This is a genomic window from Streptomyces sp. NPDC054932 (assembly GCF_053610205.1).
The window spans coordinates 1-56,758 of sequence record NZ_JBSGXU010000007.1; the positions used below are offsets into that span (position 1 = coordinate 1).

General features: G+C 71.1%; 52 protein-coding genes (1 of these 52 cut by a window edge). 17 read left to right on the forward strand and 35 right to left on the reverse strand.

What is annotated here, in order from left to right; genetic code table 11:
* Positions 1–81: 81 nt before the first annotated feature.
* Positions 82–1,062 carry a 2,3,4,5-tetrahydropyridine-2,6-dicarboxylate N-succinyltransferase gene (gene dapD / locus ACWGE1_RS03285; protein ID WP_453418859.1) on the reverse strand — a complete coding sequence of 327 codons (981 nt, stop codon included), beginning with the start codon at positions 1,060–1,062 and terminating at the stop codon, positions 82–84.
* A 9-nt stretch (positions 1,063–1,071) separates the two neighbouring features.
* Positions 1,072–2,310, reverse strand: coding sequence for an MFS transporter (locus ACWGE1_RS03290; protein WP_453418922.1), 1,239 nt, complete (start codon positions 2,308–2,310; stop codon positions 1,072–1,074).
* Positions 2,311–2,404: 94 nt separating this feature from the next.
* On the opposite strand from ACWGE1_RS03290, the gene ACWGE1_RS03295 reads away from it, so the two are divergent.
* Positions 2,405–3,280: a winged helix-turn-helix transcriptional regulator gene (locus ACWGE1_RS03295; RefSeq protein ID WP_453418860.1), complete on the forward strand. Its 876-nt coding sequence runs from the start codon at positions 2,405–2,407 to the stop codon at positions 3,278–3,280.
* 54 nt (positions 3,281–3,334) lie between these two features.
* Here ACWGE1_RS03295 and ACWGE1_RS03300 read toward each other — a convergent pair whose 3' ends face one another.
* The gene (locus ACWGE1_RS03300; protein ID WP_453418861.1) at positions 3,335–3,886 is read right to left on the reverse strand and encodes a TetR/AcrR family transcriptional regulator; all 552 of its coding nucleotides are present in this window, start codon (positions 3,884–3,886) and stop codon (positions 3,335–3,337) included.
* Positions 3,886–4,206: a DMT family transporter gene (locus tag ACWGE1_RS03305; RefSeq protein ID WP_453418862.1), complete on the reverse strand. Its 321-nt coding sequence runs from the start codon at positions 4,204–4,206 to the stop codon at positions 3,886–3,888. The genes ACWGE1_RS03300 and ACWGE1_RS03305 overlap by 1 nt, the downstream gene beginning before the upstream one ends.
* A 266-nt stretch (positions 4,207–4,472) precedes the next feature.
* On the opposite strand from ACWGE1_RS03305, the gene ACWGE1_RS03310 reads away from it, so the two are divergent.
* Positions 4,473–5,510: a hypothetical protein gene (locus tag ACWGE1_RS03310; protein WP_453418863.1), complete on the forward strand. Its 1,038-nt coding sequence runs from the start codon at positions 4,473–4,475 to the stop codon at positions 5,508–5,510.
* 66 nt (positions 5,511–5,576) lie between these two features.
* Here ACWGE1_RS03310 and ACWGE1_RS03315 read toward each other — a convergent pair whose 3' ends face one another.
* The 8 genes from ACWGE1_RS03315 to ACWGE1_RS03350 form a co-directional block, all read right to left on the reverse strand.
* Complete coding sequence (locus ACWGE1_RS03315; RefSeq protein ID WP_030009139.1) at positions 5,577–5,921, reverse strand: metal-sulfur cluster assembly factor; 345 nt, start codon at positions 5,919–5,921, stop codon at positions 5,577–5,579.
* The gene (gene sufU / locus ACWGE1_RS03320; RefSeq protein WP_030292254.1) at positions 5,918–6,379 is read right to left on the reverse strand and encodes a Fe-S cluster assembly sulfur transfer protein SufU; all 462 of its coding nucleotides are present in this window, start codon (positions 6,377–6,379) and stop codon (positions 5,918–5,920) included. The genes ACWGE1_RS03315 and sufU overlap by 4 nt, the downstream gene beginning before the upstream one ends.
* 22 nt (positions 6,380–6,401) lie before the next feature.
* Positions 6,402–7,658 carry a cysteine desulfurase gene (locus ACWGE1_RS03325; protein ID WP_189735901.1) on the reverse strand — a complete coding sequence of 419 codons (1,257 nt, stop codon included), beginning with the start codon at positions 7,656–7,658 and terminating at the stop codon, positions 6,402–6,404.
* Positions 7,655–8,419, reverse strand: coding sequence for a Fe-S cluster assembly ATPase SufC (gene sufC, locus ACWGE1_RS03330; protein WP_053785807.1), 765 nt, complete (start codon positions 8,417–8,419; stop codon positions 7,655–7,657). The genes ACWGE1_RS03325 and sufC overlap by 4 nt, the downstream gene beginning before the upstream one ends.
* Before the next feature lie 7 nt (positions 8,420–8,426).
* The gene (locus ACWGE1_RS03335; RefSeq protein WP_383803895.1) at positions 8,427–8,744 is read right to left on the reverse strand and encodes a bifunctional 3-phenylpropionate/cinnamic acid dioxygenase ferredoxin subunit; all 318 of its coding nucleotides are present in this window, start codon (positions 8,742–8,744) and stop codon (positions 8,427–8,429) included.
* Positions 8,744–9,922, reverse strand: coding sequence for a Fe-S cluster assembly protein SufD (gene sufD, locus ACWGE1_RS03340; protein ID WP_453418864.1), 1,179 nt, complete (start codon positions 9,920–9,922; stop codon positions 8,744–8,746). Before sufD ends, ACWGE1_RS03335 begins: the two co-directional genes overlap by 1 nt.
* A 70-nt stretch (positions 9,923–9,992) precedes the next feature.
* Complete coding sequence (sufB, locus tag ACWGE1_RS03345) at positions 9,993–11,408, reverse strand: Fe-S cluster assembly protein SufB (protein WP_453418865.1); 1,416 nt, start codon at positions 11,406–11,408, stop codon at positions 9,993–9,995.
* Positions 11,405–12,166: a helix-turn-helix transcriptional regulator gene (locus tag ACWGE1_RS03350; protein WP_453418866.1), complete on the reverse strand. Its 762-nt coding sequence runs from the start codon at positions 12,164–12,166 to the stop codon at positions 11,405–11,407. The genes sufB and ACWGE1_RS03350 overlap by 4 nt, the downstream gene beginning before the upstream one ends.
* Before the next feature lie 369 nt (positions 12,167–12,535).
* On the opposite strand from ACWGE1_RS03350, the gene ACWGE1_RS03355 reads away from it, so the two are divergent.
* The 4 genes from ACWGE1_RS03355 to ACWGE1_RS03370 all read left to right on the forward strand — a co-directional run bounded on the left by ACWGE1_RS03355 (position 12,536) and on the right by ACWGE1_RS03370 (position 16,421).
* The gene (locus ACWGE1_RS03355) at positions 12,536–13,462 is read left to right on the forward strand and encodes an ABC transporter ATP-binding protein (RefSeq protein ID WP_453418867.1); all 927 of its coding nucleotides are present in this window, start codon (positions 12,536–12,538) and stop codon (positions 13,460–13,462) included.
* Positions 13,459–14,226 (forward strand): ABC transporter permease, encoded by a 768-nt coding sequence (locus ACWGE1_RS03360; RefSeq protein ID WP_453418868.1) that lies wholly within the window; start codon positions 13,459–13,461, stop codon positions 14,224–14,226. The genes ACWGE1_RS03355 and ACWGE1_RS03360 overlap by 4 nt, the downstream gene beginning before the upstream one ends.
* A gap of 67 nt (positions 14,227–14,293) precedes the next feature.
* The gene (locus ACWGE1_RS03365) at positions 14,294–15,427 is read left to right on the forward strand and encodes a hypothetical protein (protein WP_453418869.1); all 1,134 of its coding nucleotides are present in this window, start codon (positions 14,294–14,296) and stop codon (positions 15,425–15,427) included.
* Between the two features lie 4 nt (positions 15,428–15,431).
* Positions 15,432–16,421: a COX15/CtaA family protein gene (locus ACWGE1_RS03370; protein WP_453418870.1), complete on the forward strand. Its 990-nt coding sequence runs from the start codon at positions 15,432–15,434 to the stop codon at positions 16,419–16,421.
* A gap of 10 nt (positions 16,422–16,431) precedes the next feature.
* On the opposite strand, the gene ACWGE1_RS03375 is transcribed toward ACWGE1_RS03370, so the two are convergent.
* The 3 genes from ACWGE1_RS03375 to ACWGE1_RS03385 form a co-directional block, all read right to left on the reverse strand.
* Positions 16,432–17,541, reverse strand: a complete 1,110-nt coding sequence (locus ACWGE1_RS03375) for an amidohydrolase (protein WP_453418871.1) — start codon at positions 17,539–17,541, stop codon at positions 16,432–16,434.
* Positions 17,542–17,668: 127 nt separating this feature from the next.
* A complete protein-coding gene (locus ACWGE1_RS03380) occupies positions 17,669–18,046 on the reverse strand; it encodes a hypothetical protein (RefSeq protein ID WP_453418872.1) in 378 nt (125 codons plus the stop codon).
* 15 nt (positions 18,047–18,061) lie between these two features.
* Entirely contained in the window at positions 18,062–19,009 is a 948-nt protein-coding gene (locus ACWGE1_RS03385) for a heme o synthase (protein ID WP_453418923.1), read from the reverse strand.
* 327 nt (positions 19,010–19,336) lie between these two features.
* On the opposite strand from ACWGE1_RS03385, the gene tkt reads away from it, so the two are divergent.
* The 5 genes from tkt to pgl all read left to right on the forward strand — a co-directional run bounded on the left by tkt (position 19,337) and on the right by pgl (position 26,129).
* A complete protein-coding gene (tkt, locus tag ACWGE1_RS03390) occupies positions 19,337–21,424 on the forward strand; it encodes a transketolase (RefSeq protein ID WP_453418873.1) in 2,088 nt (695 codons plus the stop codon).
* A gap of 35 nt (positions 21,425–21,459) precedes the next feature.
* Positions 21,460–22,578 carry a transaldolase gene (gene tal / locus ACWGE1_RS03395; protein WP_453418874.1) on the forward strand — a complete coding sequence of 373 codons (1,119 nt, stop codon included), beginning with the start codon at positions 21,460–21,462 and terminating at the stop codon, positions 22,576–22,578.
* A gap of 5 nt (positions 22,579–22,583) precedes the next feature.
* Entirely contained in the window at positions 22,584–24,110 is a 1,527-nt protein-coding gene (gene zwf, locus ACWGE1_RS03400; protein WP_189735925.1) for a glucose-6-phosphate dehydrogenase, read from the forward strand.
* Entirely contained in the window at positions 24,107–25,120 is a 1,014-nt protein-coding gene (opcA, locus tag ACWGE1_RS03405) for a glucose-6-phosphate dehydrogenase assembly protein OpcA (protein ID WP_453418875.1), read from the forward strand. Before zwf ends, opcA begins: the two co-directional genes overlap by 4 nt.
* Before the next feature lie 226 nt (positions 25,121–25,346).
* Positions 25,347–26,129: a 6-phosphogluconolactonase gene (gene pgl / locus ACWGE1_RS03410; RefSeq protein WP_453418876.1), complete on the forward strand. Its 783-nt coding sequence runs from the start codon at positions 25,347–25,349 to the stop codon at positions 26,127–26,129.
* Between the two features lie 67 nt (positions 26,130–26,196).
* On the opposite strand, the gene pgi is transcribed toward pgl, so the two are convergent.
* From pgi to ACWGE1_RS03475, 13 genes are all read right to left on the reverse strand, one after another.
* Positions 26,197–27,852 (reverse strand): glucose-6-phosphate isomerase, encoded by a 1,656-nt coding sequence (gene pgi, locus ACWGE1_RS03415; RefSeq protein ID WP_453418924.1) that lies wholly within the window; start codon positions 27,850–27,852, stop codon positions 26,197–26,199.
* Positions 27,853–28,002: 150 nt separating this feature from the next.
* A complete protein-coding gene (locus ACWGE1_RS03420; RefSeq protein ID WP_010352468.1) occupies positions 28,003–28,338 on the reverse strand; it encodes an RNA polymerase-binding protein RbpA in 336 nt (111 codons plus the stop codon).
* Between the two features lie 182 nt (positions 28,339–28,520).
* Positions 28,521–28,751 (reverse strand): preprotein translocase subunit SecG, encoded by a 231-nt coding sequence (gene secG, locus ACWGE1_RS03425; protein WP_189973883.1) that lies wholly within the window; start codon positions 28,749–28,751, stop codon positions 28,521–28,523.
* Between the two features lie 130 nt (positions 28,752–28,881).
* Positions 28,882–29,658 carry a triose-phosphate isomerase gene (gene tpiA, locus ACWGE1_RS03430; RefSeq protein WP_453418877.1) on the reverse strand — a complete coding sequence of 259 codons (777 nt, stop codon included), beginning with the start codon at positions 29,656–29,658 and terminating at the stop codon, positions 28,882–28,884.
* A 6-nt stretch (positions 29,659–29,664) separates the two neighbouring features.
* Positions 29,665–30,879: a phosphoglycerate kinase gene (locus ACWGE1_RS03435; protein WP_453418878.1), complete on the reverse strand. Its 1,215-nt coding sequence runs from the start codon at positions 30,877–30,879 to the stop codon at positions 29,665–29,667.
* 131 nt (positions 30,880–31,010) lie between these two features.
* Entirely contained in the window at positions 31,011–32,018 is a 1,008-nt protein-coding gene (gene gap, locus ACWGE1_RS03440; protein WP_030009077.1) for a type I glyceraldehyde-3-phosphate dehydrogenase, read from the reverse strand.
* Positions 32,019–32,249: 231 nt separating this feature from the next.
* Positions 32,250–35,210 carry a M14 family zinc carboxypeptidase gene (locus tag ACWGE1_RS03445; RefSeq protein WP_453418879.1) on the reverse strand — a complete coding sequence of 987 codons (2,961 nt, stop codon included), beginning with the start codon at positions 35,208–35,210 and terminating at the stop codon, positions 32,250–32,252.
* Between the two features lie 143 nt (positions 35,211–35,353).
* Entirely contained in the window at positions 35,354–36,349 is a 996-nt protein-coding gene (whiA, locus tag ACWGE1_RS03450; protein ID WP_030009075.1) for a DNA-binding protein WhiA, read from the reverse strand.
* Positions 36,340–37,404, reverse strand: a complete 1,065-nt coding sequence (locus ACWGE1_RS03455) for a gluconeogenesis factor YvcK family protein (protein ID WP_453418880.1) — start codon at positions 37,402–37,404, stop codon at positions 36,340–36,342. Before ACWGE1_RS03455 ends, whiA begins: the two co-directional genes overlap by 10 nt.
* The gene (rapZ, locus tag ACWGE1_RS03460; RefSeq protein WP_453418881.1) at positions 37,401–38,348 is read right to left on the reverse strand and encodes an RNase adapter RapZ; all 948 of its coding nucleotides are present in this window, start codon (positions 38,346–38,348) and stop codon (positions 37,401–37,403) included. The genes ACWGE1_RS03455 and rapZ overlap by 4 nt, the downstream gene beginning before the upstream one ends.
* Complete coding sequence (uvrC, locus tag ACWGE1_RS03465) at positions 38,345–40,381, reverse strand: excinuclease ABC subunit UvrC (protein ID WP_453418882.1); 2,037 nt, start codon at positions 40,379–40,381, stop codon at positions 38,345–38,347. Before uvrC ends, rapZ begins: the two co-directional genes overlap by 4 nt.
* Before the next feature lie 239 nt (positions 40,382–40,620).
* The gene (locus ACWGE1_RS03470; RefSeq protein WP_453418925.1) at positions 40,621–41,391 is read right to left on the reverse strand and encodes a hypothetical protein; all 771 of its coding nucleotides are present in this window, start codon (positions 41,389–41,391) and stop codon (positions 40,621–40,623) included.
* A 5-nt stretch (positions 41,392–41,396) separates the two neighbouring features.
* Positions 41,397–42,005: a papain-like cysteine protease family protein gene (locus tag ACWGE1_RS03475; RefSeq protein WP_453418883.1), complete on the reverse strand. Its 609-nt coding sequence runs from the start codon at positions 42,003–42,005 to the stop codon at positions 41,397–41,399.
* A gap of 229 nt (positions 42,006–42,234) precedes the next feature.
* On the opposite strand from ACWGE1_RS03475, the gene ACWGE1_RS03480 reads away from it, so the two are divergent.
* Positions 42,235–43,167, forward strand: a complete 933-nt coding sequence (locus tag ACWGE1_RS03480; protein WP_453418884.1) for a hypothetical protein — start codon at positions 42,235–42,237, stop codon at positions 43,165–43,167.
* A 14-nt stretch (positions 43,168–43,181) separates the two neighbouring features.
* Here ACWGE1_RS03480 and ACWGE1_RS03485 read toward each other — a convergent pair whose 3' ends face one another.
* Positions 43,182–43,613, reverse strand: a complete 432-nt coding sequence (locus ACWGE1_RS03485) for a Rieske (2Fe-2S) protein (RefSeq protein WP_453418885.1) — start codon at positions 43,611–43,613, stop codon at positions 43,182–43,184.
* Between the two features lie 134 nt (positions 43,614–43,747).
* On the opposite strand from ACWGE1_RS03485, the gene ACWGE1_RS03490 reads away from it, so the two are divergent.
* Entirely contained in the window at positions 43,748–44,626 is an 879-nt protein-coding gene (locus ACWGE1_RS03490) for a carbohydrate kinase family protein (RefSeq protein ID WP_453418926.1), read from the forward strand.
* Positions 44,627–44,630: 4 nt separating this feature from the next.
* On the opposite strand, the gene ACWGE1_RS03495 is transcribed toward ACWGE1_RS03490, so the two are convergent.
* A complete protein-coding gene (locus tag ACWGE1_RS03495; protein WP_453418886.1) occupies positions 44,631–45,296 on the reverse strand; it encodes a helix-turn-helix domain-containing protein in 666 nt (221 codons plus the stop codon).
* Between the two features lie 66 nt (positions 45,297–45,362).
* Here ACWGE1_RS03495 and ACWGE1_RS03500 point away from each other — a divergent pair, with 66 nt between their 5' ends.
* Positions 45,363–46,013 (forward strand): NAD(P)-dependent oxidoreductase, encoded by a 651-nt coding sequence (locus ACWGE1_RS03500; protein WP_453418887.1) that lies wholly within the window; start codon positions 45,363–45,365, stop codon positions 46,011–46,013.
* Positions 46,014–46,122: 109 nt separating this feature from the next.
* Here the strand turns inward: ACWGE1_RS03500 and uvrA are convergent, their stop codons facing one another.
* Positions 46,123–49,101, reverse strand: a complete 2,979-nt coding sequence (uvrA, locus tag ACWGE1_RS03505) for an excinuclease ABC subunit UvrA (protein ID WP_453418888.1) — start codon at positions 49,099–49,101, stop codon at positions 46,123–46,125.
* Positions 49,102–49,288: 187 nt separating this feature from the next.
* Here uvrA and ACWGE1_RS03510 point away from each other — a divergent pair, with 187 nt between their 5' ends.
* The 3 genes from ACWGE1_RS03510 to ACWGE1_RS03520 all read left to right on the forward strand — a co-directional run bounded on the left by ACWGE1_RS03510 (position 49,289) and on the right by ACWGE1_RS03520 (position 52,170).
* Complete coding sequence (locus tag ACWGE1_RS03510; RefSeq protein ID WP_453418889.1) at positions 49,289–49,978, forward strand: maleylpyruvate isomerase family mycothiol-dependent enzyme; 690 nt, start codon at positions 49,289–49,291, stop codon at positions 49,976–49,978.
* A gap of 9 nt (positions 49,979–49,987) precedes the next feature.
* Positions 49,988–50,644 (forward strand): MBL fold metallo-hydrolase, encoded by a 657-nt coding sequence (locus ACWGE1_RS03515; protein ID WP_453418890.1) that lies wholly within the window; start codon positions 49,988–49,990, stop codon positions 50,642–50,644.
* Between the two features lie 209 nt (positions 50,645–50,853).
* Positions 50,854–52,170: an MFS transporter gene (locus tag ACWGE1_RS03520; RefSeq protein ID WP_453418927.1), complete on the forward strand. Its 1,317-nt coding sequence runs from the start codon at positions 50,854–50,856 to the stop codon at positions 52,168–52,170.
* Positions 52,171–52,234: 64 nt separating this feature from the next.
* On the opposite strand, the gene ACWGE1_RS03525 is transcribed toward ACWGE1_RS03520, so the two are convergent.
* From ACWGE1_RS03525 to uvrB, 4 genes are all read right to left on the reverse strand, one after another.
* Entirely contained in the window at positions 52,235–53,218 is a 984-nt protein-coding gene (locus tag ACWGE1_RS03525; RefSeq protein WP_453418891.1) for a TerC family protein, read from the reverse strand.
* Positions 53,219–53,457: 239 nt separating this feature from the next.
* Entirely contained in the window at positions 53,458–55,413 is a 1,956-nt protein-coding gene (locus tag ACWGE1_RS03530; protein ID WP_453418892.1) for a TerD family protein, read from the reverse strand.
* Positions 55,414–55,456: 43 nt separating this feature from the next.
* Positions 55,457–56,035 carry a TerD family protein gene (locus ACWGE1_RS03535; protein ID WP_030762430.1) on the reverse strand — a complete coding sequence of 193 codons (579 nt, stop codon included), beginning with the start codon at positions 56,033–56,035 and terminating at the stop codon, positions 55,457–55,459.
* 87 nt (positions 56,036–56,122) lie between these two features.
* Positions 56,123–56,758: the 3' portion of an excinuclease ABC subunit UvrB gene (uvrB, locus tag ACWGE1_RS03540; protein ID WP_453418893.1), read on the reverse strand. Its footprint extends 1,530 nt past the window's final position; only the last 636 of its 2,166 coding nucleotides appear in the window; its start codon lies beyond the right edge, outside the window; the stop codon is at positions 56,123–56,125.

Here is a 56,758-nt window from a genome sequence, read left to right on the forward strand (position 1 = left end):
GCCTGGTGGGGCCGGGGAGGGCGCTCGGTGGTGACGGGCGCCGGGCACCCGCGACGGCTCGGCCGCGGGTGGGGCGGGGCGTCAGTTGTGGCTGTGCAGGACCTCGTTCAGGCCGCCCCAGGCCGCCTTGTACGGGCGGGCCTCGACGGCGCCGCTGACCGAGTTGCGGCGGAAGAGGATGTTGTTGGCGCCGGAGAGCTCCAGGGCCTTGACGATCTGGCCGTCCGGGAGGGTGACGCGGGTGCCCGCGGTCACGTAGAGGCCGGCCTCGACGACGCACTCGTCGCCCAGCGCGATGCCCACGCCCGCCTCGGCGCCGATCAGGGTGCGCTCGCCGATCGAGATGATCTGCTTGCCGCCGCCCGAGAGGGTGCCCATGGTGGAGGCGCCGCCGCCGATGTCGGAGCCGTTGCCGACCACGACGCCCGCGGAGATGCGGCCCTCGACCATGGAGGTGCCGAGGGTGCCGGCGTTGAAGTTGACGAAGCCCTCGTGCATGACGGTGGTGCCCTCGGCGAGGTGCGCGCCGAGGCGGACGCGGTCCGCGTCGGCGATGCGGACGCCCTTGGGGGCGACGTAGTCCGTCATCCGCGGGAACTTGTCGATCGAGGTGACCTGGAGGTGCAGGCCCTCGGCGCGGGCGTTGAGGCGGACGGTCTCGACCTGGTCGACCGCGACCGGGCCCAGCGAGGTCCAGGCGACGTTGGCCAGCAGGCCGAAGACGCCGTCGAGGTTCTGGCCGTGCGGCTTGACCAGGCGGTGGCTCAGCAGGTGCAGGCGCAGGTACGCGTCGTGCGCGTCCAGCGGCTTGTCCTCCAGGGAGGCGATGACCGTGCGGACGGCTACGACCTCGACACCGCGGACCCCGTCCGTACGGATCGCCTTGGCCGCGGCGGCACCGAGCAGTTCCACGGCCTGGTCGGCGGTGAGGCGCTCGGTGCCGGCCGGGCCGGGCTCGGCGACCAGCTCGGGGGCGGGGAACCAGGTGTCGAGGACGGTGCCGTCGGCGGTGAGGGTGGCAAGTCCGGCGGCGACGGCGCCGGTGGTACGCGTAGCAGTCATATCCGAAACCTAACCGGCGACGGCCCGAGCTTGCGAACCGGTCTCATGTGCCGGTCGGACCGCGTGTCGCCGCTGCCGTGCCGACGTCCACAGCAGCACCCCGCCCGCCCCCGCCGCCAGCACCGCACTCAGCGGCCACAGCAGCCCGGGCGCGGCGGAGTACAGGGCTCCGCCCAGGGGCGGGCCGAGGACGACCCCGCTGACCGAGACCCCCGCGTACAGGCTCTGGAACCGCCCGATGGCGTGTTCGGGTGCCTGGTCGGCCATGTAGGCGGTGGCGGTGGTCTTGTAGAGGATCTCGCCGAGGCTCAGCAGGATCATCATCGCCACCGCGCTCCCGATCCCGGCCCCGAGCAGCAGCGCCGCGTAACCGGACCCGACGAGCACCATCCCGGTGCCGATGACCGGCAGCGCGGGTCGTTCGCGCAGGGCGACGGCGGCGGGCAGTTCCAACAGCAGGATCACCCCTCCGTTCAGGGCGATGACGAGCCCGAAGACGCGCGCGTCCAGGCCGTGGTCGGCGAGGAAGGCCGGGAAGGTGGAGTACTGCTGGCGGTAGACGACATCGGTCACCAGGATCGCGCCGAGCAGCACCAGCACGGCGGGGCGGGCGCGCAGTTCACGCCAGAGGCTCTGTTCGCCGTGGCCCGGACCCCCGTCCCGGGCCACGGCGGGTGTGCGGGAAACGCCGCGGGCCGGGACGACCCGCGCGGTCCAGACGGCGAAGAGGAGCGTGCCGATGCCGTCGCCGACGAAGAGCCAGTCGTAGGAGAAGCCGGTGGCGACCAGGGCGCCCAGTGGCGGCCCGAGGGTGAATCCGCCGTTGGAGACGCAGCGCACGAGGGCGAAGGCCTGACGGCGGGCCCCCTCCGGGACGGCGACCGCGACCAGCGCGGAGTTGGCGGCCCGGATCACGCCGGAGGCGTACTGGGCCACCGGCAGGGCCGCGTACAGCAGCGGGGTGGGCAGCAGCGGGAGCGCCGTCAGGGCGATGCCGCCGAGGGTGGCGGCGGCCAGCAGCACCCGGCGGTGTCCGAAGCGGTCGCCGTACCAGCCGCCGGTGAAGTTGCCGGCGATCAACCCGACACCGCCGATACCGACCACCAGGCCCGCCCGGGCGGCGCCGAGGCCGCGCGGGCCGGTCAGGTAGAGGAAGACGAAGACGAAGGTGAAGCTGACGACGGCGTTGACGAAGACCCCCGCAGCCAGCAGCCACACGACCCTCGGTATGTCCTTGAACCCCTGCAGCACACCCGTGTCCCCCAGATCCAGCGAGTCGGTTCCTTTTGGGAACGGACTATGTCAGCATGACAGCCTTGGGTCAACGGACGAAGGAGTTCCCATGGCCCAGCGCACACACCTCGGCGACGCGGACTGCGCCATCGCCCAGGCCCTCGACGTGGTGGGCGACTGGTGGACGCTGCTGATCGTGCGCGACGCCGCGCGCGGCGTGCACCGCTTCGACGAGTTCCAGCGCGAGCTGGGGATGTCCCGCAAGGTGCTGGCGGAGCGGCTGAAGCTGCTCGTCGAGGCCGGGGTGCTGTCGCGCGAGCCGTACCAGGAGCGCCCGGTGCGGCACGAATACCGGCTGACCCCGCGCGGACGGGGGCTGCTGCCCGTCCTGGTGGCCCTCCAGGACTGGGGAGACACCTGGATCCTGGGAGAGGGAGAGATGACGGCGACGACCGACGATGCCTCGCGCGAGGCGGAGCGGGTGCACGCGCTGCGCGGCACGCGGGTGCCGCACCTGCTGCTGCCGGACCGTTTCGGCGAGCTGCGCGACCCGGTGGCGGACACCCCGTTCACGGTCCTGTACTGCTTTCCCGGCGCGTACGCCCGCGCCGAGTCCTACCCGCCCGGCTGGGCCGGGATCCCGGGCGCCAAGGGATGCACGTTCGAGTCATGCACCTACCGCGACCAGCTCGCGGAGTTCACCGCGGCCGGCGCCACCGTGCACGGCGTGTCGACCCAGCGCCCGGACGAACAGCGGGAGTTCGCGGAGCAGGAGCGGTTGCGCTTCCCACTGCTCTCGGACGCGGACCTGGCGCTGACGGCCGCGCTGCGCCTGCCGACGTTCCGCGCGGCGGGCACGAGCCGGACCAAGCGGCTGACGCTGGTCATCGACCGCGACCGCACGGTCCGCGAGGTGATCTATCCGATCCAGGACATCGAGGCGAGCGTGCAAACGGCCCTCGCAGCCGTCCGCTCCGCGGCCTGAGCGAGCCGGCGGGCCGCCGGGGCGGGCAGGGGCGGGGGCCGGGCGGCGGCACGCCTACGACGGCCGGAGCACCCGCCGCAGGACCTCGCGGGCGTACTCCTCGTCGTACGCGGCGTCGGTCAGCAGGACCTGCAGGCTGATGCCGTCCATCGCCGCCACCAGCGCCCGGGCCGTCACGGGGTCGGTCCGCGCGGTCAGTGCCCCGGACACGGCCTCGTACCACTCCGCCGCCACCGGGCGCAGCGCCGGGCGGCGCAGGGCCGCGAGGTAGAGCTCGTACTCCAGCTCCACCCGGCGGCGGTCCGCCGCCAGCAGCTCCCCCAGCAGACGGGCCAGTACCCGCGCGAGGTCGGCGTCCGGGTCCGCCAGCGCCGCCGAGTCCGCCACCACCCGCGCGAAGCCCTCGTTGGCCTGGCGCAGCGCGGCGACCAGCAGCTCGTCCAGCGTCTTGAAGTGGTAGGTCGTCGACCCGAGCGGTACATCGGCCTCCGCGGCCACGCTGCGGTGGCTCAGCCCGGCGATGCCCTTCTCGCCCACCACCCGGATCGCCGCGTCGACGATCCGCTGCCGCCGGTCCGGGTCGTAGCGCCGCACGGCGGCGGGCATCAGTGCGCGCCGCCGAGGTTCAGCAGGACCACGCCACCGATGACCAGGGCGATCCCGGCGATCTTCGCGGCGGTGGCCTGCTCCCCGAGGAACACCATGCCGATGGCGGCGATGGCGGCGGTGCCGACGCCGGCCCATATCGCGTAGGCCGTACCGACCGACATGGACTTCAGCGTCTGCGCGAGCAGCGTGAAGGCTATGACGTAGCCCAGCAGGGTGCCCAGCGAGGGCCAGAGCTTCGTGAACCCGTCGCTGTACTTCATGGCGGTGGTTCCGGCGACCTCGGCGGCGATCGCCGCGGCAAGCAGTACGTAGGGCATGTGTACAAGAGTACATATCGATGCGTACGGCCGTACACAAGCGGAGGGGAAACTCGCCGCCATGCCCCTGACATGCTGGGATACGGTGTGCGTTCGATGGGGGAACGAGCAGACGGAGCACATGCATGACGCAGAGCGCAGGGTGGGGATCCACGGGGGCACCGGGGCCCGGAGGCCCGGGCGGCGCGCCGCCGCAGTGGGGAGCTCCACCGCCACCGCCGCAGCCCGGGGCGATACCGCTGCGGCCCCTGGGCCTCGGGGACGTCGTGAGCGGTTCGTTCGCCACGCTCGGCCGCCACTGGAAGCAGCTGGCCGGCGTGATGCTGGCCGTGCAGGGCATCTGTCTGCTGGTCATGGCCCTGCTGACGGGCATTGCCGCCGCCGCGGTGTACGACCACATCGAGCCGGTCTTCGACCCGCCCTACGGGCAGGACCCGTCGGCCGAGCACCTCACGCCGTTCCTCGTCGCGGCCGTCACGCTGTTCGTGCTGCTGTTCGCCGTGGGGCTGCTGGGCATGGCGGTGCTCACCGCCCTGTGCCCGGCGATCCTCCGCGAGGCCGTCATGGGCCGGCCCACCACCTTCCGTGCGATGTGGCGCACGTCCCTGCGGCGGACTCCCGCCGTCCTGGGCACGCTGGCGCTCACCGGACTGATCGTGGGCGCCCCGGTGCTCGCCGCCTTCGCGGTGTGGATTCCGCTGATGATGATCTCCGTCTCCGGCGACGACCCGTCGCCCGAGGCCGTGCTCCTCCTGCCCGCGCTCCTGCTGCCCGCCGTCCCGGTGGCCGTCTGGCTCGGCACCCGGCTCAGCCTGGCCCCCGCCGTGGCGGTCATGGAGGAGGGCGGCCCCGTCACCGCGCTGCGCCGCTCGACCGCACTGGTCAGGGGCGACTGGTGGCGGATCTTCGGCATCACCCTGGTCGGCAGCATGATCGCGATGAGCATCGCCTACATGATCCAGATGCCCTTCCAGCTCATCGGCATGTTCGGGCTGATCCCGCTCATGGCCGAGGGCGAGGGAGCCGACCCGTCGGCGGGCCTGATCGTCGCCCTCGTGTTCGCCTTCCTGTGCATGCTGGTCGGCGGCGGCGTGAGCCAGATGTTCCAGATCGGGTACACGCAGCTGTTCAGCAATCTGCTCTACGTGGACCAGCGGATCCGGCGCGAGAACCTCGCCCCCGCCATCCTCGCCGAACTCGCCGCGCAGACCGCCGGCACCGGACCCGCACCCGCAGGTGCCCCCGCAGACGCGCAGCCGGAACCGCAGGCCGGCCCGCAGCAGAACGGGCCGTCGGACGGCTGAGCGGCCGACCGACACGAGGAAGGGCCCCCGGCGCGATGCCGGGGGCCCTTCCTCGTTCACAACGGCTCAGACGTTGAAGCCGAGCGCGCGGAGCTGCTCGCGGCCGTCGTCCGTGATCTTGTCCGGGCCCCACGGCGGCATCCAGACCCAGTTGATGCGAAGTTCGCTCACGATGCCGTCCGTCGCCGACTTCGCCTGGTCCTCGATGACGTCCGTCAGCGGGCAGGCCGCCGAGGTCAGCGTCATGTCGAGGGTGGCGATGTTCGCGTCGTCGATGTGGATGCCGTAGATCAGGCCCAGGTTGACGACGTCGATGCCCAGCTCGGGGTCGACCACGTCGTAGAGGGCCTCACGGACCTCCTCCTCGGTGGCCGGCTTGATCGACGCCTCGGGCGTCGCGTTCTCGGTCATGCCGTCTTCCTCTCCGCGTCGCCCAGAGCCTGGGCCGTCGCGTCCTTCCACGCCATCCAGCTCAGCAGAGCACACTTCACACGAGCCGGGTACTTGGAGACGCCGACGAACGCGACCGCGTCCTCCAGCACCTCCTCCATGGCCTCGTCGGGCTCGATCTTGCCCTTGGACTGCATCATCTCCAGGAAGACACCCTGGATCTTCTGCGCCTCGGCCAGTTCCTTGCCCACGAGCAGCTCGTTCAGTACGGACGCGCTGGCCTGGCTGATGGAGCAGCCCTGGCCCTCGTACGAGACGTCGGTCAGCGTCTCGCCGTCGTACTTCACGCGCAGCGTGATCTCGTCACCGCACGTCGGGTTGACGTGGTGCACCTCGGCGTCGCCGTCGCGCAGGCCACGCCCGTGCGGGTGCTTGTAGTGGTCCAGGATCAATTCCTGGTACATCGAATCCAGCTTCACTGCGTCCTCGTCGCCTCGTCCGTCAGCCGAAGAAGTTCCGTACGTGCTCCAGCCCGTCGATCAGTGCGTCGACCTCGGCCGGAGAGGAGTACAGGTAGAAAGACGCTCGCGTCGTCGCAGGAATTCCGTAGCGCAGGCAGACGGGGCGCGCGCAGTGGTGTCCCACGCGGACCGCGATGCCCTGCTCGTCCAGCACCTGACCGACGTCGTGCGGGTGGATGTCACCCAGTACGAAGGAGATCGCGGCGCCGCGGTCCTCGGCCGTGGTGGGGCCGATGATCCGCAGGTCGGGCACCTCGGCGAGGCGCTTGATCGCGTACTCGGTGATCGCGTGCTCGTGCGCGGCGATCTTGTCCATGCCGATCGCGGTCAGGTAGTCCACGGCCGCGCCGAGGCCGACGGCCTGGGCGATCGGGGGCGTACCCGCCTCGAACTTGTGGGGCGCCGGGGCGTAGGTCGAGGCGTGCATCGACACGGTCTCGATCATCTCGCCGCCACCGAGGAACGGGGGCAGGTCCTCCAGGAGCTCCTGGCGGCCCCAGAGGACGCCGATGCCGGTCGGGCCGCACATCTTGTGGCCGGTGAAGGCCACGAAGTCGGCGCCGAGCGCCTGCACGTCCAGCGGCATGTGCGGAGCGGCCTGGGAGGCGTCGATCAGCACGAGGGCGCCGACGTCCTGGGCGCGCCGGACGATCGCCTCGACCGGGTTGACCGTGCCCATGATGTTGGAGACCAGCGTGAAGGAGACGATCTTCGTCTTCTCCGTGATGACCTCTTCGATGTTGGACAGGTCGAGCCGGCCGTCGTCGGTGAGGCCGAACCACTTCAGCTTCGCGCCGGTGCGCTGCGCCAGCAGCTGCCACGGCACGATGTTGGAGTGGTGCTCCATCTCCGTGATGGCGATCTCGGTCTCGCGGTCGACCCGGTAGGGCTCGTCGGCCCAGCCGAGCATGTTCGCGACGAGGTTGAGCGACTCCGAGGCGTTCTTGGTGAAGATCACCTCGTCGCGGCTCGGCGCGTTGATGAAGGCGGCGACCTTGTCGCGAGCGCCCTCGTACAGCGCCGTGGCCTCCTCGGCGAGCACGTGCACGCCGCGGTGGACGTTGGCGTTGTGCTGCTCGTAGTACTCGTTCAGCGCGTCGAGCACCTGGCGCGGCTTCTGCGAGGTCGCCGCGTTGTCCAGGTAAACGATCTTCTTCCCGTCGTGGACCACACGATCCAGCAGGGGGAAGTCCTTGCGGATCGCCTCGATGTCGAGGAGGCCAGGCAGCTGTGTCACGCGGTCGCGCCACCCTTCACGTACTTGTCGTAGCCCTCGGCCTCCAGCTGGTCGGCGAGCTCGGCGCCACCGGACTCGGCGATGCGGCCGTTCGCGAACACGTGCACGAAGTCGGGCTTGATGTAGCGCAGGATGCGCGTGTAGTGGGTGATCAGCAGGGTGCCGACCTCGCCGGTCTCGCGGACGCGGTTGACGCCCTCGGAGACGATGCGCAGCGCGTCGACGTCCAGGCCGGAGTCGGTCTCGTCGAGGATCGCGATCTTCGGCTTGAGGAGCTCCAGCTGCAGGATCTCGTGGCGCTTCTTCTCGCCGCCGGAGAAGCCCTCGTTGACGTTGCGCTCGGCGAAGGCCGGGTCCATCTGGAGCTGCTCCATCGCGGACTTGACCTCCTTCACCCAGGTACGCAGCTTCGGCGCCTCGCCGCGGATGGCGGTGGCCGAGGTGCGCAGGAAGTTGGAGACCGAGACGCCGGGGACCTCGACCGGGTACTGCATGGCGAGGAAGACGCCGGCGCGGGCGCGCTCGTCGACGGACATCTCCAGGACGTCCTCGCCGTCGAGGGTCACGGTGCCACCGGTGATGGTGTACTTCGGGTGACCGGCGAGCGAGTACGCCAGGGTGGACTTGCCGGAGCCGTTCGGACCCATGATGGCGTGCGTCTCACCCTGCTTGACGGTGAGGTCGACGCCCTTGAGGATCTCGCGGGCGCCGTTCTCGGCCTCGACGGAGACGTGCAGGTCGTGGATTTCAAGCGTTGCCATGGATACCTCAGGACTCCTGGGTGAGGGAGACGAGCACGTCGTCCCCTTCGATCTTTACGGGGTAAACGGGTACGGGGCGCGTCGCGGGGAGGCCGGACGGCTTGCCGGTGCGCAGGTCGAAGGCCGAACCGTGCAGCCAGCACTCGATCATGCAGTCCTCGACCTCTCCCTCCGAGAGGGACACGTTCGCGTGCGAGCAGATGTCGTTGATCGCGAACACCTCCCCGTCGGTGGAGACGATGGACACCGGCGTGCCGTCGAGTTCCACCCGCTTGGGGGTGTTCTCCTCCAGCTCGCTCAGCGCGCAGGCCTTGACGTAGGGCATCAGACGGAACCCTGGAGCTCGGCCTCGATCTTGGCGAGCAGGCGCTCCTCGATGTCCGCGACGCCGATCTGCTGGACGAGCTCGGCGAAGAAGCCGCGCACGACCAGACGGCGGGCCTCGTCGGCCGGGATGCCCCGCGCCTGGAGGTAGAAGAGCTGCTCGTCGTCGAAGCGGCCGGTGGCGGAGGCGTGGCCGGCGCCGACGATCTCGCCGGTCTCGATCTCCAGGTTCGGCACCGAGTCGACCCGCGCTCCGTCGGTGAGGACGAGGTTGCGGTTCATCTCGTAGGTGTCGGTGCCCTCGGCGGTCTTCTCGATGAGCACGTCACCGATCCAGACCGCGTGGGCGTCCTGGCCCTGGAGCGCGCCCTTGTAGACCACGTTCGACTTGCAGTGCGGGGCCTTGTGGTCGACCAGGAGACGGTGCTCCTGGTGCTGGCCGGCGTCCGTGAAGTACAGGCCGAAGAGCTCGACCTCGCCGCCGGGACCGGCGTAGGTCACGCGCGGGTGCAGGCGGACGAGGTCGCCGCCGAAGGTGACCACGATGGACTTGAAGGTCGCGTCGCGGCCGACCAGCGCGTTGTGCTGGGAGACGTGGACGGCGGTGTCGTCCCAGTCCTGCACCGACACGACCGTGAGCTTGGCACCGTCGCCGACGAGGAAGTCGACGTTGGCGGCGCGCACGCCGTCACCGGTGTGGTCGATGACGATGACGGCCTCGGCGAACGCCTGGACGTCGAAGACGGTGTGGCCGAAGGTCGTACCGCCCTCGCCGTGCAGCGACACGCGCACGGGCTCGGCCAGGACGGCCTCCTTGGGCACGGTGACGACCGTGGCCTTGGCGAAGGACGAGAACGCCTGAGCGGCGATCCGGTCCACCGGGGTGCCGGCCTTGCCGATGCGCGCGTCGCCGCGCTCCACCGACTCGACGGTGACGCCCTCGGGCGCGTCGATCTGGGCCTTCATGGTGCCGTTGGCGACCGCGGTGCCGTTGTGCAGACCGCGCATGCGGGCGAGCGGCGTGAAGCGCCACTCCTCCTCGCGGCCGTCCGGAATCGGGAAGTCGGCCACGTCGAAGGACGGGGGCGCGCTCATCCGGGTGGCGACGGTGGACTCTGCGGCCACCGCGATCGCGCCGGCGGTGGTGGAGCCCGCCGGAATGTTCTGAGCCTCAGCCATGGCTGTCGTCTTGCTCGCTCTCTTAAAAGAACACGTCTATGAATGTGCTGCGGGGCGGGAGCGGCCGGTACTAGCCGACCGAACCCTCCATCTGCAGCTCGATCAGCCGGTTGAGCTCCAGCGCGTACTCCATCGGCAGCTCCTTCGCGATCGGCTCGACGAAGCCGCGGACGATCATGGCCATGGCCTCGAACTCCGTCAGACCGCGGCTCATCAGGTAGAAGAGCTGGTCGTCGGAGACCTTGGAGACCGTGGCCTCGTGGCCCATGGAGACGTCGTCCTCGCGGACGTCCACGTAGGGGTACGTGTCCGAGCGGGAGATGGTGTCGACCAGGAGCGCGTCGCACAGCACGTTGGACTTCGAGCCGTGGGCGCCCTCGCCGATCTCGACCAGGCCTCGGTAGGAGGTACGGCCGCCGCCTCGCGCCACCGACTTGGAGACGATGTTCGAGGAGGTGTTCGGCGCCATGTGGACCATCTTGGAGCCGGCGTCCTGGTGCTGGCCCTCGCCCGCGAAGGCGATGGAGAGGGTCTCGCCCTTGGCGTGCTCGCCCATCAGGTAGACGGCCGGGTACTTCATGGTGACCTTGGAACCGATGTTGCCGTCGATCCACTCCATGGTCGCGCCCTCGTACGCCACGGCGCGCTTGGTGACCAGGTTGTAGACGTTGTTCGACCAGTTCTGGATCGTCGTGTAGCGGCAGCGGCCGCCCTTCTTGACGATGATCTCGACCACGGCGCTGTGCAGCGAGTCCGAGGAGTAGATCGGGGCGGTGCAGCCCTCGACGTAGTGGACGTAGGCGTCCTCGTCGACGATGATCAGCGTCCGCTCGAACTGGCCCATGTTCTCCGTGTTGATACGGAAGTAGGCCTGGAGCGGGATGTCGACCTTCACGCCCTTGGGGACGTAGATGAAGGAGCCGCCGGACCACACCGCGGTGTTCAGCGACGCGAACTTGTTGTCGCCGACCGGGATGACCGTGCCGAAGTACTCCTGGAAGAGCTCCGGGTGCTCCTTGAGCGCGGTGTCCGTGTCGAGGAAGATGACGCCCTGCTCCTCCAGGTCCTCACGGATCTGGTGGTAGACGACCTCGGACTCGTACTGGGCCGCGACACCGGCGACGAGGCGCTGCTTCTCCGCCTCCGGGATGCCGAGCTTGTCGTACGTGTTCTTGATGTCCTCGGGCAGGTCCTCCCACGAAGCGGCCTGCTTCTCGGTGGAACGCACGAAGTACTTGATGTTGTCGAAGTCGATGCCCGAGAGGTCGGAACCCCAGTTCGGCATGGGCTTCTTGTCGAACAGCTTCAGGCCCTTGAGGCGGAGCTTGAGCATCCACTCCGGCTCGGACTTCTTCGCCGAGATGTCGCGGACGACCTCCTCGGACAGACCCCGCTTGGCAGCGGCACCGGCCGCGTCGGAGTCGGCCCAGCCGTATTCATAGGTGCCCAGGCCATCGAGCTCAGGGTGAGCGATCTCCGTGGTCATGCGGGGTTCCTCCCGGCCGTACTTGCAGATACTGATGTGTCGGTCTGTGTGGTGCTCGCGCTGCGCGGAATGAATGTCGTACACACCCCGTCGCCGTGGGCGATCGTGGCGAGGCGCTGCACATGGGTCCCGAGCAGGCGGGAGAAGACCTCGGTCTCCGCCTCGCAGAGCTGCGGGAACTGCTCGGCGACGTGCGCGACCGGGCAGTGGTGCTGGCAGAGCTGTTCACCGCTGTGCGGACCGGGAGCGCTCTTCGCCGTAGCAGCGTACCCGTCCACGGTCAACGCCTTGGCAAGGGCCTCCGCGCGCTCCTGCGGGGCGGCGGACTCGACGGCTTCCTTGTATGCCTGCGCCTGCGCTTCCATCCGGGCCCTGGCGAAGGCGGCCACGGCCACCTCGCCCTGCTCGCCGCCGCCGACGGACTGCGCGATCCAGCGCAGGGCGTCCGCGGCGAGCGTGTCGTAGGACTGGTCGAAGGAGTCGCGGCCGCAGTCGGTGAGCGCGAAGACCTTGGCGGGCCGACCCCGGGTGCGCGCACCGTACACACGCTGCTCACGGGGTTCGACCACGTCGTCGGTGACGAGCGTGTCGAGGTGGCGGCGGACGGCGGCCTGGGTGAGGCCGAGGCGCTGGGCGAGGTCGGCGACGGTGGACGGACCGTGGTCCAGGATCGAGCGCGCCACGCGGTTGCGGGTTGACCGCTCCCCGGTGCCGAGCTCCCCCTGAGGGGTGTCGATCTGCCGTTCGCCGTATTTCACAACGCCATTGTTGCGTAATTAACCGAGCCGCGACAAGCCGTGATGGACGCCACGCCTGGTGGCCTCCATCACTAAGGGTCACCTTATTTATCGACGGAGAGTTATTCGGACCAGGGCATTCCGTTAAGTCCCCGAGCGCCTCCGGCGAGCCCGCAGACCGCTCCCACCAGCACGTTTGTACCCACAATGGTTGCCGGGCACCACGAACGCCGCGTTCCGGAAAAGATCACGGAAACATGCCGGTCCCCCCTGGGCCGGTCGAGCGAAAAGAACCATATTCGCGATGCGATGTTCGAATCCCGCGGAGCCGGGGGCGGCCGCGACCCCGCAACCCCCGCCCCCTCCCCGGGCTCCGTAGACTCACCCCCCATGAGCAACGACCCCGCCGTGGAGATCCGCGGACTGGTGAAGCGGTACGGCACCAAGACCGCGGTGGACGGCCTGGACCTCACCGTCCGGAGCGGCTCCGTCACCGCGGTCCTCGGTCCCAACGGCGCGGGCAAGACGACCACGGTGGAGACCTGCGAGGGCTACCACCGCCCCGACGCCGGCACCGTCCGCGTCCTCGGCCTCGACCCGGTCGCCCGGGCCGAGGCCCTGCGCCCGCGGATCGGCGTGATGCTGCAGTCCGGCGGCGTCTACTCCGGAGCCCGCGCCGTCGAGATGCTGCGCCACATGGCCAAGCTGTACGCCGACCCGCTCGACGTCGGCACCCTGGTGGAACGCCTCGGACTCGGCGGCTGCGGCCGCACCCCCTACCGCCGGCTCTCCGGCGGCCAGCAGCAGCGCCTCGCCCTGGCCATGGCCGTCGTGGGCCGCCCCGAGCTGGTCTTCCTGGACGAGCCCACCGCCGGCCTGGACCCGCAGGCCCGCCGCGCGACCTGGGACCTCGTACGGGAGCTGCGCACCGACGGGGTCACCGTCGTCCTCACCACCCACCACATGGACGAGGCCGAGCAGCTCGCGGACGAGGTCGCGATCGTGGACGCGGGCCGGGTCATCGTCCACGGCAGCCCCGAGCAGCTGTGCCGGGGCGGCGCCGAGAACACCCTGCGCTTCACCGGCCGCCCCTCCCTCGACCTCGCCTCGCTGCTGAAGGCGCTGCCCGACGGCACCGAGGCCGCCGAGCTGATGCCGGGCGTCTACCGGGTCACCGGCGACGTCCACCCCCAGCTGCTGGCCACCGTCGCCTCCTGGTGCGCACAGCACGGCGTGATGCCGGACAGCCTCACGGTGGAGCGGCACACCCTCGAGGACGTCTTCCTCGAACTGACCGGTAAGGAGCTGCGCGCATGAGCGCCGGTACGTTCACCCCCCGCCCGGGGGCCGCGCCCGTGTCCCGCATGATCCTCGCGCAGACGGCCCTGGAGACCAGGATGCTGCTGCGCAACGGGGAGCAGCTGCTGCTGACCGTGATCATCCCGGCGCTGCTGCTCACCCTCTTCTCCGCCGTGGACATCGTCGACACCGGGAGCGAGAAGTCCGTGGACTTCCTCGCGCCGGGGATCCTGGCGCTCGCCGTGATGTCCACGGCCTTCACCGGCCAGGCCATCGCCACCGGCTTCGACCGCCGCTACGGGGTCCTCAAGCGGCTCGGGGCCTCTCCCCTGCCGCGCTGGGCCCTGATGGCCGCCAAGACCCTGTCGGTGCTGGTCACCGAGGTGCTGCAGATCGCCCTGCTGACGGTGATCGCCCTCGCGCTGGGCTGGTCCCCGCAGGGCGACCCGCTGTCGGTCGCCGCGCTGATCCTGCTGGGCACCGCCGCCTTCTCGGGGCTCGGACTGCTGATGGCGGGCACCCTCAAGGCCGAGATGACCCTGGCCGCCGCCAATCTGGTCTTCCTGCTGCTGCTGGTCGGCGGCGGGGTGATCGTGCCGCTGGAGAAGTTCCCGGACACCGTGCAGTCCGTACTGGGGCTGCTGCCCATCTCGGCCCTGTCCGACGGGCTGCGCGAGGTCCTGCAGCACGGGTCCGCGCTCCCGTGGGTCGACGCGGCCGTGCTGGCGGGCTGGGCCGTACTCGGTCTCGGCGCCGCCGCGCGGCTCTTCCGCTGGGAATGAAATCCCTCCCGTCCCGACGGCATTGCCGCGAGGATGGGCGCCTCACACATGAAGCCGGGGGGCGGACATGGTGCAGCGGGAGGCCGTTCTACGGCTGGACGACCAATGGGCACGGGTGCGGTCGGGGGCGGAGCACACGGAGCCCGGGGGGCGCGAGCGACTGCTCGACGAGCTGATCGGCGCCCTGCGCCCGTTCGGCGACGACCCGCAGTGCACCGCGCTGCTCGGGCTGCGCCTCGCCGACCGGGCCGCGCTGCGCTTCGCCGCGGGGGACCGCGCGGGCGCCCTCGCCACGATCGAGGAGGGGCTGCGCAGCTCCGAGCGCGCGGCCGGGCACTCCCCCGAGTTCGCCCGCTGGTACGCCCGCGGGCTGATCAACCACGGGGTCTGGCTGGCCTGGCCGCTGAGCGACCGGGCCCGGCTGCCGAAGCATCCGCTGGGGCCGGCGGCCGACGAGGGGCCGAGCGCCATGGAGCGGGCGGCCGGTGAGCGCGCCCGCGATCTGACCCGGACCGCGGTGCAGCTGTGGGCGGGACTGGACCAGCAGGATCCGGTCAACCGGCGGGGCCTGGCCCAGGCCAAGGTGTTCCTCGGGGACCGCCTGGCCGAGCTGGGGTCCGCCGAGGAGGCCGTGGCCTGGGCGGTGGCCGCCGAGTCCGACTTCCGGCAGCTGCTGCTCGCGGACCCCGCCGCGGAGGAGTCCGTGGAGGCCGAGGAGGCCCTCGACCACATCGGACGCCAGCTGGAACTGCGGCTCCGCTTCCTGGCCTTCGACTCCCTGGTCAGCCTGCGCACGCAGGGGCTGCTGCCCGAACGGCTGCTGCCCCAGGCCGTGGTGGCCGCCCGCATCCAGGGGGTGGAGGAGCCCGGCATCGCGGCCGGGCTGGGTCTCGGCTCCGAGCAGGTGCGCACGATGCTGGAGGTCACCCCCTGGCTCGCGGTGTGGCGCTTCGAGGTCCGCGGACCTGACGGACTGTGGAACGTACTTGAACATCCCTGGCACAGCGCCACAGAAGTAAGGAATCGGACGGCCGAGGATGTAGCGGGCGAATTACTGCGCGGGTTCACCGGCTCGGCGGACTGCCCGGGCGAGGGCTCCCATTGGCGCATCCTGCTGTGGTGGCACGAGGAGGGCGATCCCGAGGGGGCCAGGTTCCGGCTGGTCATCGGCCCCGACGCTCCCATGGCCACCCCCTCGTGAAACTTTGCACAAGGGGTCGCCTACGATATGGGGCGTGTTGAACCCCCTCGCCCACATCGCCAGCCGCTGGACCCCATCACCCCGGACCGTCCAGCGGGCCGCACTCGCCGCGCTCGTCATGAGCGTGGTCATCGTCGTCACCGGCGGCGCGGTACGGCTGACCGGATCCGGCCTCGGCTGCGACACCTGGCCCAAGTGCACCGACGACAGCCTGATCGTGACGCAGGAGCAGGGCTTCCACGGCGCCATCGAATTCGGCAACCGCATGCTGACCTACGTGCTCAGCGCGGCCGTCGGCTGGGCGATCATCGCCGCCCGCTCGGCCAAGCCCTGGCGGCACTCCCTGACGAAGCTCGGCTGGGTCCAGTTCGTCATCGTGATGGCGAACGCCGTACTCGGCGGAATCACCGTCCTGACCGGGCTCAACCCCTACAGCGTGGCCGGGCACTTCCTGCTCGCCACCGCGCTGATCACCGTGACGACGGTCACCTGGCAGCGCACCCGCGAGGCCGACGGCGCCCCCCGGCCGCGCGTGCCCGGCCCGGTGCGCAAGCTGTCGTGGGCGATGCTCTCGACCACCCTCGTCCTGATCGCGGCGGGCACCGTCGTGACCGGCTCCGGCCCGCACGCCGGTGACAGCAGCGAGATCAGGCGCATGCCCTTCGACTGGGACACCACCGCCCACGTGCACGCCGTCGCGGCCTGGCTGGTGTGCGCGCTCGCCGTCGCGATGTGGCTGGTCCTGCGCGTCGTGGACGCTCCCGCCGACACCCGGGCACGCGCCCGCGACCTGCTGATCGTCCTGCTCGCCCAGGGCGCCATCGGCTACGTGCAGTACGCCACCCAGGTCCCCGAGGCCCTGGTCGCCGCCCACATGCTGGGCTCGTGCCTGGTGTGGATCGCAGCCCTCCGGGTCGCGCTGAGCCTGCGCGAGCGTCCGGTCGAGCAGGCGGAGGTCCCCTCCCAGGGCGACCCCCAGCTCTCCGCCGTCTGAACCGCGCCCGTCAGGGCCCGTCCAGGCGGTAGACGCGGCGGGCGTTGCCCGCCGCGACCATGGCGGCGACCCGTTCAGCGTCCCGCCAGGACCAGGACCCCTCGGTGACCCACCCGCCCAGCGCCCGGCCCAGCGCCTCGCGGAACACCAGGGCGCCCACCGCGTGCAGTTCGGGCAGGTGCCGGCCTCCGCTGGAGAACAGCACCTTCCCGAACGGAGCGAGCTCCAGCAGCTCCGCCAGGACCGCCGCGCCCCGCGCCCCGGTCCGGCCCAGGGCCGCGCCGGTATCGGCGTAGACGTGCGGGAAGGCCGCCGCCAGCTGCGCGGTACGGCGGTGGTACGGATGTTCCCCGAGCAGCACCAGCCGCGTGCCCAGGCCCGCGGTGGCCCGTACGAACCCGGTCAGCGGGGCGGCGTCGGCCGCGCCGGTGTGCAGCTGGAGCGGCAGCCCCGACGCCACCGCGCTCCACAGCAGGTGTGCGAGGAGTACGGGGTCCCGTACGGCCCCGCCCCGCGGCCGCCGGGCCAGCCATCGCCCGGCCGCCCCGCGCACCGCACCGGGACCGGGCGGCTCGGGCTCCAGGACCGGGGGGTCCGCGCCCTCCGCGCCCTCCGCGCGGGCGAAGGCCGTGGCGCAGGTGAAGGCCGCGGCCCCGGCGGCGGCGTGGTGGACGGCCTCGGCGAGATTGGTGAGGAAGGCGCCCACCGTCCCGGAGGTGTCGGCGACCTGCTCGGCCAGTAACTCCAGCCGGACCGTCTCGAAGGCCTCGGCGTCCCCGGCGAGCGCCAGTTCCTTGGGGCCGGTGAGGTCCCCGGCCGTCCCGGTGTCGACCAGGTAGGCGGCGACGCCGGAGCCTCTGAGCAGTCGCCGCGCGGTCTCGGCCGCGCCCAGCTCGCGGCGCCGGGCCAGATAGTGGGCAGGGGCGGCGTGCGGCTCCAGCCCCAGCAGCGGCGGGCACCAGCGGCGCACCGCGAAGCCGGTCTGCGTGTCGAAGAAGGTGGTGCCCGCGGCAGGCGGGCCGGCCGAGGGCATCAGCTGGGCCTCGAAGGTGCCCAGGCCCAGCTCCGTACGGAGGACTCCGTGGCAGTACTGGTCCACCAGGGGCGGCATTTCGATCATCCGGGCATCCCGTTGCGGACGTGAGGAAGGGGCTTCCACACGTCCTAACGGGTGAGCGGGGTGTGAGGTGTTGCTCGGGCTGTTGACCGAGACGGCACACCCCGGTCCCCCGGAGGGGGTCCGGGGCTCAGGCCGCCGGGTTCTCGGGTCCGCCGATCTGGATGCCGGCCATCCGCGTCCACTCGTACGGGCCCGTGCGCACGCGCGCGGCGAACTCCCCGTCGAACTCGTCGTGAAGGGTCAGCCCGGCCTTCTCCGCGGCCAGCTGCGCCACCGCGAAGGTGGGCGCGACCAGGTCGCCCCAGCCGCCGTCCGTGCCCACGAGCACGATCCGGGTGCCGGCCTGGCCGATGTGGGCGAGCTGGCCCTCGGCGCCGCCGTGCTGCCTGGCGAACGCGCCGATCTGCTTGGCCAGCTTGGCGGCCCTGCGGTCCTGCTTCTTCTCCGCGGCGCCTGCGGCGGCAGGGGCGGCTGCGGTGTCTTCGGTGTCTCCCATGGAAGCCATGCTACCGGCGAGTAATCAGCGGAGGAAGGGATCCACGGCCACCGCCACGAACAGCAGCGACACGTAGGTGATCGACCAGTGGAACAGGCGCATCTCCTTGAGCTTCGCGCCCACGACCCCCGCCTTGGCACGGGCGTGCAGCGCGTGCGCCTCCCACAGCCACCAGCCGCCCGCCGCCAGCGCGACCGCGGTGTAGAACCAGCCGGTGTACCCCAGCGGGGTCAGCAGCAGCGAGACCGCCACCATCACCCAGCTGTAGAGGACGATCTGGCGCGCCACGGCCCGGTTGCCCGCGACCACCGGGAGCATCGGCACGCCGGCCCGCGCGTAGTCGTCCTTGACCTTCATCGACAGCGGCCAGTAGTGCGGCGGCGTCCAGAAGAAGATGACGAGGAAGAGGATGACCGCGGCCCAGGAGACCTCGTTCGTGACGGCCGACCAGCCGATGAGCACCGGCATGCAGCCCGCGATGCCGCCCCAGACGATGTTCTGGGCGGTGCGCCGCTTCAGCAGCATGGTGTAGACGACCACGTAGAAGAGGAGCGCCCCGAGCGACAGCGCCGCCGACAGCCAGTTGACGAGCAGGCCGAAGAAGAGGGTGGAGACGACGGCCAGGGTGAGACCGAAGGCCAGGCACTCTCTCGGGCTGACCATGCCGGTCACCAGCGGGCGCTGCGAGGTCCGGTCCATCAGCGCGTCGATGTCGCGGTCGATGTACATGTTCAGCGCGTTGGCGCCGCCCGCGGACAAGTAGCCGCCAAGGCAGGTCACCAGGACCAGCCGCAGCGACGGAACGCCCTGCTCGGCAAGGAACATCACCGGCACTGTGGTGATCAGCAGAAGTTCGATGATCCGCGGCTTGGTCAATGCCACGAAAGCCATGACGCGGGTCCCGAGCGGCCGGTGACCGGGGCTCGTCCCGAGCACCCCCGCTGGACGGGATTCGACGGCCGTCACGCACACCCCTGAGAGAGAATCCAGCAAGCTCCGACTCGGACCATTCACGACATGAAGGCCCGGTTAAGGCTTGCGCGTACCACGCCACTGTAGACGTTGCACTTACGTCGCCCTGCGCCGGGGTCGCCTCGTGTTGAGCCGATCGGACCGTGCATACATACGGGGGACGGCCCGCGCCGGGGGCCGGTGCGCGGGTGAACGCGGGTCGGCGGCGCGGTGACGGACTGCCTGCACTCGAATAGCTGCACGCCGTTGCGGGGGTAGGCTCGGAATCGCGCCGGTGCACCGTTCGTCACCGGGATTCATACATGTGGAGAGGAGCCCTGACCCACGGTGAGCACCAAGCCGACCACCACAGAGCTCGAGTGGACCGAACTGGACCAGCGGGCCGTCGACACCGCCCGCATCCTGGCCGCTGACGCGGTCCAGAAGGTCGGAAACGGCCACCCCGGTACGGCGATGAGCCTGGCCCCCGCCGCGTACACCCTCTTCCAGAAGGTGATGCGGCACGACCCGGCGGACCCCGAGTGGGTTGGCCGCGACCGCTTCGTGCTCTCCGCGGGGCACTCCTCCCTGACGCTCTACACCCAGCTCTACCTCGGCGGGTTCGGGCTCGAGCTGGACGACCTGAAGGCGTTCCGCACTTGGGGCTCGAAGACCCCCGGCCACCCGGAGTACGGCCACACGGCCGCCGTGGAGACCACCACCGGCCCCCTCGGCCAGGGCATCGCCAACGCGGTGGGCATGGCCATGGCCGCCCGCTACGAGCGCGGTCTGTTCGACCCGGAGGCCGCCCAGGGCGCCTCTCCGTTCGATCACATGATCTACGCGATCGCGGGCGACGGCTGCCTCCAGGAGGGCATCTCCCACGAGGCGTCCGCGCTGGCCGGCCACCAGAAGCTCGGCAACCTCGTCCTGCTGTGGGACGACAACCACATCTCCATCGAGGGTGACACGGAGACGGCCGTCTCCGAGGACACCCTCAAGCGCTACGAGGCGTACGGCTGGCACGTCCAGCGCGTCGAGCAGCAGGAGAACGGCGACCTCGACCCGAAGGCGCTGTTCGCCGCTCTCCAGGCCGCCAAGGCCGAGACCGGCCGCCCGTCCTTCATCGCGGCCCGCTCGATCATCGCCTGGCCCGCCCCGCACGCCCAGAACACCGAGGCCGCCCACGGCTCGGCGCTCGGCGACGACGAGGTCGCGGCCACCAAGCGCGTGCTCGGCTTCGACCCGGAGCAGACCTTCGAGGTCGCCGACGAGGTCATCGCCCACACCCGCGCCCTCGGCGACCGCGGCCGCGAGGCCAAGGCCGCGTGGGAGAAGGACTTCTCCGCCTGGCGCACCGCCAACCCGGAGCGCGCCGCCGAGTTCGACCGCATCAACGCCAACGAGCTGCCCGCGGGCTGGGAGGACAAGCTTCCCGTCTTCGAGGCCGGCAAGGGCGTCGCCACCCGCGCCGCCTCCGGCAAGGTGCTCGGCGCGCTCGGCGCGGTCATCCCGGAGCTGTGGGGCGGCTCGGCCGACCTGGCCGGCTCCAACAACACCACCATCGACAAGGACTCCTCGTTCCTGCCGGTGGGCAACCCGCTGCCGGAGGCCGACCCGTACGGCCGCACCATCCACTTCGGCATCCGCGAGCACGCCATGGCCGCGTCCATGAACGGCATCGCGCTGCACGGCCACACCCGCATCTACGGCGGCACCTTCCTGGTGTTCTCCGACTACATGCGCAACGCCGTCCGCCTGTCCGCGCTGATGCACCTGCCGGTGACGTACGTGTGGACGCACGACTCCATCGGTCTCGGCGAGGACGGCCCGACCCACCAGCCGGTCGAGCACCTCGCCTCGCTGCGCGCCATCCCGGGCCTGAACATCGTCCGCCCGGCCGACGCCAACGAGACCGCCATCGCCTGGCGCGAGATCCTGCGCCGCCACACCAAGGTCTTCGGCAAGGGTGCCCCGCACGGCCTCGCGCTGACCCGCCAGGGTGTGCCGACCTACGAGCGCAACGAGGCCGCCGCCAAGGGCGGGTACGTCCTGTTCGAGGCCGAGGGCGGCCCGGCACAGGTCCTCCTCATCGGCACCGGCTCCGAGGTGCACCTGGCCGTCGAGGCCCGCGAGCAGCTCCAGGCCCAGGGCGTTCCCACCCGGGTCGTCTCGATGCCGTCCGTCGAGTGGTTCGAGGAGCAGGACCAGGAGTACAAGGACAGCGTCCTGCCGCCGTCGGTGAAGGCCCGCGTCGCGGTCGAGGCGGGCATCGGCCTGACCTGGCACCGCTACGTCGGTGACGCCGGCCGGATCGTGTCGCTGGAGCACTTCGGTGCCTCGGCCGACGCGAAGGTGCTCTTCCGCGAGTTCGGCTTCACGGCCGAGAACGTGGCGGCCGCAGCCCACGAGTCCCTCGCCGCCGCCGCGCGCTGACGCCGGTACGCAACCCAAGTAGGAGATGTAATCCCATGACAGACGCACTCAAGCGCCTCTCCGACGAAGGCGTCGCGATCTGGCTGGACGACCTGTCCCGCAAGCGCATCACGTCCGGCAACCTGGCCGAGCTCATCGACCAGTCGCACGTCGTCGGTGTCACCACCAACCCGGCGATCTTCCAGAAGGCCATCAGCGGCGGCGAGGGTTACGAGCAGCAGCTCACGGACCTCGCGACCCGCAAGGTCACCGTGGAAGAGGCCCTGCGCATGATCACGACGGCGGACGTCAGGGACGCCGCCGACATCCTGCGCCCGGTCTACGACCGCACCGACGGCCAGGACGGCCGGGTGTCGATCGAGGTCGACCCGCGCCTGGCGCACAACACCCCGGCGACCATCGCCGAGGCCAAGCAGCTCGCGTGGCTGGTGGACCGCCCGAACACGCTCATCAAGATCCCGGCGACCAAGGCCGGCCTGCCGGCGATCACCGAGGTCATCGGCAAGGGCATCAGCGTCAACGTCACGCTGATCTTCTCGCTGGAGCGCTACCGCGAGGTCATGGACGCGTACCTGGCGGGTCTGGAGAAGGCCAAGGCCGCCGGCCTGGACCTCTCCCTGATCCACTCGGTCGCCTCCTTCTTCGTGTCCCGCGTGGACAGCGAGATCGACAAGCGCCTGGACGCGGTCGGCACCGACGAGGCGAAGGCCCTCAAGGGCAAGGCGGCGCTCGCCAACGCCCGTCTGGCCTACGAGGCCTACGAGGAGGTCTTCTCCTCGGACCGCTGGACCGCCCTGGAGCGTCTGGGCGCCAACAAGCAGCGCGCACTGTGGGCCTCGACGGGCGTCAAGGACCCGGCGTACAAGGACACCCTGTACGTGGACGACCTGGTCGCCCCGAACACGGTGAACACCATGCCGGAGGCCACCCTGGAGGCCACCGCCGACCACGGTCGGATCACGGGCGACACCGTGCGCGGGAGCTACGCGCAGGCGCGCGCCGAGCTCGACGCGGTCGCGAAGCTGGGCATCTCGTACGACGATGTGGTGCAGCTGCTCGAGGACGAGGGCGTCGAGAAGTTCGAGGCGTCCTGGAACGACCTGCTGAAGTCGACCGAGGCGGAGCTTGAGCGCCTCGCCCCCACGGAGGCCTGAACACCTTGTCTGTAAACGGAGCGAACCCGCTTCGTGACGCACAGGACCGGCGGCTCCCGCGCATCGCGGGGCCGTCCGGCCTGGTCATTTTCGGCGTTACGGGTGACCTGTCGCGCAAGAAGCTGATGCCTGCCGTCTACGACCTGGCCAACCGTGGCCTGCTTCCGCCGGGCTTCTCGCTGATCGGGTTCGCCCGCCGCGAGTGGCAGGACGAGGACTTCGCACAGGAGGTCCACGACGCGGTCAAGGAGCACTCCCGCACGCCGTTCCGCGAGGAAGTCTGGCAGCAGCTCGTGCAGGGCTGCCGTTTCGTCTCGGGCGACTTCGACGACGACGCCGCCTTCGAGACGCTGAAGGCGACCATAGAGGAGCTGGACAAGGCACAGGGCACGGGCGGCAACTTCGCCTTCTACCTGTCCGTCCCGCCGAAGTTCTTCCCCAAGGTGGTCCAGCAGCTCAAGGACCACGGGCTGGCGCAGAAGGAGGGCTCCTGGCGGCGTGCCGTCATCGAGAAGCCCTTCGGACACGACCTGAAGAGCGCCGAGGAACTCAACAAGGTCGTCCACGAGGTCTTCCCCCGCGACGAGGTCTTCCGGATCGACCACTACCTCGGCAAGGAGACCGTCCAGAACATCCTGGCGCTCCGCTTCGCCAACACGATGTTCGAGCCGATCTGGAACCGGTCGTACGTCGACCACGTGCAGATCACCATGGCCGAGGACATCGGCATCGGCGGCCGGGCCGGGTACTACGACGGCATCGGCGCCGCGCGTGACGTCATCCAGAACCACCTGCTGCAGCTGCTCGCGCTGACCGCGATGGAGGAGCCCGGCTCCTTCCACCCCAAGGCGCTGGTGGCCGAGAAGCTCAAGGTGCTCACGGCGGTGCAGCTGCCGGAGGACCTGGGCAAGCACACGGTGCGCGGCCAGTACGCGGCCGCCTGGCAGGGCGGCGAGAAGGTCGTCGGGTACCTCGAAGAGGACGGCATCGACCCCAAGTCGAAGACCGACACCTACGCGGCCATCCGGCTGGAGATCAACAACCGCCGCTGGGCGGGCGTCCCGTTCTACCTGCGGACGGGCAAGCGCCTGGGCCGCCGGGTGACCGAGATCGCGGTCGTCTTCAAGCGGGCCCCGTACCTGCCGTTCGAGTCGGGCGCGACCGAGGAGCTGGGACAGAACGCCCTGGTCATCCGGGTCCAGCCGGACGAGGGCGTGACGGTCCGTTTCGGCTCCAAGGTCCCGGGCACCTCCATGGAGGTCCGGGACGTCACGATGGACTTCGCCTACGGCGAGTCCTTCACGGAGTCGAGCCCCGAGGCGTACGAGCGGCTCATCCTCGACGTGCTCCTCGGCGACGCGAACCTCTTCCCGCGCCACCAGGAAGTCGAACTGTCCTGGAACATCCTCGACCCGATCGAGGAGTACTGGGACAAGCACGGCAAGCCCGCGCAGTACCCGTCGGGCACCTGGGGGCCGGTCGAGGCGGACGAGATGCTCGCACGAGACGGACGGAGCTGGCGCCGGCCATGAAGATCGACCTCACGGAGACCAACTCCAGCAAGATCAATGCCGCGATGGTGCAGGCACGCCGGGACATCGGCACGCCGGCCATCGGCATGGTCCTCACGCTGGTGATCGTGACCGACGAGGAGAACGCGTACGACGCGCTCAAGTCGGCGAACGACGCGTCCCACGAACACCCCTCGCGGATCGTCGTCGTCATCAAGCGGGCCAGCCGCTCGCCGCGCAGCCGCCGCGATGCCCGGCTCGACGCGGAAGTCCGCGTCGGGGCGGACTCCGGCAGCGGTGAAACGGTTGTGCTCCGCCTTCACGGCGAACTGGTCGACCACGCCCAGTCGGTGGTTCTCCCGTTGCTCCTGCCGGACGCCCCCGTGGTCGTCTGGTGGCCGGACGGTGCTCCCGCGGACCTGGCGGGCGATCCGCTGGGTGCGCTGGGGCAGCGCCGGATCACGGACACGTACTCCTGCGAGGACCCGATCAGGGCGCTCGGCGGCCGGGCGGGGGCGTACGCTCCCGGGGACACGGACCTGTCCTGGACCCGGATCACGCCGTGGCGCTCCATGCTGGCGGCGGCCCTGGACCAGCAGGCCCTGTCGGTCGTCTCGGCGACCGTCGAGGGCGAGGACGAGAACCCGAGCTGCGAACTGCTGGCCATGTGGCTGGCGGACCGGCTCCAGGTCCCCGTCAGGCGCACGCTGTCGTCGGGCCCGGGCCTGACGGCCGTACGGCTGGCCACCAAGGACGGCGACATCGTCCTGGACCGGGCGGACGGCGCGCTGGCGACGCTCTGCATGCCGGGGCAGCCCGACCGTGCGGTGGCGCTCAAGCGCCGCGACACGGCCGAGCTCCTGGCGGAGGAGCTGCGCAGGCTGGATCCGGACAACACCTACGAGGCCTCGCTGAAGTTCGGCGTGGCGAGGCTGGAGGCCTCGGCCCCGGAGCCGGAGCCGGAGGCCGAGGCTCCGGCGGAGCAGGCCCCGGAGCCGGCTCCGAAGCCCAAGAGGGCCAAGGCCAAGTAGAGGCCCCTGCGGGACCTTGCTGGGGCTCCGCCCCAGACCCCGGTCCTCAAACTCCCCCGGCTACCGCTGGGAGGTACCCCCTGGCGAGGCTGGATTGTCAGCCCGTCCGGCGTTTGAGGACCGGGTCCGGGCAGAGCCCGGGAAACGGCGAAAGGGCGGGGTGGGGAAAGCTCCGCGCAGCGGTACCCACAACCCCCGCACTACCAGAAGGCGGCAGCACATGGGTATGACGACTCCCCAGGTCGTCGTCCACCGGGACAAGGAACTGATGGCCCAGGCCACCGCGGCCCGGCTCATCACGAAGATCGTGGACGCGCAGACGGCCCGCGGCACCGCGTCCGTGGTCCTCACCGGCGGACGCAACGGCAACGGCCTGCTCGCGGCACTGGCCGCCGCCCCGGCGCGGGACGCGGTCGACTGGTCCCGGCTCGACCTGTGGTGGGGCGACGAGCGGTACGTCCCCGCCGACGACCCCGAGCGCAACCACACCCAGGCCCGCGAGGCCCTGCTCGACGCGGTCCCGGTGGACCCCGCCCGCGTACACGTGATGCCCGCCTCGGACGGTCCGTACGGGGGCGACGTGGACGCGGCGGCAGCCGCCTACGCGGCCGAGCTGGCGAAGGCGGCCGGTCCGGAGGACCACGGCCCGGTCCCCCGCTTCGACGTGCTGATGCTGGGCGTGGGCCCGGACACGCACGTGGCCTCGCTCTTCCCGGAGCACCCGGCGGCCCGCGAGACCGAGCGCACGGTGGTCGGCGTGCACGGCGCGCCCAAGCCCCCGCCCACCCGGATCTCGCTCACGCTCCCGGCGATCCGGGCGGCTCGTGAGGTCTGGCTGCTGGCCGCGGGCGAGGACAAGGCCGGTGCGGTCTCCCTGGCCCTCGGCGGCGCGGGCGAGGTCCAGGCACCGGCCGCGGCGGCGTACGGCCGCTCCCGCACCCTGTGGCTCCTGGACCGCGCGGCGGCGGCCAAGCTCCCGACCGGCATGTACCCCCCGGCGTCTTCCTGACGGGAGCCGGCCGGCAGGCGGAAGGGCCCGCTCCCCCGAGGGAGCGGGCCCTTCTGCGTCCGACGGATCAGCTCCGGCCGCGGAGCGTGCGGTACGTGGCCACCAGGGCCTTCGTCGAGGCGTCCAGCCCCGGCACGTCCGCGCCCTCGCTCAGCGCCGGCTCGACGCGCTTGGCGAGCACCTTGCCCAGCTCGACGCCCCACTGGTCGAAGGAGTCGATGTTCCACACCGCGCCCTGGACGAACACCTTGTGCTCGTACAGCGCGATCAGCTGGCCCAGCACCGCCGGGGTGAGCTCCTTCGCGAGGACGGTGGTCGTCGGGTGGTTGCCGTGGAAGGTCTTGTGCGGGACGAGCGACTCCGGGGCGCCCTCGGCGCGCACCTCGTCCGCCGTCTTTCCGAAGGCCAGCGCCTGGGTCTGCGCGAAGAAGTTCGCCATCAGCAGGTCGTGCTGGGCCGCCGGGGCCGCCTCCAGCTCGGCGACCGGCCGGGCGAAGCCGATGAAGTCGGCGGGGATCACCTTCGTCCCCTGGTGGATCAGCTGGTAGTAGGCGTGCTGCCCGTTGGTGCCGGGGGTGCCCCAGACCACCGGGCCCGTCTGCCACTCCACCGGGTTGCCGTCGCGGTCCACGGACTTGCCGTTGGACTCCATGTCCAGCTGCTGCAAGTACGCCGTGAAGCGCGAGAGGTAGTGGCTGTACGGGAGCACCGCGTGCGACTGCGCGTCGAAGAAGGCGCCGTACCAGATCCCCAACAGGCCCATCAGGAGCGGGGCGTTCTGCTCCGGCGGCGCCGTGCGGAAGTGCTCGTCCATGGTGTGGAAGCCGCCGAGCATCTCCCGGAACGCGGCCGGGCCGATGGCGATCATCAGCGAGAGGCCGATGGCCGAGTCGAAGGAGTAGCGTCCGCCGACCCAGTCCCAGAACTCGAACATGTTGGCCGGATCGATGCCGAAGTCGGTGACCTTCTCGGCGTTGGTCGACAGGGCGACGAAGTGCCGTGCCACGGCGGCCTGGTCGCCGCCCAGTCCGGCGAGCAGCCAACCGCGCGCCGAGGTGGCGTTGGTGATGGTCTCGATGGTGGTGAAGGTCTTGGAGGCGATGATGAACAGCGTCTCGGCCGGGTCCAGGTCCCGCACCGCCTCGTGCAGGTCGGCGCCGTCCACGTTGGAGACGAAACGCACCGTCAGGTGGCGGTCGGTGAAGGCCTTCAGCGCCTCGTACGCCATCGCCGGGCCCAGATCGGAGCCGCCGATGCCGATGTTGACGACGGTGCGGATGCGCTTGCCGGTGAAGCCGGTCCACTCCCCCGACCGGACCTGGTCGGAGAACGCCGCCATCTTGTCGAGGACGGCGTGCACGCCGGGAACGACGTTCTCGCCGTCCACCTCGACGACCGCGGCCGTCGGCGCGCGCAGGGCGGTGTGCAGCACTGCCCGGTCCTCGGTCGTGTTGATCTTCTCGCCGCGGAACATCGCCTCGCGCAGCCCGGCCACGCCGGTGGCCTCGGCCAGTTCGCGCAGCAGCGCGAGCGTCTCGTCGGTGACGAGGTGCTTCGAGTAGTCGATGTGCAGGTCGGCGACCTGCAGGGTGTAGTCGGCGCCGCGGCCGGGATTCTCCTCGAACAGTTCCCGCAGATGCGTCTGCCCGAACTCCTCCCGGTGCTTGCCGAGTGCCAGCCACTCCGGCGTCCGGTTGAGCTTCGTACGGCTGCCTGCGTTCATCTCGGACATCAACCCACTTCTTCCGTCCTGTCGTGCCCCGCCGTTCTCCAACTTAAGGGATCAGAAGCGGCACAACGCACACAAAGAGGCCCGGTCCCACAGGAGAAGTTCCTGTGGGACCGGGCCTCACGTCACATGCTTCGGGTCGTCTCAGATCTCGCCGCGGAGCTTGGCGAGCGCCTCGGCGAGGATCGCCTCGCCGTCGGCGTCCGAGCGCCGTTCCCGTACGTACGCCAGGTGCGTCTTGTACGGCTCGGTACGCGGCGGTGCGGGCGGGTTGTCCCGGTCCTGGCCGGCCGGGAACCCGCAGCGCGGGCAGTCCCAGGTGTCCGGCACCTGCGCGTCGCTGGCGAAGCTCGGCTGCGTCTCGTGCCCGTTCGAGCACCAGAAGGAGATGCGCAGGCGGGGCGCGGACTCGCCGCGCTCTGCCTCACCCATCGGCCCCGCTCCGACCCGGCTACCACGGATCGCGTTGCCACTTGCCACGGTCGTAACTCCCTGCGTGATGGTGCCGCGGAGTGTGAGTGGATATCCCGCCGCGGAGCGCCCAAGTCTACGTAAGGCCCAACGCACGTCCAGTGAGCGGAGTTACTGATTCCACGCGATGAACGCCGACCCTCATGATAGGCCGGGTGGTGCCGACCGGACTGCCGGAATGGCCAGAACGGTCAGCTGCTCGCCTTCATCAGCAGGCCGAGCGCGACGATGCACGCGAACCACAGCAGACCGACGACCACGGTGATGCGGTCCAGGTTGCGCTCCGCGACGGAGGAACCGCCGACCGACGACTGCATACCGCCGCCGAACATGTCGGAGAGGCCGCCGCCCTTGCCCTTGTGCATCAGCACGAGCAGCATCAGCAGGGCGCTGAAGACGATCAGGGCGATCGAGAACCCCATAATCACGGCTGATTCCTACTTTCTGGCTTTTTCGGGCTTTCCGGCTTTGCGAAATGTGCGCGGGGGCCAGTGGCTGGTGGTTCAGCCCCTGGCCCCCGCAAGGGTACGACGGATCCGCCCTACCGCATACTCACTGGTCGCGGAAGCGGACGATCTTGACGAACTCGTCCGCGTCCAGCGCCGCGCCGCCGATCAGGGCGCCGTCGACGTCAGGCTGGGCCATGATCGCCGCGATGTTCCCGGACTTCACGGAGCCGCCGTACTGGATGCGGACCTTGTCGGCCAGCTCCTGCGAGTACAGCTCGGCGAGACGGCCGCGGATCGCCCCGCAGACCTCCTGGGCGTCGTCGGGGGTGGCGACCTCGCCGGTCCCGATCGCCCAGACGGGCTCGTACGCGATCACGATGTTCTCGACCTGCTCGGCCGGGACGTCCTTGAGGCCGCCGTCGAGCTGGCTCAGCGTGTACGGGACCTGCTGGCCGGCCTTGCGGACGTCCAGGCCCTCGCCGACGCAGAGGATCGGGGTGATCTGGTGCCGGAAGGCGGCCTTGACCTTGGCGTTGCAGATCTCGTCGGTCTCGCCGTGGTACTGACGGCGCTCGCTGTGGCCGACGGCCACGTACGTGCACTTCAGCTTCCACAGCATCGGGCCGGAGATCTCACCGGTGTAGGCGCCGGATTCGTGCGCCGAGATGTCCTGGGCGCCGTACTTGATCTTCAGCTTGTCGCCGTCGACCAGGGTCTGGACGGAGCGCAGGTCGACGAAGGGCGGCAGGACCGCGACCTCGACGGCGTCGTAGTCCTTCTCGGTGAGGGCGAAGGCGAGCTTCTGGACGTGGGCGATGGCCTCGAGGTGGTTGAGGTTCATCTTCCAGTTGCCCGCCATGAGCGGGGTGCGCGTGGTCATACGGGTTCAGCCCTCCAGGGCGGCGAGGCCGGGGAGCGTCTTGCCCTCGAGGTATTCGAGGGAGGCGCCGCCACCGGTCGAGATGTGGCCGAATGCATTCTCGTCGAAGCCCAGGATGCGGACCGCGGCGGCGCTGTCGCCACCGCCGACGACGGTGAAGGCGCTGCTGTCGAGCAGGGCCTGGGCGATGGCTGCGGTGCCCCCGGCGTAGTCGGGGTGCTCGAAGACGCCGACCGGACCGTTCCAGAAGACGGTCTTGGCGTCGGCGATCTTCGACGCGTACAGCTCGCGCGTCTTGGGGCCGATGTCCAGGCCCTCCTTGTCGGCGGGGATCTTGTCCGCGTCGACGGTCTCGAAGGTGGCCGGGGTCTTGCCCTTGAGGTCCGGGAACTCCGCGGAGACCAGCACGTCGACCGGGAGGACCAGCTCGACGCCGGTCTTCTCGGCGCGCTCCATGTACTCCTTGACCTTCTCCACCTGGTCCTTCTGGAGCAGGGAGATGCCGACCTCGTACCCCTTGGCGTAGAGGAAGGTGTAGGCCATGCCGCCGCCGATGAGGATGCGGTCGGCCTTGCCGAGCAGCTCGTCGATGACGGCGAGCTTGTCGGAGACCTTGGCGCCGCCGAGGACCACGACGTACGGGCGCTCGACCTCGGCGGTCAGCTTCTTCAGGACGCCGACCTCGGTGGCGATGAGGTAGCCGGCGGCCTGCGGGAGGCGGGCGGGGAGGTCGAAGACCGAGGCGTGCTTGCGGTGCACCGCGCCGAAGCCGTCGCCCACGTAGATGTCGGCGAGCTCGGCGAGCTGGTCCGCGAAGGCGCCGCGCTCGGCGTCGTCCTTGGAGGTCTCGCCGGCGTTGAAGCGCAGGTTCTCGATGACGGCGACCCGGCCGTCGGTGAGAGCCGCGACCGTCTCCTTGGCGGAGGCGCCGACGGTGTCGGTGGCGAACGCGACGTCCGCACCGAGGAGTTCGCCGAGGCGCGCGGCGGCCGGGGCGAGCGAGAACGCCGGCTCCACGCCGGTGCCCTTCGGACGGCCCAGGTGCGAGGCCACGATGACGCGGGCGCCGGCTTCGGCGAGCTTCGCGATCGTGGGCTGGACGGCGCGGATGCGGCCGTCGTCGGTGATGGTGCCCTCGGCCAGCGGGACGTTCAGGTCCGCGCGGACGAAGACCCGCTTGCCCTTGACGCCCTCGGCGAGCAGTTCATCGATCGTCTTCATGTATTTCTACTCCTTTAGCCTTCACTCGAAGGGCGAGGAAGGAAAGAACGAGGCAAGCAACAGGGCCCGTGCGGCGCTTCGTTGCGCTGCTCGGACCCTGTGCTCACATCGTGGTGCCTTGCCCTACGTTCTTAGAGCTGACCGCCGACGAAGACGGTGAGGTCGACGAGACGGTTGGAGTAGCCCCACTCGTTGTCGTACCAGCCGACGACCTTGACCTGCGTGCCGTCCTGAACCATGGTCAGGGAGGAGTCGAAGGTGCAGGACGCGGGCCAGTTCACGATGTCGGAGGAGACGATCGCGTCCTCGGTGTAGTCGAGGATGCCCTTGAGCTGCCCCTCCGAGGCCTTCTGGAAGGCCGCGTTGATCTCTTCCACCGTGGTCTCGCGGGAGAGCTCCAGGACCAGGTCGGTGACCGAACCGGTCGGAACCGGGACGCGCATGGCGATGCCGTCCAGCTTGCCCTTGAGCTGCGGGAGAACCAGCGCGGTGGCCTTCGCGGCACCGGTGGAGGTCGGGATGATGTTCTCGGCGGCGGCGCGGGCGCGGCGCAGGTCCGAGTGCGGGAAGTCCAGGATGCGCTGGTCGTTCGTGTACGCGTGGACCGTCGTCATCATGCCCTTGACGATGCCGAAGTTCTCGTCGAGGACCTTGGCCATCGGCGCCACACAGTTGGTGGTGCAGGAGGCGTTGGAGATGACGTGGTGGTTGGCCGCGTCGTACTTGTCGTGGTTGACGCCCATCACGATGGTGATGTCCTCGTCCTTGGCCGGAGCCGAGATGAGGACCTTCTTCGCGCCCGCGGCGATGTGCTTGGCGGCGTCGGCCTTCTTGGTGAAGATGCCGGTCGACTCGATGACGATGTCGGCGCCCAGCTCGCCCCAGGGGAGGTTGGCGGGGTCACGCTCTGCGAAGGTCTTGAACGTCTGGCCACCGACGGTGATGCTGTCGTCGGTGTGGGAGACCTCGGCCTTGAGGCGGCCCAGGATGGTGTCGTACTTGAGCAGATGCACCAGGGTCGCGTTGTCAGTCAGGTCGTTGACACCGACGATCTCGATGTCCGCTCCCTGCTCCAGGAGCGCCCGGAAATAGTTACGGCCAATTCGGCCAAAACCGTTGATGCCTACGCGGATCGTCACGAACCGATCTCCTCGTTGGTGCGCCGGTAAGAGCGCCGGCGAGCTGTATGGGATGTCCCCGACCGCTTACGACCCTACCTCTCCGTGAGCTTTTGGGTGACATCGGTCGGGGCCTGACACTCCCCCCACTTCCCGGGGGTACTCCCGCGGGGTCCCGTTCCGGACACTCCGGAACGGGACCTCCGGACTTCGGCCCCCGTCACTCAGGGTGAGTGACGACGGGGCCTCCGATCAGCGGTGCAGTGTGCGCAGTGCCTTACCGACGAGTAGGGCACGGTCCGCCGCGGCGGACATGTGCTCCAGGCCGAAGCCCAGCAGCACCGTGTCACGTGTGGTGACCGCAGCGTAGGACTTGAACAGTTCCCCGGACCGGGACCATTCGCCGGGAACCTCGGGACTTCCGGCAGGTGCGGCCTGCGCGGTCCACGCGCCGAGCGAAGTCTCGAATCCCTCGACGGGCTGGTCCGCACCGTTGACGGACAGGCGCGCCTCGTCCGCGAAGACTCCGCGGCCGCCCGAGCCCGGGTCGGTGATGGAGGAGAGCGAGAGCTCAACGGTCCGGCCGGCGTACGCGCTCAGGTCGAAGGAGACCTGCTTCCAGCCGCCCGAGGAACCGGTGAAGCTGTTCCACCGGCCGCTGGTGCCCTGCGGGGTGCAGCCTCCGGCGTCGAGCGTGAGGTAGCGGCGCAGGAACGGATGGCCGTTCATGAAGAACCCGGCCTCGCACTCCTCCGGGACGGTGGAGCTGCTCAGTCCGCCCGTGTCCGGCAGGGTGGTCCAGTCGTCGCCGCCGGCGGTGCGGGCCTCCAGGGCCGCGTGGTCGTAGCCCTCCTCGGTGTTCCAGTTGAGGGCCAGCTTCAGCTGCGGCCGGTCGGCCGCCGTGACGCCGGTGAGGTCGATCGTACGGACGAGGCGCTTCCAGTCGTCGTCGGCGTGCAGGGCCGCGGCCATGCCGGTGCCGGCGTAGGGGGCGTACGGGTTCACGACGCCGGTGAAGGCACCCGCCTGGGCGCTCCTGAACTGCGGGAACTGCGCGGGTGCCAGGCTCTCGGAGGTCGCGGTGTACGCACCGGGGGCGTTCAGCGGGTTGCCCGCGGCGTCCCCGACGGCGCCCTGCGCCCCGTTCAGGCTGCCGGCGCCGGCGAAGCCGGTGGCCCCGGGGGCACTCGTACGGGTGTAGGCACCGAGCCAGTACTGGCTGAAGTCGTTGGTCACGGCGCGGCCGACCTGGGCGTTGCCGCCCGCCAGCTCACCGGCCTCGATCAGCTTGCCGCCCTCGTTCAGGAAGTCCCGAACCGCCAACTGGGTGTCGCCGCCGGGGGTCTTGGCGCCGGTGTAGTGGACGGCCGTACCGAAGTGGGAGAGGACGCCGAGGTGGTGCGGGGCGCCCTGGACGGCGACGTCCCAGATCGCCGCGGACCTGCCGTTGGCGCGCAGGGCGTCGACGTAGGTCTGGGCGTGCTGGGCCTTGGCCCCCTCCTCCGCGATCACCAGGACGTCCGCGCGCGGCCGCTCGGCCACCGTGTACGTGAAGTGCTCGCTGGAGACCTGCTTGCCGGAGCGGTCGCGGCCGGTGAACCAGACCTCGACCCTGTCGCCGGGCCTGGCGCCGTCGACCTCGGCGCGGTACTCGTCGAACCAGTTGTTGTCGTCGCCGCCGTAGACGTCGCCGCCCTTCCAGGGCTTGAGGTCCTCGTCGTGCGTGCGGCCGCCGTTGATGCGGTAGTTGAGTTCCTTGTCCTTCAGCGCCTTGCGGGCCGTGACGGAGACCTTCTGGTCCTCGCCGCGGGCGGCGTAGGAGGTGGTGAAGGGGTCCGGGGTGAAGTCCGCGGCGCTCAGGCCCACCGGGGAGGACGGACGGTCCGGGTGCGCGGCGCTCTCGCCGACCGAGAGCGCGAAGGGGATGTTCTTTGCGAACTCGGCCTGAATGAGCTTCTCGTCGTCCGGGAAGTTGAAGCCGGAGGCGCAGTCCTCGGGCTTCCACCGGTCGTTGGGATCGCTCGCCGAGGCGGTCTGGCAGGTGGTCATCTCCGGCGTGAACATCATGACGCCGTTGACGTTGGAGGCGTGGCCGTCGGCCTCGCCGTTGGTGGTGTAGAGCTCGGAGGAGAGCTGCGGGTAGTAGCCCGGGACGGCCGGGTTCTCCGGGGTGCCGGCCAGCGCCTTGTAGGCGACGTCGTCGGGGGTGGGGGTGGCCACCTGCCAGCCCACGCCGTAGAGGATCAGCTCGGCCGCGGAGTGGTAGTTGATCGCGTACTCGAAGCCGATGCGCTTCTGGAAGCGGTCGAGGGCGACGGTCTCGGGCTCGGAGGAGGCGCTCGGGCCGCGGTAGGTCTCGCTCGCCTGGTTCGGCGAGGAACCCTCGTTGTCGTAGCCCCACTTGAAGGCAAAGTTCCGGTTGAGGTCGACCCCGTCGCCGGGGCCGGTCTTCCCGTCGCCGTTGTTGTCGCGCAGGTTCTTGCGCCACAGCCGCTGGCCGTCGGCGGCGTGCGTGTAGTCGTACCCGTCGGGGTTGGCGGAGAGCAGGAACCACAGCTCGCTGGAGTCCACCAGCTCGGTGATCCGCGGGTCCTTGCCGTAGGTGTCGAGCGTGTGGTGCATCAGCCGCCGCGTCATCTCGGGGGTGATCCACTCACGGGCGTGCTGGTTGGACATGTACAGGACGGACGGCTTGTCGCCGTCCCTGGTCTTCCTGGCGTTCTTGCTGACCTTCAGGGCGAGGATGTCCTTGCCCTGGACGGTCTTGCCGATGGAGACGACCTTGGTGAGCCCCGGGTTCTCCTGCGCGGTCCGCAGGATCTCCTCCTGGAGACCGCCCTTGCCGCTGTACGGGCGGAACACTCCGTCGCCGGCCGCCCCGGCCCGGGCCAGGCCCTGGGCGGGAACCTTTCGCTCGGCCAGCTTGACGCCCTGGGCGGCGAGTTCTCCGGCCTGGGCACCGCTGAGGAACAGCTCGACGCGGGCCGTCCCGGTCTCCGGGGCGCGCTCGGAGAGCTCGTGCGCGTCCTGCCCCGCGGCGAGGACGAGCGGGACCTGTTCCCGGGTGATGTCGGCGTCGTAGACCCGTACCTCGTCGGCGCCGGATGCGGCGCCGGGTCCCGGCTGGGCCTGCGCCGCGGCGGGCAGCACGGCGAGTGTGGTTCCGAAGACGAGTGCGCTTGCGGCGAGGATCGATCTCGCGCGGTGACTCATGTGCCCCCCTGGGCGTCGTCTGCCACGAAAGCGTTGGACGCCAGACTCAAGACCGGCCCATGCTCATGTCAATGGGGCGTGCGGCAAAGGGGCCCGCACGAGTGATCGCGCGGGCCCCCTTCGGCCGAATCGGGACGGCGTGGCTAGCCGGCCATGTTGTCGGCCATCTCCTCGCTCAGGTCGAGGTTCGACTCGGTGCCCGGGATGCCGAGGTCCTGGGCCCGCTTGTCGGCCATCGCCAGCAGGCGGCGGATCCGGCCGGCGACCGCGTCCTTGGTCAGCGGCGGGTCGGCGAGCGCGCCCAGCTCCTCCAGGGAGGCCTGCTTGTGCTCCATGCGCAGCCGGCCGGCCGCGGCCAGGTGCTCGGGTACCTCCTCGCCGAGGATCTCCAGCGCACGCTGCACGCGGGCTCCGGCGGCCACCGCGGCCCGCGCCGAGCGGCGCAGGTTGGCGTCGTCGAAGTTGGCCAGCCGGTTGGCGGTGGCGCGGACCTCGCGCCGCATCCGCCGCTCCTCCCAGGCCAGCACCGACTCGTGCGCGCCGAGCCGGGTCAGCAGGGCGCCGATCGCGTCGCCGTCACGGACCACGACCCGGTCCACTCCGCGCACCTCGCGCGCCTTGGCGGCGATGGACAGCCTGCGGGCGGCGCCCACCAGGGCCAGGGCGGCCTCCGGACCGGGGCAGGTGACCTCCAGGGAGGAGGACCGGCCCGGCTCGGTGAGCGAGCCGTGGGCCAGGAAGGCGCCGCGCCACGCCGCCTCGGCGTCACAGGTGGCCCCGGAGACCACCTGTGGCGGAAGACCCCGGATGGGGCGCCCGCGGCCGTCCACGAGGCCCGTCTGGCGTGCCAGCTGGTCACCGCCGGCCACGACGCGGACCACGTAGCGGCTGCCGCGGCGCAGTCCGCCGGGCGCCATCACGACGAGGTCCGAGGAATGGCCGAAGATCTCCAGGATGTCCTTGCGCAGGCGTCTGGCGGCGATCCCGGTGTCCAGCTCCGCCTCGATGACGATGCGGCCGCTCACCAGGTGCAGCCCGCCCGCGAACCGAAGGATCGCCGAGACCTCCGCCTTCCTGCAGCAGGTCCGGGTGACGGGCAGGCGGGAGATCTCATCCTTCACCGCAGGCGTCATCGCCATGGGCCGATCCTTCCATGCATCCGAAAAATACGGTCGTACGCGGCGGCCAGCAGCTCCGGATCGTGCTTCGGAGAGCCGTCCTGCCTGGCCACGGGCGCCAGCTCGACCGCGGCACCGAACCGTTTCGCGGCATCGGCGAGGGACTCGCGGTCGGGCACGGCGGCCTGGTCGGCCAGCACCACGTCCAGGGCGAGTTTAGGGGCGTGTCGGGCCAAAACCTCCAAATGACGCTGCGGAGAGAAGCCCTCTGTTTCGCCGGGCTGCGGCGCGAGGTTCAGCGAGAGGACCCGCCGGGCCTTCGTCTCCATCAGCGCGTCCAGCAATTCCGGCACCAGCAGGTGCGGAATGACGGAGGAGAACCAGGACCCCGGACCGAGCACCACCCAGTCGGCGTCCAGGACCGCGGCGACGGCCTCCGGCACGGCCGGCGGGTCGCTCGGAACCACCTGTACGGAGAGCACCTCGCCCGGGGTCAGCGCCACCGTGGCCTGCCCGCGGACGGTGTCCACGTCCTCGGGGCGGGCCGGGTCGTGTCCCCTGACCAGCGCCTGGAGCTCCAGCGGCACCGCCGACATCGGCAGTACCCGGCCCTGGGCCCCGAGCAGCCTCCCGACCAGGTCGAGGGCCTGGACCGGGTCGCCGAGCTGTTCCCACAGGGCCACGATCAGCAGGTTGCCGACGGCGTGCCCGTGCAGATCGCCCTCGGACTGGAAGCGGTGCTGGATGACCCGGGCCCAGGTCTGCCCCCAGTCGTCGTCCCCGCACAGCGCGGCCAGCGCCTTGCGCAGGTCGCCGGGCGGAAGCACACCGAGCTCCTCCCGGAGCCGGCCGCTGGATCCGCCGTCGTCGGCGACGGTGACCACCGCGGTGAGGTCACCGGTGATGCGGCGCAGGGCGGCGAGGGAGGCCGACAGGCCCTGGCCGCCGCCGAGCGCCACCACCTTGGGCGTGGCGCCGCGCCGGCGGCCGGAGCGGCCGGAGCGGCCCACGCCGTCCTCGCCCCGTCCCGGGGTGAGGCGGCGCAGGCGGCTCAGCCGCGGGGTCCGTGCGGTCACTCGCGCCCCATGTCCCGGTGCACTACGACGGTCTCGACTCCCTCGGAGGCGAGACGGGCGGCGAGCTTCTCGGACATGGCCACGCTGCGGTGCTTGCCGCCCGTGCAGCCGACCGCGATGGTCACGTACCGCTTGCCCTCACGGCGGTAGCCGGTGGCGATGAGCTGGAGCAGCTCGGTGTAGCGGTCGAGGAACTCCTTGGCGCCGGGCTGGCTGAAGACGTACCCGGACACCTCCTCGTTGAGCCCGGTGAAGGGGCGCAGCTCCGGAACCCAGTGCGGGTTGGGGATGAAGCGGCAGTCGACGACGAGGTCGGCGTCGACGGGGAGGCCGTACTTGTAGCCGAAGGACATGACGGTGGCCCGCAGCTCGGGCTCCTCGTCCCCGGCGAACTGGGCGTCCATCTTCGCGCGCAGCTCGTGCACGTTCAGGCTGGAGGTGTCGATCACCAGGTCGGCGTCGCCGCGCAGCTCGCGCAGCAGGTCTCGCTCGGCGGCGATGCCGTCGGTGATGCGCCCGTCGCCCTGGAGCGGGTGCGGGCGGCGCACCGACTCGAAGCGGCGGACCAGCGCGTCGTCGGAGGACTCCAGGAAGACGATGCGGCGGGTGACGCCCTTGCTGTCGAGGTCGGCGAGGGACTCGCGCAGGGCATCGAAGAACTGGCGGCCGCGGACGTCCACGACGACGGCGATGCGCGCCACGTTGCCCTGGGAGCGGGCACCGAGCTCCACCATGGTCGGGATCAGGGCCGGCGGGAGGTTGTCGACGACGAACCAGCCGAGGTCCTCCAGACACTTGGCCGCCGTACTGCGGCCGGCCCCGGACATGCCGGAGATGATCACCAGCTCGGGGATGGCCGCCTCGGCGGTCTCGCCGGGCTCCACTGTCGTGCCCGTACTCACCTGTGCTCCGTCTCGGTCGTGCGTGCTCTCGTGCTCGGTCATTGCTCGGTCCCCCGTTCGGACGATGTCTCCCGGCTGCCGCCGGGAGGTGCCCCCACCCGCGGGGGCGGGGTCTCATCCTCAATGATCTCTCCTGTGGCCGTGTTCACGGCAGGACCGGCGGGAACCGCCCGGGCGAGGGCCGCGACCACGGTCTCGGCCGTCTTACGGCCTATGCCCGGGACCTCGCAGATCTGGTCGATTGTCGCCTGTCTCAGCTTCTTCACCGAACCGAAGTGCTTGATCAGGGCCTGCTTGCGGCTCTCGCCGAGGCCGGACACCTCGTCCAGGGGCCCGGATTTCAGCCGCTTGCCGCGCTTGTTGCGCTGGTACTGGATGGCGAAACGGTGGGCTTCGTCACGGACCCGCTGGAGCAGGTAGAGGCCCTCGCTGGTGCGCGGCAGCACGACCGGGTCGTCCTCGCCGGGCAGCCAGACCTCCTCCAGCTTCTTGGCCAGCCCGCACACGGCGACGTCGTCGATCCCGAGCTCCTCCAGGGCCCGCTTGGCGGCGGCGACCTGCGGCTGCCCGCCGTCGACCACGACGAGCTGGGGCGGGTACGCGAAGCGCTTGGGCCTCCCGTCGTCCTCGGGCACCTCCCCGTCCCCGTCCTCGGGGTCCCACTCCCCCGTCTTCAGCTTCTCCTGGAGGTAGCGGCGGAAGCGCCGGGAGACCACCTCGTGCATGGAGCGGACGTCGTCCTGCCCCAGATGCGATTTGATCTGGAAGCGCCGGTACTCGCCCTTGCGGGCCAGCCCGTCCTCGAAGACGACCATCGACGCCACGACGTCGTCACCCTGGAGGTGCGAGATGTCGAAGCACTCGATGCGCAGCGGGGCGCTGTCGAGTTCCAGGGCCTCGGCGATCTCCTCCAGGGCCCGGGAGCGGGTGGTGAGGTCGCTGGCGCGCTTGGTCTTGTGCAGGGCGAGGGACTGCAGGGCGTTGCGGTGGACGGTCTCCATGAGGGCCTTCTTGTCGCCGCGCTGCGGTATCCGCAGGCTCACCTGGGACCCCCGGCGCTCGGCGAGCCACTGGGCCAGCGCCTGCGTGTCCTCGGGGAGCGCCGGGACCAGCACCTCCTTGGGGACGGCCTCGCCCTTCTCCTCTCCGTACAGCTGCTGGAGGGCGTGCTCGACGAGCCCGGCCGTGTCGACGGCCTCGACCTTGTCGGTGACCCAGCCGCGCTGGCCGCGGACCCGGCCGCCGCGGACGTGGAAGATCTGCACCGCGGCTTCGAGCTCGTCCTCGGCCACGGCGATCAGGTCGGCGTCGGTGGCGTCGGCGAGCACCACGGCGTTCTTCTCCATCGCCCGGCGCAGCGCCCCGATGTCGTCGCGCAGCCGGGCGGCCTTCTCGTACTCCATCTCCTCGGCCGCCGCGTGCATCTCCTTCTCCAGCCGGGAGAGGTAGGTGCCGGTGCGGCCGGCCATGAAGTCGCAGAAGTCCTCCGCCAGTTCGCGGTGCTCCTCGGGGGTGACCCTGCCGACGCAGGGGGCGGAGCACTTGCCGATGTAGCCGAGCAGGCAGGGGCGGCCGATCTGGGCGGAGCGCTTGAACACCCCCGCGGAGCAGGTGCGGACCGGGAACACCCGGAGCATCAGGTCGACGGTCTCGCGGATCGCCCAGGCGTGTCCGTACGGACCGAAGTAGCGCACGCCCTTCTTCTTGGGCCCCCGCATGACCTGGACCCTCGGGTACTCCTCATTGAGGGTGACGGCGAGGGAGGGGTAGCTCTTGTCGTCCCGGTACTTGACGTTGAACCGGGGGTCGAACTCCTTGATCCACGAGTACTCCAGCTGGAGCGCCTCGACCTCGGTGGACACCACGGTCCACTCGACGGAGGCGGCCGTGGTCACCATCGTGGCGGTACGGGGATGCAGTCCGGCGACGTCCTGGAAGTAGCTGGCCAGGCGCTGGCGCAGGCTCTTGGCCTTCCCGACGTAGATCACCCGGCGGTGCTCGTCGCGGAACTTGTAGACCCCAGGGGAGTCGGGGATCTGTCCCGGCTGGGGGCGGTAGCTGGAAGGGTCGGCCATGCCAACCACCCTACTTGCGCGCACCGACAACGAACCGTAGCCCTCCGGGCCGGTCTGCGGATCCCGGGCGGTCCGCCGCCGCCGGCCTCCGGCCCGGTGCGCGGGGCTGTCTTTCAGCCCGCCGGCGTTCGAGACGCGGGCCCGGGCAGAGCCCGGGAAACGGCGAAAGGGCGGGGCGGGGAGGGCTGACCGCAGGGCCCGGCCCCGGCTGAAGCCGGACCCTGCGGGAGTGCGAGCGGCTACGCCGTGGCGCGCCGACGGCGCAGGAGCAGCGTCCCGGCCCCGCCCAGCGCGAGCGCCCCGGCAGCGGCCGCAGCCACCGCGACCGGTGTCCCGGCGGCCGCGGAGCCTGCCGCATAGCCGCCCGCCATGCCGCCCTCCGCGTACGGGGAACCGGGGAGCTTGTCCCCGTACGCCTTGGCGACCCGCGCCCGGTAGGCACCGAGCGTCGTGCCCCCGGCGCCCACGGCCCGCACCGCGTCCTCGTCCAGCGGCAGCACCCGGCTGTCGCCGGCCACGTACCAGGCGTCGATCTGCGGTTCCCGGAACACGGTCCCGCCGGGCAGTTTCGCCGCGCCGAGCCCGGCGTAGCGGAACTCGTCGTCGCCGGTGGCGATGTTCACCACCTGCCAGCCGGCCTCCGTGCGCGCGGTCCACAGGGCGGCCTGCTGCCCGTCGGAGGAGACGGCCTTGCTGGCGAGGAACTCCAGGCGGGCGACGGGGGCGCCTGCTCTGCCCGCGACGAACTCCGGGGAGAGGTGGTTGACCGGTATCGCCTCGCCCTCGATGCGGGGCTGCGCGGCCGTGAGGGAGACCTTGCCCTCCCGGGCGAAGAAGCGGGAGAGGGTGACCAGGGTCTCGGGGGCGGTGGCGGCCCGCGCGGCGGCCGCCCTGTTCTCGGCGGTGGCCGCCCGGGGCTGCGGCACGGGGGCCGCGAAGGCCTGCGGGGCGATCCCGAGCAGGGCGGTGGCGGCGAGGACGGCCGCGGCGGCCGAAGCGCGCAGGGTCATGGCGCTCACGCCCCGATCCGGTAGAGCGAGTGGGTCCAGGAGAAGGTGCTGTTGTTCACGTACCAGGCGTGGGAGGCCCAGTTGTAACGGTCGCTGGAGGGCCAGGGGTCGCCCCAGTAGACCCAGTTGCTCGCGGTGTCGTAGCCGTACACGACGTGCATGTGGCCGCCGCCGTTCGACCACTGGATCCGGGTCTCGATCGGCCGGTTGGCGTTGATCTCGGTCTGGACGGTGGAGTACTGGAGCCAGCCGGTCACGTACGAGCCGGGGTTGATGCCCGCCCAGCGCAGCCCGGTCTGGACGTTGCCGAGGGTGGCCTGGTTGTTGGGGCATTCGCTGCCCTGCTGACGGTTGAAGGCCGCGTTGCAGAATTGGTTCTGGCTGTGGTTCCGGCCGAACCAGGTGGCGATGGTGTTGCCGCCCGCGGCCCAGCACCAGTTGGTCTTCGTCTGGGCCTGCATGGTGATGTTCAGGCGCTTCGCGGCCAGGGCGGAGTCGGTGCCGGTTTCGGCAGCGGCGGCGGTGCCGGTGCCGATGGGCAGGGCGAACAGCAGGGCGGTGAGCACGGCGGTGAGGGAGGCGGCTGGGGAAAGCCGCCGGCTTCGGTTGCGCATCGCGTTCCTCCCAATGTGGGGAATGGGGGGTGGAGGAGCGCGTCCGGACGCTGTTCAGGAGCATCAGGGAGTTGTCGCGATCAGGTCAACACGCTTCAATACGCGGTGACAGCGCGGTGTGAACGGTGGGGCTGCGGTGTGAACGGTTGCTGTGGTGTCACCTGGTCCCCCGGAGCCGCCGCCGTGACCCCCCGCGCCGGCCCGTGTGAACGTTCACAAAGGAGTCGCCATGCGACCGACCGGCGACACGGCGGAACTCGGCCGGTTGCTGCGCGGCGGCCCCTTCCACCTCGCCCTGCGCGCCGCCCTCGCCGCGCGCGGACTGCCCCTGCACCGGGTCCAGCACCGTCTCGCGACGCAGGGCATCAAGGTCGGTGTCACCAGCCTCAGTTACTGGCAGCAGGGCGCCCGGCGGCCGCGTCACCCGGAGTCGCTGCGGGCGGTCACCGCCCTGGAGCGGATCCTGGAGCTGCCCGACGGCTCCCTGCTGCGCCTGCTGGCCGCCCAGGAACACGGGCCCGGACCGGACCGGCCGCCCACCCGCTCCTACCGGGCCCTGCTCAGCACGGGCGGGACGGTGGAGCGGCTGCTGGGTGGGATGGACCTGCCGCCCGACGGCGGGCTGCACTCGGTCGGACACCACGAGCGGGTCAGCATAGGACCGGCGGGCGAGCTGCGGGTCCGCGAGTCGCAGCAGATCGTCCGGGCGCACCGCGACGGGGTCGACCGCTACCTCGCCGTCCACCAGGGCGACCCGGGCTGCGACGTGTCCCGGATGCGCGTGACGGCGTACGAGAACTGCCGCACGGGCCGGGTGCGGTGCCACCCGGAGACCGGGCTGGTGGTCGCCGAGCTGCTCTTCGACGCGCGGCTGCGGCGCGGGGACACCCACGTCTTCGGCTACGGGATCGAGGACGGCACGGGCACCCGCAGCAGCGAGTACGTGCGCGGTTTCAGCTACGCCGGCGGCCAGTACATGCTCCAGGTCAGCTTCGACGAGGCGGCGCTGCCGGTGCGCTGCCGGCGCTTCGCCCGGGGCGGGCCCGAGGCCGCTCGCACCGGCCTCGTGGACCTGACGCCCAGCGGCCGGCACCGGGCGGTGCACCTGGTGGAGCAGTCGGTGCGGCGCGGGATCCTCGGGATCGGCTGGGACTGGGACTGATGCCGGGTCGCGGGTCAGCCCGCGACGAGCTTGCCGTTCTCGGCCCGGACCGGGACGGCGGGCAGCGGCTCGGAGGCCGGACCGCGCAGGACCTTGCCGGTGTTCACGTCGAAGCGGCTGCCGTGGCAGGGGCAGTTCCCCTCACCCTCGACGATCTTGTCCAGGACGCAGCCGGCGTGCGTGCACTGGGCGCTGAACGCCTTGTACTGGCCCTCCGCCGGGCAGCTGACGATCAGCTTGTTCTCCCGGTACAGCTTCGCGCCGCCCACCGGAACCTCGGCCGCGGCGCCCAGGTCGACCGGCGCGGTGGGGGTGGCGGGGGTGTTGCCTCCGCTGTTGGTCTCGGTGGAGCAGGCCACGAGGGTCACCCCGGCACCGGTGGCCCCGGCGAGCGCGGCGGCGCCCTTGAGGACGGTTCGGCGGGCGGGTGACTGCGGCGCGGGCATGCGGTTCTCCTGGGCTGCGGGCGGGGTACGGGGGTGGGGTGCGGGGCCGGGTGCACGGGTGGTGCGGGCCGGAACCCGGCCGGGGCACCGGCCCACCCGACGATACCTCCGTGGCATGGGGTAGCTTCCCCCGCGTGATCGTCGTCGGCGGAGAAGCCCTCATCGACCTGGTGCCCGTGGCACGGCCGCCCGGCGCACTGCTGCCCCGGCCGGGCGGCGGACCGTACAACACCGCGCTCGCGCTCGGGCGGCTCGGCGCCGGGGTGGCCTTCTGTTCCCGGGTCTCCTCGGACGGCTTCGGCGAGAGCCTGCTGGCGGGGCTGCGGGCCGCCGGGGTGGACCTGTCGCTGGTCCAGCGCGGAGTGGAGCCGACGACGCTCGCCGTGCCCTCGCTGGCCCCGGACGGCTCGGCCTCGTACGGCTTCTACGTCGAGGGCACGGCGGACCGGCTGTTCACGCTGCCGGCCGCCCTCCCCGACGGGGTACGGGCCCTCGCGCTCGGCACCTGCTCGCTGGTCCTGGAACCGGGTGCGAGCGCGTACGAGGCCCTGCTGCGCCGGGAGTCCCGGCGCGGGCTGCTGACCCTGCTGGACCCCAACATCCGGCCGGCCCTGATCGCGGACCCGGCGGCGTACCGCGCGCGCTTCCTGGAGCGGCTGCTGCCGTGCACGAGCGTCCTCAAGCTGTCGGAGGAGGACGCGGCCTGGCTCGGCGGCCGCGTCTCCGACTGGCTGGCGGCCGGGCCTTCGGCGGTGGTGCTGACCCGGGGCGCGGCGGGCCTGACGGTCTGGACGCGGGAGGGTGCGGAGTACTCGGCGGCGGCCCGCCCGGTGGCGGTGGTGGACACGATCGGCGCGGGCGACACCGTCAACGCCGCCCTGCTGCACCGGCTCACCGCCGGCGCGCCGGGCCGTCCGGTGGACTGGCCGGAGGTCCTGGCCCACGCCGCCCACGCGGCGGCCCTGACCTGCACCCGGGCGGGCGCCGAGCCGCCGTACGCCGCGGAGCTCTGACGGGTCAGCGCAGCGCGGCCCAGACGGTACGGGCCACGGCCGGGGCGAACTCCTCGACGGGCTGGACCACGTGGGCCCCGGAGAAGTGCAGGAAGAAGGCTCGCTGGAAGCAGGCGCCGAGCAGCAGGGCCGCGGCGGCCCGCGGATCGGCGTCGGGCCGCAGCCGGCCGGCGTCGAGCTCGCGCTGCAACCGTCCGGCCAGCGCTTCGAGGACCAGGTGCGGGCCGGCGCCGACCTTCTGGACGCCCTCGCGGTGGCGGGTGAGCAGAGCGGGCTCGGCGAAGAGCGAGGCGGCCATGGGCATGGCGTCGGCGTAGAAGTACGAGGCGTGCCGGGCGATGGCGGTGAGCCCTTCTTCGACCCCCTCCTCGACCCCTTCCTCCGCCCCTTCCACGGTCCCTTCGCCGGCTCCCTGCCCGCCCCGCGTCCCTCCCGGCTCGGCCCGCAGGGCGGCCATGAGCGGGCCCGCGTTGGGAGTGCGCTCCATCAGCACGCGGACGAACAGTTCCTCCTTGTTCGCGAAGTACTTGTAGAGCGCGGCCTCCGAGCAGCCGGCCTCTCGGGCGATGGCCTTGGTGGTGGCCCTGGCCAGGCCGATGGTGCGCATCAGCTTCTCGGCGGCGTCGAGCAGCCGCTCGGGCGTGGGGCGGCTTGACTTTGAGGTGAGCATTCACTCACCCTAGCGGAAGCATGGGTGAGTAAGCACTCACCCACCTCTTGTCGCGGGGGTACGACGATGAAGATCACGGTGTTCGGAGCCACGGGCGGCGTCGGCCGCGAGGTCGTCCGGCAGGCACTCGACGCGGGACACGAGGTGACCGCGGTCGTACGGGACCCGGCGCGGCTGCAGGTGGCCGCCCACGAGCGGCTGCGCGTGGCCACCGTGGTCGACGTGACCGACCCGGAGGCGGTGCTGTCCGTGGTGAGCGGGCGGGACGCGGTGGTCTCCGCGCTGGGTGCGGCCAACAACAAGCAGGCCAGGGCGACTCCCATCGCGGGCCCGGCCCTGAGCGCGATCACCTCGGCCATGGAACGTGCCGGGGTGAGCCGGCTGTCGGCCGTCAGCGCCGCACCGGTCGGCCCGCTGCCGGAGGGCGAGGGGATGTTCACCCGCGCCGTGGTCTACCCGCTGCTGCGCACCCTGCTCCGGGACCTCTACGCGGACCTCGCGGTCATGGAGGCGGCGATGGGCGCGAGCGGCACCCGATGGACGGTCGTCCGTCCGCCGATGCTGCAGAACAGGCCGCGCACCGGCACCTACCGCCGCGCGATCGGCGCCAACGTCCGCGGCGGCCGGGTCATCCCCCGGGCGGACGTGGCGGACGCCCTCCTGACCACCCTGACGGACCCGGCCTGCGCCGGCCGCGCGGTCGGCATCGCCTCCTGAGGGCTGTTCCGCATACGCAGGGAGGCCCGGCCGTGGGCCGGGCCTCCTGCAGTACTCGTAGGCGCACCCGTCCCCGCGCTTGCACGCGGCGCGGGGCGGGTCGCGCCTGCTACGCCTTGCGCGCCCGGGCCGTCGTCTTCTTGGCCGGAGCCGCCTTCTTCACCGCAGCGGCCTTGGTGGCCGCCGCCTTCTTCGCCGGGGCCTTCTTCACCGCCGGCCGCGCGACGGGCGCCCCGTCCGACACCCGGTCCGCGCCCAGGATGTCCCGCAGGAACTTGCCCGTGTGGCTCGCGCCCACCGAGGCCACCGCCTCCGGCGTGCCCTCGGCCACGACCAGGCCGCCGCCGTAGCCGCCCTCCGGGCCCATGTCGATGACCCAGTCCGCGGTCTTGATGACGTCCAGGTTGTGCTCGATGACGATCACCGAGTTGCCCTTGTCCACCAGCCCCGACAGCACCTTGATCAGCTTCGAGATGTCCTCGAAGTGCAGACCGGTGGTCGGCTCGTCCAGGACGTAGACCGTCCGGCCCGTGGACCGCTTCTGGAGCTCGGAGGCCAGCTTCACGCGCTGCGCCTCGCCACCCGACAGGGTGGGCGCGGACTGGCCGAGGCGGACGTAGCCCAGCCCGACCTCGTTGAGCGTCTTGAGGTGACGCGCGATCGTCGGCACCGCCTCGAAGAAGCCCAGCGCCTCCTCGATCGGCATGTTCAGGACTTCCGCGATGGACTTGCCCTTGTAGTGGACCTCCAGCGTCTCCCGGTTGTACCGGTCGCCGTGGCACACCTCGCACGGGACGTAGACGTCCGGCAGGAAGTTCATCTCGATCTTGATCGTGCCGTCGCCGGAGCAGTTCTCGCACCGGCCGCCCTTCACGTTGAAGGAGAAGCGGCCCGGCAGGTAGCCGCGCACCTTCGCCTCCATCGTCTCCGCGAAGAGCTTGCGCACGTGGTCGAAGACGCCGGTGTACGTGGCCGGGTTGGACCGCGGGGTCCGGCCGATCGGCGACTGGTCGACGTGGACCACCTTGTCGACGAGGTCGTCCCCCTCCACCCGCGTGTGCCGCCCGGGCACCGAGCGGGCGCCGTTCAGCTCGCGCGCCAGGTGCGTGTAGAGGATGTCGTTGACCAGCGTCGACTTGCCCGATCCCGACACACCGGTCACGGCCGTGAGCACGCCCAGCGGGAAGGACACGTCGATGTCCCGCAGGTTGTTCTCCTTGGCGCCGTGGACGGTCAGCCTGCGCTCGCCGTTCACGGGCCGGCGCACGTCCGGGATCTCGATGGACTTCTTGCCGGAGAGGTACTGACCGGTCATCGACTCGGTGTTCTTCAGCAGGTCCTTCAGCGAACCGCTGTGCACCACCTTGCCGCCGTGCTCGCCCGCGCCCGGACCGATGTCCACGACCCAGTCGGCCACCTTGATGGTGTCCTCGTCGTGCTCGACCACGATGAGCGTGTTGCCCATGTCCCGCAGCCGCACCAGGGTCTCGATCAGCCGGTGGTTGTCCCGCTGGTGCAGGCCGATGGAGGGCTCGTCCAGCACGTAGAGCACGCCGACCAGGCCGGAGCCGATCTGGGTGGCCAGCCGGATGCGCTGGGCCTCGCCGCCCGACAGGGTGCCGGCGGCCCGGTTGAGGGAGAGGTAGTCGAGACCGACGTCCACCAGGAAGCGGAGCCGCTCGTTGACCTCCTTGAGGACCCGCTCGGCGATCTTCTTGTCGCGGGCGTCGAGGCGCATCCGGCCCAGGAAGTCCGCGCACTCGCTGATCGACATGGCGGCGACCTCGGCGATGGACTTCTCCATCACCGTCACGGCGAGCACGATCGGCTTGAGGCGGGTGCCCTCACAGGTCGGGCAGGGCACTTCGCGCATGTAGCCCTCGAAGCGCTCGCGGCTGGCGTCGCTCTCCGACTCCGCGTGCCGCCGCTTGACGAACGGCACGGCGCCCTCGAAGGCCGTCGTGTACGCGCGCTCCCGGCCGTACCGGTTGCGGTAGCGGACCTCGATCTGCGTCTTGTGCCCGTACAGCAGGGCCTTCTTCGCACGCACCGGCAGCCCGGCCCAGGCGATGTCGGTACGGAAGCCGAGCTCCCCGGCGAGCGCGCCGATCAGACGCTGGAAGTAGTCCTTGGTGTGGCCGAGCGACCACGGCGAGACCGCGCCCTCGTCCAGGGACTTGTCCTCGTCCGGAACGATGAGCTCCGGGTCCACCTCCATGCGCGTACCGATGCCCGTGCACTCGGGGCAGGCGCCGAAGGGCGAGTTGAAGGAGAAGGAGCGCGGCTCCAGCTCCTCGAAGGACAGGTCGTCATAGGGGCAGTAGAGGTGCTCGGAGTACATCCGCTCACGCTCGGGGTCGTCCTCGGCGAGGTCGACGAAGTCCAGGATCACCATGCCGCCGGAGAGACCGAGCGCGGTCTCCACGGAGTCCGTGAGCCGGCGCTTGGCGCTCTCCTTGACGGTGAGGCGGTCGATGACCACCTCGATGGTGTGCTTCTCCTGCTTCTTCAGCGTGGGCGGCTCGGAGAGCTGGATGGTCTCCCCGTCCACCCGCGCCCGGCTGTAGCCCTTGGTCTGGAGATCGGAGAAGAGGTCGACGAACTCGCCCTTGCGCTCGCGCACCAGCGGCGAGAGCACCTGGAAGCGGCTGCCCTCGGGGAGCGCGAGCACCTTGTCGACGATCGCCTGCGGCGACTGGCGCGAGATGGGGCGCCGGCACTCGGGGCAGTGCGGCTTGCCGATGCGGGCGAAGAGGAGGCGGAGGTAGTCGTAGACCTCGGTGATGGTGCCCACGGTCGAGCGCGGGTTGCGCGAGGTCGACTTCTGGTCGATCGAGACGGCCGGGGAGAGACCCTCGATGAAGTCGACGTCGGGCTTGTCCATCTGCCCGAGGAACTGGCGGGCGTACGACGAGAGCGACTCGACGTAGCGGCGCTGACCCTCGGCGAAGATCGTGTCGAAGGCCAGGGAGGACTTGCCCGACCCGGAGAGTCCGGTGAAGACGATGAGTGAGTCGCGGGGCAGGTCGAGCGAGACGTTCTTCAGGTTGTGCTCGCGAGCGCCACGAACGATGAGACGGTCGGTCACGCCGGTCCGCACCTTTCTTGAGAGAGCGGGGGCACGGGCCCCCGTCCCAGGGTATGGGGGGCGCCTCTGCGATGGACTGGGTCCTTGGACTTCCGAGCGTATAGCACGCACATTCGATTTACGGCACTCCGCAGACTGCTTCACCCAATCGTGTGGCCGTGCACCCCGAGCCACTAGGCTCGCCGCCATGACTGATCATGTGCACGACCTGCGATCTGTACGTGAAGCCACGGACCGGCTGCTGACCGCTGTCGAGAAGCTGGACAACGCAGCCCTCGCCGAGGAGTCACACCTCCCGGGCTGGACCCGTGGCCACATCCTGGCCCACCTCGCACGCAACGCCGACGCGCTCGTCAACGTCCTCGAGGGACGCCCGATGTACGAGAGCGCCACCGCCCGCGACACGGACATCGAGCGCGACGCCGGCCGACCCCTGGAAGAACACCTGGCGGACCTCCGTGATTCCGCGGCCCGCTTCATCGCCACCACGGAGCCCGCCCAGGACTGGGGCCGCACGGTCGAGCTGCGCAACGGTGTCACGGACCTCGCGGCCAACGTGCCCTTCCGCCGCTGGGTCGAGGTCGATCTGCACCACGCCGACCTGAACATCGGCTACGAGCTCTCCGACCTCCCGGAGGAGTTCACCGACCGCGAGATCGTCTTCCTCGCCGACCGCTGGTCCGGCCGCCCCGAGGTGCCGCCGACGGCCCTGGTCGCGACCGACGGGCGGCGCTGGCGCACCGGCTCCGCCGGGGATCCCGCCGTGACCGTGACCGGCACCGCCGCCGGACTCCTGGCCTGGCTGGCCGGCCGCGGCGACAAGGGCGCCTCCCTGACCGCGTCGGGCGGCCCTCTGCCCGAGCTCCCCCCGCTCTAGGATCAAGGTATGACGTACACCGGAGAGGTCAAGGTCGGCGGTCCGGCCGACGTGCACGAACTCGCGGACCTGATGATTTCCAAGGTCGCGGTGGGCTCGATGAACAACAACGCCTACCTGCTGCGCTGCCGCGCCACCGACGAGCAGCTGCTCATCGACGCGGCCGCCGAGGCGGGCACCCTGCTCAGCCTGATCGGCGACGACGGCATCACGTCCGTGGTCACCACCCACCGGCACGGCGACCACTGGGGCGCCCTCGCCGAGGTCGTCGGGGCGACCGGCGCGCGCACCTACGCGGGCGCCCAGGACGCCGAGGGCATCCCGGTGGCGACCGACGTGCCCGTCGCCGACGGGGACACCATCACGGTCGGACGGGTCACCCTGACCGCCCGCCACCTGGTCGGCCACACCCCGGGCTCGATCGCCCTGATCTACGACGACCCGCACGGGCACCCGCACGTCTTCACCGGGGACTGCCTCTTCCCCGGCGGCGTCGGCAACACCCAGGGCGACCCGAAGGCCTTCGCCAGCCTCATCGACGACGTCCAGCACAAGCTCTTCGAGCAGCTGCCGGACGAGACCTGGGTCTACCCCGGCCACGGCAACGACACCACCCTCGGCGCCGAGCGTCCGCACCTCGCCGAATGGCGCGAGCGCGGCTGGTAGCACCGCAACGCGTCAACTTCGCGACGCGACGCACTCCTTCCGGTCGTTGACGACCGGACTCACGCCCCGAGGGGCGGGGAACGGGTATGTGGTGCGGCATGCCACAGGACCCTTGCCCGCCCCTCGCCTCCTCCTCCGCCCCCGGGGACACCCCCGCCCCGTCCCCCTCGGCCGGGCCCGCCGAAAGCGGCGGCTCCGCCGGGCCCGGCATGCTGCGCCTGGCCACGGCCTCGCTCGCCGGGACCGCCATCGAGTTCTACGACTTCTTCGTGTACGGGACGGCCGCCGCCCTGGTGCTCGGCCCGCTCTTCTTCCCGTCCTTCTCACCGCTCGCCGGAACCCTCGCCGCCTTCGGCACCTTCGGCGTCGGCTTCCTCGCCCGCCCGCTCGGCTCGGCGGTCTTCGGCCACATCGGCGACCGCTACGGCCGCCGGCCGGTCCTGCTCGCCTCCCTCCTGCTCACCGGACTCGCCACGGTCGCCGTCGGCTGCGTGCCCACGTACGGCTCGATCGGCATGGCCGCTCCCGCACTCCTGCTCCTGCTGCGCTTCCTGCAGGGCCTCGGGCTGGGCGGTGAGTGGGGCGGCGCCGTGCTGCTGACCGCCGAGCACGCCCCGGAGCGGCGGCGCGGACTGTGGTCGAGCTTCCCGCAGATGGGCCCGGCGGTGGGCTTCCTGCTCGCCAACGGCATGGTGCTGGGGCTGTCCGCGTCACTGACCGACGCCCAGTTCACCTCCTGGGGGTGGCGGGTGCCGTTCTGGGCGGCCGGGGTCCTGGCGCTGGCCGGGCTGTGGCTGCGCCGCTCCGTGGAGGAGACCCCGCAGTTCCGGGCGCTCGCCGAGACGGACCGGCGGGCCGAGGCCCCGCTGGCGGAGGTGTTCCGGGGCCACTGGCGGCTGCTCCTGCTGACCGGCGGCGCGCTCGCCGTGGGGTACGCCGTCTTCTACGCGGTCACCACCTGGTCCCTCGCGTACGCCACCGAGCACCTCGCGGTGAGCCGCACGGCGATGCTGGCCTGCATCATGGTCGCGGTGGCGATCAAGGGTCTGGTGACCCCGCTGATCGCGGTGCTCGGCGACCGCTACGGGCGGCGGCCGCTGTGCCTGATCGGGTGCGCGATCTGCGCCGTGTGGATGTTCCCGCTGGTCGCGCTGTTGCGGACGGCCGATCCGCTGCTGATGACGGTCGGCTTCGTCGGGGCGCTGCTGGGCATGGTGACGATGTTCTCGGTGGTGGCCGCCTACCTGCCGGAGCTGTACGCGCCGCGGATCCGCTGCACGGGCGCGGCCGTCGGCTACAACCTGGGCGGTGTGCTGGGCGGCGCGCTGACCCCGATCGTGGCGACGGCGCTGGCGGACGGTTCCGGTCCGCCGTGGGGCGTCGCCCTGTACCTGACCGGGATCGCCCTGGTCAGTCTGGTCTGCTTCGCCCTGCTGCCGGAGACCGGTCCGGCGGTCGTGTCGAGGCGGGCGGCCGCGGGCCGGACAGCGGAAACGGGGGCGGCCGAAGCGGCCGCCCCCGCATAGTTCCGCAGGTCCGTGGATCCGTGGATCACTTGATCTGTTGATCCGTGCGGATCCGTGGATCCGGTTACGCGTCGACGTTCTCCGGGCGGGCGGCGGCCTCGGCCGCCGCCTGCTTCCTGGAGGCCATCAGGCTGGTGATCGTGGTGATGACCAGGACACCGCAGATGACGCCCAGGGAGACCGGGATCGAGATCACCGGGACGTGCAGCCCCGACTCGTGCAGGGCGTGCAGCACCAGCTTGACGCCGATGAAACCGAGGATGATCGACAGGCCGTAGCTGAGGTGGACCAGCTTCTTCAGCAGGCCGCCGATGAGGAAGTACAGCTGGCGCAGACCCATCAGCGCGAAGGCGTTGGCCGTGAAGACGATGTACGGGTCCTGGGTGAGGCCGAAGATCGCGGGGATCGAGTCCAGGGCGAACAGCACGTCGGTGGTGCCGATGGCGAGCATGACGATCATCAGTGGCGTCAGTACGCGCTTGCCGTTGTTGACGATGAAGAGCTTGGTGCCGTGGTACTGGTCGGCGACGCCGAACTTCTTCTCGACGGACTTGAGGAGACGGTTCTCCTCGAACTCCTCGTCGTCCTCGTCCTTGCGGGCCTCCTGGATCAGCTTCCACGCGGTGTAGATCAGGAACGCGCCGAAGATGTAGAAGACCCAGGAGAAGCTGGCGATGATCGCGGCGCCGGCGGCGATGAAGACCGCGCGCAGGACCAGGGCGATCAGCACGCCGATGAGCAGCACGCGCTGCTGGAGGTGGGACGGCACCGCGAACTTCGCCATGATCAGGACGAAGACGAAGAGGTTGTCGACACTCAGCGACTTCTCGGTGATGAAGCCGGCGAAGAACTCCTGGGACGCCTGGGGGTTCCCGAAGTACCACAGGCCGAGGCCGAAGAGTGCGGCGAGGACGATCCAGACGACCGTCCAGGTGCCGGCTTCCTTGATCGAAACGTCGTGCGGCTTGCGGCCGATGAAGAAATCGGCACCGATGAGGAGGGACAGACCAAGAATGGTCGCGGCCCACAGGGCCCAGGAAACTTCCATGGTGAAACACGCCTCCGGCGGATGGCTCAGGACTTCGTCAGCGTCATCGCTGCCGGAGGTCTCTTCCACCCGGGCGGCCTGGAGGCCGTGGGCCGACGCCCCGGGACCGGCTTCGATCACTCAACCGAAGCGGTCCGTATTGACGGGTACGCCGTAGCAGGAAAGCAGGAATACTCCCCTCCGCACGGACGAGCTTACCCGCCGAGGGCGGTAAAGGTAAAGGGAACACCAAAGGATGGTCACGGACGGGTAGTGCGCCGGGCCTCCGCCACCCGGTCCAGTGCCTGGTCGAGGACCCGGCTGCCCTGCGGGGGCAGGTCCGGTTCGAAGGTCCACGCGTGGTGGACCCAGGGGTCGGCGAGATGGTTGTCGGGCACCGGCGACAGCCGCATCAGGGACCGCCACAGCGGGTCGAGCAGCGGCCCGTAGGCCGATGCCTCGTCGCGGTCCGCGACCATCAGCAGGTGCACGCCGACCGCCGAGCCCTCGTCGGCGAGGTAGCGCAGCTGGGTGACGGCGCGGTCGTCGAAGCCGTGCGGGAAGTCGTGCACGATCAGCAGCTGGTCGGCCGTGTCCACGTCCGGGGGCAGGTCCTCGGGAGCACCGGCCCGCAGCGCCATCTGTACGAGGTCCACCCGCCGGGTCAGGCGCGCCAGGGTCTGGGTGACCCCGGCCGCCCCGGCGGCGGGCGGCCCGGCCAGCACCCCGGCGCGCACGAGCGGCGCCAGGGAGGCGGATCCGGCCCCGGCCGCGTCGATGACGTGGACGGAGAACCGGTCGGCGGGGTGGACGGCGAGCAGCCGGACCGCCAGGGCGACGGCCATGTCCATGGCGGCCCGGCGCAACCGGTCGGTGTCCATGGTCATCGCGGCCTCGGAGCCGGTGCGGCCGTTGTCGATCCAGAGCCCGCGCTCCAGCGGGACCCGCATCAGCATCGGGATGCGCAGATCGGGCCGCTCGTGCAGGTGCAGGTCCCCCAGGCGCAGGGCCAGCGGGCTCTCCTCGGGCGTGCGGTGGCCGTGCCAGACGGGGTTGTCCCAGCGGGCGTACGCGGCCGGCAGCGCGGGCTCGACGACCTCCGACTCGGCGATCAGCTGGGCCAGGTCCCGGTCGAGGACGGCCTGAGCCTGGGCGACGAGCTCCTCGCGGCGGGCCCGCGCGGTGTCGCGGGCGGCGTTCCCGGTGCCGCCGAGGCGGTGGCGCGGGTCGGACAGGGCCTCGTCGAGCTCCCGGTCCATCCGGTTGTCGGCGAACTCTACGGCGCTGCGGTAGGCGGCGACCGTGCGGGCCAGGTCCTCGAACATCCCCCAGACCTGGTTGTAGAGCCGCTCCTCCATGGACCAGCCGCTGGCGTCCCCGGCGACCGGGCGCGGGGGCTGCCCGGGCTCCTGCGGGGCGGCGGGCCGCGGTGCGGGCTCGGGCGGCTCGGTGCTGGTGCGGCGGCGCCGCGGGTGGGCGTAGCTGATGGTGGGCGGGGAGCCCGCCGCGTCGCCGCCGGGCGCCGCTCCCGGCGTACCGGCGTAGGGGTGTCCGGAGACCGGGACCGGGTCCGGCGGCTCGGGCGCGGGGGCCTGGGCCGGGGTCTGCGGGGCGCGCAGGTCGCCGACGCGGGTCGGCATGGCCGCGAGGGTGGCGTCGGCCTGCGCGGTACGGGCGGCCGTGCCCAGCGCGGCGGCGGCCAGCTCCGCGGCCGCCGGTGCGGGCAGACCGCCGTCGGCGAGCAGGGCACCAAGGCCGTCGGCGTAGCCCTGGCCCACGGCGCGGACCTTCCAGGCACCCTGGCGCCGGTACAGCTCCAGGGCGACCACGGCCGTCTCGGCATCGAGTCCCGTCACGGTGTACCCGGCGAGCTCGGCTCCCTCGGGGTCGGCCACGGCCACGTAGGAGGCCGGCACCGCGCCGAAGCGCACCGGGCCTCCGGGCGGCAGGACGAGCAGCACGCCGAGCCGGTGGACGTCCTCCGCGACCTCGTCGAGGTCGACGGCGAAGGTGTGCCGCTCGGCGAGCTCCCCGGACGCCTGCACGCCGGGGAGGGACCTGGCGCCCGGGTGGGCCAGTATCCCGTTGCCGGAGAGCCGGCCCTGTTCGTCGGCGAGCGAGGCCAGGGCGAGCACGGGTGTGCCCGCCGAGACCCTGATCTCCACCCGGCTCTGGGACACGGGGTGGTTCTGCCCCCGGACCAGTTCGGCCGTCATCGTGCAGCCCCTCCCCCGTGCCTTCTTCTCTTGTCCGGTACTGCTACAGGTGCGGCAGGATCGCCGGCATGAGGTCCTGGAAGGTGCGGCCGTTGGCCGGGTTCCCGAGGGCCGTCATCTGCCAGCCGGCGCCCGCGCGGGACACCTTGGCCATGATCTGGGCGGTGTACTGACCGCCGCCGTCGAGGGTGTAGCGGGCCAGCTCCTGGCCGTTGGTCTCGTCGACGATGCGGCAGAACGCGTTCTGCACTTCCTGGAACGTCTGGCCGGTGAAGGAGTTCACCGTGAAGACGATCTGGTCGATGTGCACCGGCACGCGCTGGAGGTCGACGAGGATCGCCTCGTCGTCCCCGCCCTGGCCGACGCCGCCGACGAGGTTGTCACCGGTGTGGCGCACCGAGCCGTCGTCGCTCTGCAGGTGGCGGAAGAAGACCACGTCCACGGGCTGCTTGTCGGCGAAGAGCACCGCCGAGGCGTCGAGGTCGATCTCCCGGGTCCGCGAGCCGAACAGCCCGCGGCGCTTCGCCGCCTGCCAGCCGAGGCCCATGCGGACCGCGGTCAGCGTGCCTCCGTCCGCCTTCTGCAGACTGATGGCCTGACCCTTGGTCATGTTGACCGTCACGTACTGTCCCCTCTCCCTGGCCCGCCCCATGACGAGCGTGCAGCGTGTACCTGCGGCTGAGACCCAACCCTACTGACAGGCCTCCTGTCAGGCGAGGCCCGCTTCCTTCATCTGCCGCAACTCCTTCTTCAGCTCGCCCACCTCGTCCCGGATCCGGGCCGCGACCTCGAACTGGAGCTCGGCGGCCGCTCCGCGCATGCGCTCGGTCATCTGCTCGATGAGCGCGGCCAGTTCCGCGGCGGGCCGGTCGGTGAGCACCTCGGCGCCCGCGGCACCCTTGCCCCCACTCGTCACCTTCGCACCCTTTGTGCCCGCCTTGGTCGCGGCCGCCCGCCCGCCGAGCGCCGGCACCGGGGCCTTGGCCCCCTTGCCGTCCTTCGCCTGGCGGTAGCCGGTACCGAGGAGCTCCTCGGTGTCGAGCTCCTCACGGGCGATGGTGGCGACGATGTCGTTGATCTTCTTGCGGAGCGGCTGCGGGTCGATCCCGTGGGCCGTGTTGTAGGCGACCTGCTTCTCGCGGCGCCGGTTGGTCTCGTCGATCGCCTGCGCCATCGCCGGGGTGATGCTGTCCGCGTACATGTGGACCTGGCCGGACACGTTGCGCGCCGCGCGGCCGATGGTCTGGATCAGCGAGGTGCCGGAGCGCAGGAAGCCCTGCTTGTCCGCGTCGAGGATCGCCACCAGGGACACCTCGGGCAGGTCGAGGCCCTCGCGGAGCAGGTT

Coding starts and splice junctions, on each gene's coding strand:
- dapD (WP_453418859.1), bottom strand. CDS start 1,062: ATGACTGCTACGCGTACCACCGGCGCCGTCGCCGCCGGACTTGCCACC.
- ACWGE1_RS03295 (WP_453418860.1), top strand. CDS start 2,405: ATGGCCCAGCGCACACACCTCGGCGACGCGGACTGCGCCATCGCCCAG.
- ACWGE1_RS03300 (WP_453418861.1), bottom strand. CDS start 3,886: ATGCCCGCCGCCGTGCGGCGCTACGACCCGGACCGGCGGCAGCGGATC.
- ACWGE1_RS03305 (WP_453418862.1), bottom strand. CDS start 4,206: ATGCCCTACGTACTGCTTGCCGCGGCGATCGCCGCCGAGGTCGCCGGA.
- ACWGE1_RS03315 (WP_030009139.1), bottom strand. CDS start 5,921: ATGACCGAGAACGCGACGCCCGAGGCGTCGATCAAGCCGGCCACCGAG.
- sufC (WP_053785807.1), bottom strand. CDS start 8,419: ATGGCAACGCTTGAAATCCACGACCTGCACGTCTCCGTCGAGGCCGAG.
- ACWGE1_RS03335 (WP_383803895.1), bottom strand. CDS start 8,744: ATGCCCTACGTCAAGGCCTGCGCGCTGAGCGAGCTGGAGGAGAACACC.
- sufD (WP_453418864.1), bottom strand. CDS start 9,922: ATGGCTGAGGCTCAGAACATTCCGGCGGGCTCCACCACCGCCGGCGCG.
- sufB (WP_453418865.1), bottom strand. CDS start 11,408: ATGACCACGGAGATCGCTCACCCTGAGCTCGATGGCCTGGGCACCTAT.
- ACWGE1_RS03355 (WP_453418867.1), top strand. CDS start 12,536: ATGAGCAACGACCCCGCCGTGGAGATCCGCGGACTGGTGAAGCGGTAC.
- ACWGE1_RS03360 (WP_453418868.1), top strand. CDS start 13,459: ATGAGCGCCGGTACGTTCACCCCCCGCCCGGGGGCCGCGCCCGTGTCC.
- ACWGE1_RS03365 (WP_453418869.1), top strand. CDS start 14,294: ATGGTGCAGCGGGAGGCCGTTCTACGGCTGGACGACCAATGGGCACGG.
- ACWGE1_RS03375 (WP_453418871.1), bottom strand. CDS start 17,541: ATGATCGAAATGCCGCCCCTGGTGGACCAGTACTGCCACGGAGTCCTC.
- ACWGE1_RS03380 (WP_453418872.1), bottom strand. CDS start 18,046: ATGGCTTCCATGGGAGACACCGAAGACACCGCAGCCGCCCCTGCCGCC.
- tal (WP_453418874.1), top strand. CDS start 21,460: ATGACAGACGCACTCAAGCGCCTCTCCGACGAAGGCGTCGCGATCTGG.
- opcA (WP_453418875.1), top strand. CDS start 24,107: ATGAAGATCGACCTCACGGAGACCAACTCCAGCAAGATCAATGCCGCG.
- pgl (WP_453418876.1), top strand. CDS start 25,347: ATGACGACTCCCCAGGTCGTCGTCCACCGGGACAAGGAACTGATGGCC.
- pgi (WP_453418924.1), bottom strand. CDS start 27,852: ATGAACGCAGGCAGCCGTACGAAGCTCAACCGGACGCCGGAGTGGCTG.
- secG (WP_189973883.1), bottom strand. CDS start 28,751: ATGGGGTTCTCGATCGCCCTGATCGTCTTCAGCGCCCTGCTGATGCTG.
- tpiA (WP_453418877.1), bottom strand. CDS start 29,658: ATGACCACGCGCACCCCGCTCATGGCGGGCAACTGGAAGATGAACCTC.
- ACWGE1_RS03435 (WP_453418878.1), bottom strand. CDS start 30,879: ATGAAGACGATCGATGAACTGCTCGCCGAGGGCGTCAAGGGCAAGCGG.
- ACWGE1_RS03445 (WP_453418879.1), bottom strand. CDS start 35,210: ATGAGTCACCGCGCGAGATCGATCCTCGCCGCAAGCGCACTCGTCTTC.
- whiA (WP_030009075.1), bottom strand. CDS start 36,349: ATGGCGATGACGCCTGCGGTGAAGGATGAGATCTCCCGCCTGCCCGTC.
- rapZ (WP_453418881.1), bottom strand. CDS start 38,348: ATGACCGAGCACGAGAGCACGCACGACCGAGACGGAGCACAGGTGAGT.
- uvrC (WP_453418882.1), bottom strand. CDS start 40,381: ATGGCCGACCCTTCCAGCTACCGCCCCCAGCCGGGACAGATCCCCGAC.
- ACWGE1_RS03470 (WP_453418925.1), bottom strand. CDS start 41,391: ATGACCCTGCGCGCTTCGGCCGCCGCGGCCGTCCTCGCCGCCACCGCC.
- ACWGE1_RS03475 (WP_453418883.1), bottom strand. CDS start 42,005: ATGCGCAACCGAAGCCGGCGGCTTTCCCCAGCCGCCTCCCTCACCGCC.
- ACWGE1_RS03480 (WP_453418884.1), top strand. CDS start 42,235: ATGCGACCGACCGGCGACACGGCGGAACTCGGCCGGTTGCTGCGCGGC.
- ACWGE1_RS03485 (WP_453418885.1), bottom strand. CDS start 43,613: ATGCCCGCGCCGCAGTCACCCGCCCGCCGAACCGTCCTCAAGGGCGCC.
- ACWGE1_RS03495 (WP_453418886.1), bottom strand. CDS start 45,296: ATGCTCACCTCAAAGTCAAGCCGCCCCACGCCCGAGCGGCTGCTCGAC.
- ACWGE1_RS03500 (WP_453418887.1), top strand. CDS start 45,363: ATGAAGATCACGGTGTTCGGAGCCACGGGCGGCGTCGGCCGCGAGGTC.
- ACWGE1_RS03510 (WP_453418889.1), top strand. CDS start 49,289: ATGACTGATCATGTGCACGACCTGCGATCTGTACGTGAAGCCACGGAC.
- ACWGE1_RS03515 (WP_453418890.1), top strand. CDS start 49,988: ATGACGTACACCGGAGAGGTCAAGGTCGGCGGTCCGGCCGACGTGCAC.
- ACWGE1_RS03520 (WP_453418927.1), top strand. CDS start 50,854: ATGCTGCGCCTGGCCACGGCCTCGCTCGCCGGGACCGCCATCGAGTTC.
- ACWGE1_RS03525 (WP_453418891.1), bottom strand. CDS start 53,218: ATGGAAGTTTCCTGGGCCCTGTGGGCCGCGACCATTCTTGGTCTGTCC.
- ACWGE1_RS03530 (WP_453418892.1), bottom strand. CDS start 55,413: ATGACGGCCGAACTGGTCCGGGGGCAGAACCACCCCGTGTCCCAGAGC.